Below are 57671 nucleotides of genomic sequence, written 5' to 3' on the forward strand. Positions count from 1 at the left end.
CTAGCCCAATCTCGGTAGAGATGTCCGCCATGCGCCTGTCGCTGTGGACTGGCCTGCTGTCTGCGGTGGTGTATAACCAGAATCGTCAGCAAGGCCGTGTGCGTCTGTTTGAAAGCGGCCTGCGCTTTGTGCCTGATACTGCGGCGAATCTGGGTATCCGTCAGGATGTCATGCTGGCAGGCGTGATTGCTGGGCATACGCATGAAGAACACTGGGATCTGGCAAGAAAGCCGGTGGACTTCTATGATTTGAAAGGGGATCTGGAGTCTGTGCTTGAGCTGACAGGTAGATTATCTGAAATTCAGTTCAAGGCAGAGGCCCATTCGGCCCTTCACCCGGGACAAAGTGCGGCAATTTATTTGCACGGTGAGCGCGTAGGTTTCATCGGTGTAGTTCACCCAGAACTTGAGCGTAAACTGGATCTTAACGGCCGCACGGTAGTGTTTGAACTGGAGTGGAACAAGGTCGCAACCCGCGCCGTGCCTCAAGCGCGTGAAATTTCTCGCTTCCCTGCAAACCGTCGTGATATCGCGGTTGTCGTGGCTGAAAACGTCGCCGCAGAAGATATTTTGGCAGAGTGTAAGAAAGTTGGCGCAAATCAGGTAGTTGGCGTAAACTTGTTTGATGTGTACCGTGGCAAGGGCGTAGCAGAGGGTTACAAGAGCCTGGCTATAAGTCTTGTATTGCAGGATACCGCTCGTACACTGGAAGAAGAGGAGATTGCCGCTACCGTTGCAAGATGCGTAGAGGCTCTAAAACAGCGATTCCAAGCATCCTTGAGGGATTGAACCTATGGCGCTTACTAAAGCTGAAATGTCAGAACACCTGTTTGAAAAGCTCGGGCTTAGCAAACGGGATGCCAAAGATCTGGTAGAACTGTTCTTTGAAGAGGTCCGTCGGGCTTTGGAGAACGGTGAGCAGGTAAAACTGTCAGGATTTGGTAATTTTGATCTGCGTGACAAAAACCAACGTCCAGGACGCAACCCGAAAACCGGTGAGGACATTCCGATTACGGCGCGCCGCGTAGTTACTTTCCGTCCGGGGCAAAAACTAAAAAGCCGAGTGGAAAACGCGAGCCCGAAAGAATAAATTGCGTAACACCCCAAAAAGGCCGCGTTTGCGGCCTTTTTCCTATCTGCTATACCCATGGTTTCGATATAAAACAGTAGGTTATGTTTTGCTGCAGGCCATCGCAGCCAACTGAAAACCATCCGAGAATAGGGTACGTGCGTTCCTTGTCACGCCGATGCACTGGCGTAAATACGGTATTCAGTTTAACCACAATTGGGATGTAGAGGCATTTTCGCCTAAAGACAGCTACGTTATCTTGTCGGCATCAGGAGCAAGTCTACCCGCGCAAGCTGGCCGATGAGCCTTACTAGTCATTGACATAGAAAGATCATCCTTGGTGGCGATTTTGCTGCACGATCCATTAACCAACCAATTGATAATACCAAGTTTTATTCGTTAGCGTTGCTCTTTATTTTTAATCGAAAATTACATAAATAATATATTGCCATGGCTTTATAAGATATTTACCCAAGATTAATTTTCAGACTTCTACACTGATAAGGAAGTGTAAATATAGTGTGATAAATTCAGGTTGATTTAAGTTAATTCTTATGAGTAATGCTAATAAATTACATGTGTTTTATCTGGTTATTTTCTCTGGTGAAAAAAGGCTTCTCATTTTAAAATTACGTAGTTCTTATTTAAGAACAATAAGGCATCAGCTAAAATGATGATATTGAGATTGTTGATAGCTCATATGGAACAGATGCCATTGTATTATAACACCTAAGTTTAATGGACTAAAATTAATGAGAAATGTTAAAGGTATTATATTAAGCGTTTTTGTTTTGTTTTTTACTACCTCTGTAATGGCCGAAGCAGTAAAAGTCGAAAAAGTTGATGTTTTAGATAAAAAAGTCTCACTGAATATGCCGACTACCTTCAGTGAGATGAGCAAAGATGTGATGAAGGTTAAGTATCCTGCCAATAACCGACCGACTCAGGTGTACACCAACGCGGATACTACCGTCAATTTTGCGTTCAACTACACGGCGAATAAAATTGCGGAAAATCAGCTTGATGCTTTCTCTCAACAAATGAAAGCCATGCTGGCTAATTTTTCCCCGAAAATTAGCAAAGTGGATGTTAATGGGCAAAAAGCGGTGATGTTTGACTTTGTTACCCCTGCGGCTGATACCGAAATCCACAATCTTATGCTGGCCATGTCCGTTGATGGGCGTTTGCTGTTAACCACATTTAATACCACTAAAGAGCAAGCTGCACAGTGGTTGGAAGTTGGGCGTGAGTCGCTGCTTTCCGTTAAAGTAAACTAATAATATTGTCTATACCCAAAATAATTCGAGTTGCTTGTAGGCGGCAACAGAGTGACAAATCAGTCAAAGACTGATTTGAACAGCGCTTGCGCTGGCCCGTAGGGTGAGCCTCGAAGAGGCTCATAAGCCCCAGGAGCTTACTCAGGTAAGTGACTGGGGTGAGTGAAGGCAGCCAACACCCAAGCAACTTGAAGTATGAAGGGTATATAACGGTACTCAGTGATAGCGAGCTTAGTACCGTATTTGTTCCCATTGACTAGCGAAATCGGCATCCCTCTGTACACCAATACCATTCCAGCATCGCCCACTCTTCAGCATCATCAATAGCTATTTTTTCCAAGCCTCCCATTTGTTGAATAAATATATAGTGTGATATTGCGACTGGTTTGTTATCTGTTTAATTTTACCTGTGTTGTTAGGATTGCAAGATCGCTACACTACTTTGCTGTACCCAAGTGAGGGCAATAGGATGTTGGAAATAGTAAAACGTACGACAGGTGGGGCGGTTGTGCTGTTGTTGATGCCGCTTGCGGTCTGGCTTTCTGGTTGGCAATGGCAACCTGGTGGTAATAATAACCTGCTGAAAGGATTCTTCTGGGTGACTGAAACCGTCACTGCGCCTTGGGGGATCTTCACGAGTCTACTTTTCTCTGTCTGGTTCTTATGGTGCCTGCGTTTTCGTCTCAAAGCGGCCATCGGTGTGTTTATTCTGTTATTGGCATCAATTGCGATCGGGCAGGGCGTTAAGTCGGTGATTAAAGATCGGGTGCAGGAACCGCGGCCGTTTGTGAAATGGCTGGAGTCAGCGCATCGCATTGATGAAAAGTACTTTTATTCACTGAGCAGGAAAGAGCGCAGTGCGTTGGTGAAAGAACAACTGCAGGATCAGGCACGGGTGCCGAAATGGCTGAGCAAACACTGGCAGTTTGAAACCGGGTTTGCGTTCCCTTCCGGCCATACTGTGTTTGCTGCTACCTGGGCGCTGTTGGCGGCTGGCTTATTGTGGCCGCGTCGCCATTATAAAACCGTGGCGGTGCTGATGGCATGGGCGGTAGGGGTGATGGCGAGCCGGTTGATGCTGGGTATGCACTGGCCTCAGGATCTTGTTATGGCGACCATCATTGCCTGGCTACTGGTGACGCTCGTCTGCTGCCTGGCGCAACGCTGGTTTGGCCCGCTGACTGTTCCACTTCAGGAACAGCAGGAGATCGCTGAACGCGAACAGAAAAATTAGCATTTTGAGAAGTCTTCTCATTCATTCTCCCAGAAGCTCCGTTTCCTGCTGAATATGCCAACAGATATGTGCTTTTATCATGTTGCAGGGTTTCCCTGCCACGATGGGAAATGCTAACTTAGGTGCCAGGGACGCCACTTAATGGCACATACCTTCCATCTTTCAAGTTTTCGCTTGGTGCGACTTGAAATCTCTGGGGTAGAGTTCATCCGATTCACTCGGCATTGTGGGAAAGAATGTGAAATATTTACTGATTTTTTTGTTAATTCTGGTGATTTTTGTAATTTCAGTCACGTTGGGTGCACATAACGATCAGGTAGTGACCTTTAACTATCTCGTTGCTCAAGGTGAATATCGCGTATCGACCTTACTGGCCACCTTGTTCGGCACGGGTTTTGTGCTCGGCTGGATTATCTGCGGGCTGTTTTACCTGCGCACGCGCATCGCTCTGGGCCGTGCAGAACGCAAAATCAAAAGGTTGGAGCTGCAGCTTGAAACGCCTGCCGAGCCGGTGTCTCAGCCTGTTGTCAGCAAGGAATAATCTTTTATGTTAGAGCTGCTGTTTCTGTTGCTGCCTGTAGCTGCCGCGTACGGTTGGTACATGGGGCGCAGAAGTGCTCAGCAGGATAAACAGCAGGATGCTAACCGCCTGTCACGGGAATACGTGGCCGGGGTTAACTTCCTGCTTTCCAACCAGCAGGATAAAGCGGTCGATCTGTTCCTGGATATGTTGAAAGAGGACAGCAACACCGTTGAAGCCCACCTGACGCTGGGGAATCTGTTCCGTTCACGTGGTGAAGTCGATCGCGCTATCCGCATCCATCAGGCGCTGATGGAAAGCGCCTCCCTCACTTTCGAACAGCGTCTTCTGGCGGTGCAACAATTAGGGCGCGACTATATGGCCGCCGGGTTGTATGACCGTGCAGAGGACATGTTCAACCAGTTGGTCAACGAAGACGATTTCCGTATTTTCGCACTGCAGCAATTGTTGGTGATCTACCAGGCAACCAGTGAGTGGCAGAAGGCCATTGATGTGGCAGAAAAGCTGGTCAAGCTGGGCAAAGAAGCACAACGCATTGAGATCGCCCATTTCTATTGCGAACTGGCGCTGCAGGCGATGGGCAGTGACGATCTGGATAAGGCGATGGGGCTACTGAAACGTGCGGCGGCGGCAGACAAACAGTGTGCCCGTGTATCGATCATGGTGGGGCGCATCTTTATGGCGCAAGAGGATTACCCCAAAGCGGTGGACGTCTTGAAGCGCGTGCTGGATCAGGATAAAGAGCTGATCAGCGAAGCGCTGCCGATGCTGCACGAGTGCTACCCGCATTTACCGCAGCAGCAGAATGACTGGGCTGATTTTCTCAAGCGCTGTGTCGCTGAAAACACCGGTGCGGCGGCAGAACTAATGCTGGCGGAGGTCATTGAGCAGCAGGAAGGGCGCGACGTAGTGCAGGTGTATATCAACCGCCAGTTGCAGCGCCATCCCACCATGCGCGTATTTTATCGCTTGATGGATTACCATTTGGCGGATGCTGAAGATGGGCGGGCCAAAGAGAGCCTGCTGCTGTTGCGCGATATGGTGGGGGAGCAGATCCGCACCAAACCGCGTTATCGCTGCCACAAATGCGGTTTTACTGCACATTCCATGTATTGGCACTGCCCTTCATGCCGCGCCTGGTCTTCGGTAAAACCGATCCGTGGGTTGGACGGGCAATAAAAAACGGGACGAACAATCATCCCGTTTTCTTTTCAATTCATCACTTCTTCTTGCTGCTTTTCACGCCGTCCTTCAATAGCTGACGCAGTTTCTTCAGCTCTTTCTGGCTGAGAGGTTGTTCAATTTCCTCTTCAGTGCTTTGGCTATCAATATCGTCATGATGCACTGCCGCATGCTTTTTACTGGCTTTGGCCGGTGGTTGAAAGCTGCTTTCTAGCCGCTTGCAAACTTCTGCACTCAGAGAAAGTTCGTTCTCCAGGGCGCTGGCTTTGATCTTCTCTTTAAGTTCAAGAGGGATTTTTATCGTAAGTGTCGATATCTCGCTCATTTTGCTGCCTTTTATACGGGAAGATTCTTTCAAGCTAAGTCAGCAGCGCGGATGTGTCCAGTCCGTAATGAAAATTTAATTTATTTGTAACATTGAGGGGCTAGCAGAAGGGGGGGAAACAACCAGGGCCCGAGAATTCGAGCCCTGCGATTAATGCTTATTTATAGATAATCGCGGTACCGTGCAGCAGATTATTACCGGTGGCAGCGATGATGCGATAACCACTGGCACCTTGAGCCTCTGCTTGGGCTGCCAGTTTGGCTTCCAGGCTGCTTAGCGTGCTGGCCTGCCCGGCAGAAACCACACCGATTTCCGTCATGCGCAGGGCCTGCTGCTGATCGATTGACTCAGCGGCAAAGGTGGTGAAAGAGGTCAATGCGATGGCGGCTGAAATTGCAAAATATTTGATGTTTTTCATAGGTGACTCCAGTTTATTTTTTTAGACCTGAAAGCGTGTTGCTCTCGATGTATTGAATAATATACCAACCACCGCGCTTTAAAATCTGATAATGCTGAGCTAGTTAATCAAAATATTTGATTAACAATTTACGCATCTTTACGACGATTTACTCACCCTGCGCTAAGGGGAGGAACCTTGGCTGACATAGAATGACCTATCCTGCGGCAACCTTACTGAAGGCAAACGGCGTTGCGGCTGGGATTTCAAATGTCTGGCATGTAGAATGCGGCGGTCAGTTTTGGCCGGTGGGTTAACAATTCATGTCCATTTTACAGAAGGTAGAAGAAATGAAGTCTGAAAATAATATCAATAACAATGACTTAAAATCATCTCCAATTATCGTTGCGCTGGATTATGCCGACAGAAATGCCGCGCTGGCGTTTGCCGATCGCATTGATCCGCAAGATTGCCGGTTAAAAGTGGGCAAAGAAATGTTCACCCTGTTCGGGCCAGAGATTGTGCGCGATCTGCACCAGCGCGGGTTCGACGTTTTCCTCGATTTAAAATTCCACGATATTCCTAACACCACGGCGCATGCGGTGGCTGCGGCGGCAGAGCTTGGCGTGTGGATGGTCAATGTGCATGCCAGCGGTGGCGCACGGATGATGACGGCAGCTAAAGAGGCATTGCAGCCTTATGGCACGGACGCGCCTTTGCTGATTGCGGTTACCGTGCTGACCAGCATGGAGGCCAGCGATCTGCAGGCTATCGGTATTGATATCAGCCCGGCGGAGCAGGCCGAACGTTTAGCGCGTCTGACCCGCGATTGTGGCTTGGATGGCGTAGTCTGTTCCGCGCAGGAAGCACAGCGCCTGAAGGCCGCCTGTGGCAGCCAGTTTCAATTGGTCACGCCGGGGATTCGCCCAGAAGGCAGCGCGGCAGGCGATCAGCGCCGCGTGATGACGCCGCAGCAGGCACAGGCCGTTGGAGTGGATTATATGGTGATCGGCCGCCCGATTACGCAATCGGCGGATCCTGCCGCGACGCTCCGCGCGATCCGTGCATCATTGGTTTAAGGAACAGAATATGAACGATGATAACAGCCGCCTGGTATATTCCACCGACAGCGGGCGTATCAAACAGGAAGAGGTCAAACCACAGCGTGCCAAAGGGGATGGAATTGTGCGTATCCAACGCCAGACCAGCGGGCGCAAAGGCAAAGGCGTCTGTCTGATCAGCGGGATCGACCTGGATGATGCTGCGCTGGACAAACTGGCGGCAGAACTCAAAAAGAAATGTGGCTGCGGCGGCGCGGTGAAAGATGGCGTGATTGAGATCCAGGGGGATAAGCGCGATCTGCTGAAGCAACTGCTGGAAGCCAAAGGCATGAAGGTGAAACTGGCCGGGGGCTAAGCAGAAGACCCTGCCGCAGAAGAGCTTCTGCGGCAGGGTAAAAATAGCGGCTGCCAGAGCACTGGCTCATAGCAGTAACGTGATGAAGATCCGTAACTTATTTGCCTACTTGGCGACCAATCAGCCCCCCGACAGCAGCCCCACCGACGGTACCTAACGCACTGCCATCGGTCAGCACGGCCCCACCGACGGCACCGACACCGGCACCAATTGCCGTATTACGGTCGCGTTTGGACATATCTGCACAGGAACTCAAGGAAATCGCCAGGGTAATTGCCAGAGCGGCTGTGGCAACACGTTGATTAATATTCATAGTAACTTCTCCTTAGCATGGGCTATTCCCAAAAAACCTCGTCTTGCTGATGCACTAGCAAACGCAGGTCGAAAGGGATGACGGAAGTACCTTACTGGCGTAACGCTCTTCTAGTATAAGCATTAATCACCAAATGGGTTTGACTACTTGCGCCCCGATCGTATTGGGATAAAAAGTGGCAATAACCGTAAAAAACCACATAACTTAATGCGATGAACGGTTTTATTGTTGCCAGCGAGTATAAATATCTTATTTGGCCGGGATAGGTAAAGAGTCTTAATTTTGGCGGCGGTATTGGGTAATTATTCTGATTTATCAACCGAGCTGAAAATATTACCGCGTAGCAGCCGTTATTCAGCACATCCTCGCTCATCCAGCAGAACCCTACGTGGTCTTTAGCGATTTATGCCATACCGGCCCGTTGCTTGCCTGCCGACAATAACGGCAAGCCAAGCAACAAGGACAAACCGATGCTTAATGAACTTAAACAACAGGTACTGGAAGCCAATCTGGCGCTGCCACGCCACCATCTGGTGACCTTTACCTGGGGCAACGTCAGTGCGGTAGATCGGCAGCAGGGGCTGATGGTGATCAAACCCTCCGGCGTTGAGTATGACGCCATGACCCGCGACGATATGGTGGTGGTGGAGTTGGAAAGCGGCAAGGTAGTAGAGGGCAACAAGAAACCCTCGTCGGATAGCGATACCCACCGGGTGCTCTATCTGAATTTTGCCGCCGCGGGCGGGATTGTGCATACCCATTCGCGCCATGCCACCATCTGGGCGCAGGCCGGGCTGGATATTCCCGCCTGGGGAACGACACACGCAGATTATTTCTATGGTGACATTCCCTGCACGCGTTTGATGCATGAGGCGGAAATCAATGGCCGCTACGAGTGGGAAACCGGGCGAGTAATCGTTGAGACCTTCGCTGAGCGCGGTTTGGATGCGGCAGCGATTCCGGCGGTATTGGTGCATTCCCACGGCCCATTTGCCTGGGGCAAAGATGCCGACAGCGCGGTGCATAATGCCGTGGTGCTGGAGGAAGTGGCCTACATGGGGATTTTTTCGCGCCAGCTGGCACCGGCCCTGGCCAACATGCAGCAGACGCTGTTGGATAAACACTACCTGCGCAAGCACGGCAAACACGCCTATTACGGCCAGTAGTCTGGGGGCCAGCAGGCCCCGTTTACTCGTTTACCAAATCCAACCGCATACCCTGGCGTTTGAGCGCCTGCTGATAGTCGGGATCCAGGCGCGAATCGGTGATCACCCGGCCAATCTGGCTCATAGGGTCCAGTGGGTTAGGTTGTATCTGGCCGAATTTTGACGAGTCGGTCAGCACAATGTTTTCCACCCCTTTGGCCAGCACGGCATTAACCACGTCGGCGCGCATCATATCGCGGCCGGTAAAGCCGGTTTCGGCGTGGTAGCCATCAACCCCGATAAATGCCTTACTGAAATGCACCTGTTGGATGCACATCCGCGTCAGCGGGCCGACCACGGTTTCGCTTTTTTTCTGATACATCCCCCCTAGCACGATCACCTCGCACTCGGTCTCTTTCAGCAAATGGGAGATGTAATGGCTGACGGTAATCAGCGTGATGCGCTTGCGTTCGGCAAGATAGCGGGCCAGCAGGGCGTTGGTGCTGCCGCTTTCGATAAAGATGGTTTCGCCGTCGTTGACCAGCGAAGCGGCATATTGCGCCAGCTTCTGCTTAAGGCGGAAATTGGACATCATACGGGCATCGACGTCATCACTCTCTAACGCTACCGCTGAGCCATGCACGCGTTTTAGATAGCTGCGCTTTTCCAACAGATTGAGATCTTGGCGGATCGTCACCTCAGAAACGCCAGCGGCGCGCGCCAGTTCATTGACGCTGATGCGCCGCCGATCGTTAACTAACTGCAATATGGTTTGTTGTCTTGAATTCATAGAGGCCTGATGTGCGGCTGCCAAGGGGCAGCCGCCAAGTTCACTGATTAAAGAGTATGTTCGGTGCGCGCGATAATATCATCCTGTGCGTCTGGGGATAATGCGGTAAAGAAGGCAGAATATCCAGCCACCCGCACCACTAAATCACGATATTGGTCAGGATGTTGCTTCGCGGCCAGCAGCGTTTCCCGCGAGACAATATTGTACTGCACGTGCCAACCGTGATAGGTCTCGAAAAAGGTACGCAGCATCAGCATCAGTTTCTCGCGGTCGCGCGGGTTTTCCAGCGTCGACGGATTCAGCTTCTGGTTGAGCAGCACACCGCCAAGAATCGAAGCGGTCGGCAGTTTGGACAGCGAGTTGAACACCGCCGTTGGCCCCAAGTGGTCGGTGCCTGAAGCCGGGCTGGCCCCCTCCGCCAATGGCGTATGAGCTTTACGGCCGTCTGGCGTCGCCATGGTGGCCGCACCAAACGGCACGTTGGCAGAAATGGAGGATGTGCCAGCATAGTAAGTGCCGCCAATCGGGCCACGGCCGAAGCGCGTGTTGTGATACTGCTTCAATTCGTCGATATAGGTCTGATAAGCGCGCACCAGCAACTGGTCAACGTCGTCCACGTCGTTACCGTATTTCGGTGCGACGTTGATCAGCCGTTGGCGTAATTGCTCACCGTCCAACCCGGCGAAGTCGTTGGCCAACGCCTGCGCCAGCTGCTGCTGGCCGATGATCCCTTGCTCGAACACCAGCTTGCGCACTGCCGCCAGGCTGTTGCCGAGGTTGGCAATCCCCACCTGCAAACCGGAAACCCAGTCATATTTCGCGCCGCCTTGCTTGATGCTCTTGCCGCGCTCAATGCAGTCATCCACCAACGCGGAGCAGACGATATCGTGGGCATTCTCTTCCAGTACGGTATCCACCACGCATTCAATCTCGATCGACTTGCGGGTGTAGTAGCGGATTTGCGTATCCCAGGCCTCCAGCACCTGATCAAACTGGCGGAAATTGCCCTGTGAAAGCGCATGTTCCTGTGGCAGGAAGATTTTGCCGGAAGTGGCATCGCGCCCTTGCTCCAACGCCGCCAGCATCACGCGGGCAAAGTTGATAAAGCTCATGCCGGTGCAGCGATAGCCCCACTTACCACCCACGGCGGTTTCGATACAGCCGATAGCGGCGTAATCGTAGGCATCCTGCGGCTCGACCCCCAGTTTGATAAATTCGGGGATAACGATCTCATCGTTGTTGAACGCTGGCATACCAAACCCGCAGCGGATCACCTGCACGCAGGCATCGAGGAAGTCATTGCTGATCCCGGCGTGGTAACGCACGCTGAGGTTGGGCTGGGTGGAGCGCAGGCGGCCGCAGGATTCCAGAATGGTGTAAGACAGCGGATTGACTGCATCTACGGGTTGGCCGTTCACCAGTTTCTGGCCACCGATAGTCACGTTCTGATACAGCGGGCTACCGGCCGAGGCTTTGGAGTGCGAACCGGAACGGATCTTGTTCACTTCCAGCAGCTTCAACCAGCAGCTGTGCAGCATCTCAATGGCTTTTTCGCGCGGCAGGTTTTGCTCCAGCTCGACATCGCGACGATACCAGGGGTAGAGGTACTGATCGAGGCGACCAAAAGAAACCGAGTGGCCGTTGGATTCAATCTGCAGCATCAGTTGAATGAAATAGCACAGTTGCAGCGCCTGCCAGAAGGTCTGCGGTGGCTGGTGGGCGATCAATTCACAGTTGGCGGCCATGGTCAGCAACTCTTCGCGGCGCCAGATACGGTTCTCTTCCTGCGCCATCTCGCGGGCCAACAGGGCGAAGCGCAGAATATGCTCACTTAACGCCGCCAGAGAGATATCGATAGCCTTCAGGAATTGTTCTTTGTGCAGATCGTCCCAGTCGGTCAACTGCAGGCGGCCACGGCGTTCGGCGACCTTGTCGCGCAGGCCGTCCAGGCCTTTCTCCAATAGCAGCGGGAAGTTGACCGCCAAGTGGGCATCGCCAGAAGTCATATTACCTTCTGCTTTGATGATCCCGGTTGCCAGCAGCGCTTTCTGCTCATCGGTAAACATGCCGTAGCAGCGATCCTGCACGGTTTGCCCGCGCCACCATGGGCACAGCTTATGCAGTATCGCTTTGTTCTCTTCACTGACGGAAAAGCCCGCGCCAGGGCGATCGGCTAATTCGTCAATTTCGCTTTCGATCCAACTGACGGTGTATTCCGGGAAGATCGGCGCAGCGCGCAGTTCGCTGGCCTGGTTGCCGATGATCAACTCGTCGTTTTTGATCCAGATAGTGCGGTTTGCCAAGTGGTTAGCCAGCGCCAATGCACGCCGCACCGGCAGCGGTTTATCCTGATGCTGCCGGTAGGTTTCGGTGTAATGCTGTGCGCGCTCGGTGCAGACCGGGGGTTTAACGATATGGATCAGCGCGTTCTTATGCGCCTGGGTGCGTTCGGTCAGGGTGGTCAGATCCAGCGTTGTCATAATGTTATCCTCGTAAAATGGCGGTCAAGCCTTTGGCGCTGGCGTAATCTTCGGCATAGGCCAGCAGTTCAGGGTCGTCCAGTGGGGTACGGGAAGCGTGATAAGGCATACCGAGCAGATGGTATTTATTGATGCCCAGCGTGTGGTACGGTAGAAAATGAATTTCTTTCACGCCAACCTCGTCGGCGGCAAAGTCGGTAATGGCACGGATCGAAGCGCGATCGGCGTTGAACTCGGGGATCAACGGCACCCTTACGGTGATCTCGGTGCCTGCCGCCGCCAAGCGGCGGAAGTTGTCCATCACCCGTTTGGCGGAACCGTCGGTCCATTGTTTGAAGCGCACCTCGTCAACATGCTTGAGGTCGGCCAGCATCAGATCAAGCCAGGGCAGTGACGGCGCAATATATGACCACGGCGTGTGCAGGCAGGATTCTACCGCCGTATGAATACCGGCCTCGCGTCCACGCTTGAGCAGTGCTGCGGCGATCTCCGGTTGCATAAAAGGTTCACCGCCGGAAAGCGTCAGGCCACCGCCGGTGCGCAGATAGAAGGGCTTATCGCGCAGCACTTCGGCCATTACGGCGTCGAGATCTAGCGCATTGCCGCAAATGCTCAGCGCGCCGGTGGGGCAACAACCGTTCAGTGCCTCAAAATCAGCGGCGGTGAGCTGTGTGCGCTGAATCGTCAGCGTTTCTGGCGTGCGCGTAATGGCGTGCGGGCAACGTTCGCTGCACAGGGTACAGCCAGCCAGGCACAGGCGTTCATCGAACAGCAATTCCTGCTGGCGTGAACGGCTTTCCGGGTTCTGGCACCAGCGGCAGCCCAGAGAGCATCCTTTAAGGAACACCACGCTGCGGATGCCTGGGCCATCATGTGTGGAATAGCGCTGCAGATTGAAAAGCATGGGTCACCTGTGACGTTAAAATTCTTCTTACGCAAATTAAATATCTTTCGAATGAAACTTGTATTGATTTTAGTCAAATAAAAAAGGCCTTTTTGCCTTATTATGATGAGAGTCTGAATTTGTTTATAAAATAATCAGGAGACCGATATGGAGCTTTATCTTGATACCGCCGATGTCACTGCCGTGAAACGTCTGGCGCGGGTGCTGCCGCTGCACGGTGTGACCACCAACCCGAGCATTGTGGCCAAAGAGCGGAAACCGATTTGGGAAGTGTTGCCCGCTCTGCGCGATGCGCTCGGCGGTACTGGCAAACTGTTTGCGCAGGTGATGGCCAGCGATGCGGAGCGCATGGTAGCGGAAGCCATGCTGCTGAATCAGCGGGTGCCGGGGCTGGTGGTGAAGATCCCGGTTACGGCAGAAGGTTTAGCGGCGATCAAAAAACTTAAAGCGATGTCGATCCCCACGCTGGGTACGGCGGTTTACGGTGCAGGCCAAGGATTGCTGGGGGCGTTGGCGGGGGCGGAATATGTCGCACCTTACGTTAACCGCCTGGATGCGCAGGGCGGTGATGGCATTGCAATGGTTCATGAACTGCAGCAGTTGCTTAATCTGCATGCTCCTCATGCCAAGGTGCTGGCAGCCAGCTTCAAAACGCCGCGTCAGGCGTTGGAGTGCCTGCTGGCGGGCTGCCAGTCGATCACCCTACCGGTAGACGTGGCCGAACAGTTTATTGGCACCCCGGCTGTACAGGCGGCGGTAGAGAAGTTTGAACAGGACTGGCAGGGCGCGTTTGGCACCACTTTGCTGAGCTGATGGTTGATGGGCGGCACTAAGCCGCCCTTGATTTACTCTTCTAGCGTGTTCAGATACGCCCGGTCTCTTCACGCAGAACGATAGTGCTTTCGCGCACCGTCGGCGTGTTTGAGCTCATCGCACGGCGGATCACAAAGAAAGCAGAGATCAGCATGGTGACCGCAACCAGCATGAAGAAGGCGCACAACGCGGCGTTAATCTGGTTGCTGAACACGATGGTTTCCATGTCTTTCAGCGATTTTGCCGGCGCGATCAGCGTGCCTTGTTCAATCCCGGCAGAGAATTTTTTCGCCTGCGCCAGGAAGCCAATGCTCGGTTTTTCGTGGAAGATCTTCTGCCAGCCGGCGGTCATTGAGGTAATAAACAGCCAGATGGTCGGCAGAATGGTCACCCAGGCGTAACGCTGCTTCTTCATTTTGAACAGCACCACGGTGCCGAGGATCAGCGCCATCGAAGCCAGCATCTGGTTACCGATACCGAACAGCGGCCATAGGGTGTTGATACCGCCCAACGGATCAACCACCCCTTGATAGACGAAGAAACCCCAGCCGGATACCGCGACGGTGGTTCCCGCCAGGTTACCGAACCAGGAGCGGTTGTTAGCCAGGCGTGGAACGGCGATGCCTACCAGATCCTGCACCATAAAGCGGCAGGCGCGGGTACCGGCATCGACGGCGGTCAGAATAAACAACGCCTCAAACAGAATGGCGAAGTGATACCAGAAAGCCATCATGGTGCGGCTGTTGAACACTTCGGTGATGATATGCGCCATGCCAACGGCGAAGGTCGGTGCACCACCAGCCCGCGACAGCACGGAGTTTTCACCCACGTCCTTGGCGATTTGCGTCAGCGCCTCAGGGGTGATCATAAAGCCCCAACCGTTGATCATCTGCGACGCATTTTCCACCGTGGTGCCGATCAGCGCCGCCGGGGAGTTCATGGCAAAGTAAACGCCCGGGTCGATCACCGAGGCACAAATCAGCGCCATGATCGCCACAAAGGATTCCATCAGCATTGCGCCATAGCCGATAAAGCGGATATGGCTTTCACGTTCCACCAGTTTCGGTGTGGTGCCGCTGGAAACCAGGGCGTGGAAGCCGGAAATGGCGCCGCAGGCAATGGTGATAAACAGGAACGGGAACAGTGAGCCGGCAAAGACCGGGCCGCTGCCGTCGATAAAGCGCGACACCGCGGGCATTTTCATTTCTGGCATGGCGAACACGATGCCCACCGCCAACCCGACGATCACACCGATCTTGAGGAAAGTAGACAGATAATCACGCGGTGCCAGCAACAGCCACACTGGCAACACTGAAGCGATAAAGCCATAAATCACCAGCACCCAGGTCAGGGTGGTGCCGTGCAGGGTAAAGAACGGCCCCCAATAAGGATGCTGCGCCACGTTACCGCCATAGATAATGGCCGCCATCATCAGCACAAAGCCGATCAACGACACCTCGGCAATTTTGCCGGGGCGGATAAAACGCATGTAAACACCCATAAACAGCGCGATAGGGATAGTGGCAGCAATGGTGAACAGGCCCCACGGGCTGTCCGCCAGCGCTTTCACTACCACCAGAGCCAGCGCCGACAGGATGATAATCATCACCCCGAGCGCGCCGAGCATGGTGACCACCCCGGCAAAGGCCCCCAGTTCCTGTTTGGCCATTTCGCCGAGCGAGCGCCCATCGCGGCGGGTGGAGATAAACAGGATCAGGAAATCCTGCACCGCACCGGCCATCATCACGCCGACCAGGATCCAGATGGTGCCCGGCAGAAAGCCCATCTGCGCCGCCAGGATCGGCCCAACCAGCGGGCCGGCACCGGCAATGGCAGCAAAGTGGTGGCCGAACAGCACCCACTTGTTGGTGGGGACATAGTCCAGGCCATCGTTATGACGTTCCGCCGGAGTCAGCCGACGATCGTCCAGTTCAAAGACGTTTTTGGCAATAAACAGGCTGTAGAAGCGATAAGCAATGCTGTAACAGGCAACGGCGGCGATCACCAGCCAGACAGCGTTGACGTGCTCCCCACGGCTGAGTGCCAGCATGGCAAAAGCGAAGGCGCCAAGTAACGCCACCGCAAGCCAGATAATGCCGGACTTGACGTTTTTCATGTTCCACAACTCCTTGTTGTGTAGAAGTAGACAAAAGTAATGTTTCGTAAGTAAAAGTGAGTGGCAGGTTAAAAATAGGGATTTTAAGCGTGAAGAGAAGTCGGTCAGATGAAAACTGTGAACTCAGCGGGCGTTTATTGAAAAAACAAGGTGATGTGACAGGGGAAGTGGCGAGCGTGATAGCATAAAAAAGGGCGATACCGCGGTATCGCCCTGAGGTTTTGTGGTTCAGTTATGCAACGGGTTTGGCAATCACGCTGCGGGTTTCCATGCGTACTTCGGCGATGTTGACCTGCAGGGTATCGCTCTGGCGATAAACCATTTCGCCTTTCACCTGCACCATGCCGGTTTCCTGGCTGCATACCAGTTCATCACGCACTGCATGAATGAACGGTGCTGGAATAAAGGCGACCGCGCCGTTCTCCAACAGGCGCACGCGCAGGCCGCCGCGCGTCACGTCGATGATCTCTGCCGTGAAGCGTTCATCGCTGCCCGCTTTGTCTTTCAGGAAACGCGCATACAGCCAGTCGCCAACGTCGCGTTCGGCCATGCGGTTCAGACGGCGGCGTTCAGCTAACTGTGTGGTCACTTCATCTGACGGTTTGCTGGCCGCTTGCTCGCTGATAATGGCTTTCAGCAGGCGATGGTTGACCATGTCACCGTATTTGCGGATTGGCGACGTCCAGGTGGCATAGGCTTCCAGCCCCAGGCCAAAGTGCGGGCCAGGAGCGGTGCTGATCTCTGCAAACGTCTGGAAACGGCGAATGCGGCTATCAAGGAACTGCGTCGGCTGTGCATCAAGATGCCGGCGCAGTTCGCAGAACCCGTCCAGCGTCAGCAGTTTGGCCGCTTCGGCTTCTACCGCGTTGGTCTGCAGCACGTTAACCGCCTGTTCAACCAGTGCCGGATCAAAACCGTTATGAACGTTGTAGATGCCAAAGCCGAGGCGATCGCGCAGCACCAGGGCGGCACAGACGTTGGCGGCAATCATGCACTCTTCAACGATACGGTTGGCCGTGCGGCGCTGTTCGGTGACGATGTCCAGCACGTCACCTTTTTCACCGAGCACAAAACGATAGTCTGGGCGATCTTTAAACACCAGTGCGTGCTGGTGGCGCCAGGTACTACGGGCATCGCACACCTTTTTGAGCAAGGTGATCTGCTGTGCGATCACCTCGTTTGGCGGTTGCCAACCGGTAATGCCGTCCAGCCAGTCCGAGACTTCGTCATAAACCAGTTTGGCTTTGGATTCGATCTCCGCGGCGAAGAAGCGAATATCGTTCCCTAATGCGCCATCTGCGGCGATCGTCACACGGCAAGCCAACACCGGTCGGCGCTCGTTGGGGCGCAGCGAACACAGGTTGTCGGACAGATCGCGCGGCAACATCGGAATATTGAAGCCGGGCAGGTAGTTGGTGAACGCACGTTTGCGGGCGATATCATCCAGGTTGCTGCCTTGCTCGACGTAAGCGGTAGGATCGGCAATGGCGATGGTCAACTGCAGCGTGCCGTCGCCGTTATCCTGCACGTACAGCGCATCGTCCATATCTTCGGTGCTGGCGCTGTCGATAGTGACAAAATCCAGCGCGGTGAGATCTTCACGCGGCAGGGCGGTATCCGCTTCGCTGATGGCGACCATCTCTGGCGCTTCTCTCTCCAGATTATGGCGCGCCAGCGTTACCCACCAAGGGGCGAAATGGTCTTCGCCGTCGGTGATGAACTGCGTCAGGTCGGCATAAAAGCCGCGATCGCCTTTCAGCGGATGGCGGCGCATTTCTGCTACTGCCCAGTCGCCGGGCTGGAAGTCACGGGTCACTTCACGCACTGGACGGCACTGAATCGCGTCTTTCAGCAAGGGATGATCGGGCACGATGGACAGGCGATCGTCTTTTTTCTGCACACGGCCGACAAAACGCGACAGGAACGGCTCAACCAGGGTTTCTGGCTCGGCGATCTCGCGATCTTTTTCGGTGTGCAGCGTGGCGACGATACGATCCCCATGCATGACTTTTTTCATGTACGGCGGTGGAATAAAGTAACTTTTCTGACCGTCGACTTCTAAAAAGCCAAAACCTTTCTCAGTCCCTTTTACTACGCCTTCAACACGCGGGGTTTGAGAGTGAAGTTGCTGTTTAAGCTGCGCCAGCAGCGGGTTATCTTGAAACATATCGTCCAGTGAATGGGTTGTGAGTGGCAAGATTTGCGGCAGACAGTTTTACGCGAATCACCTGCTGTGGGCAAGCCTAACGTCACGATTTCACTGTGTTGATGTGTGTTGAACGGCCCGATGGGCTAAGAACAAACCATGGCGATTCCAGCCATGGTTTGCCATCAGAGCTAGACGATACGCAAGGCGGGGGCGCTGGCACAGCGGCGGATCGTCACCGGGATGGATTTGGAGGTGGGCGTACCGGTGCCATCACCAAAACTGGTTAGAGGCACTAATGGATTGGTCTCGGGATAGTAGGCGGCCAGGTTGCCGCGCGGTATCGCGTAGCTGACCAGCTTGAAGCCGCTGACTTTGCGCACCACGCCGTCATGCCATAGGGTTTCAATGTCCACCAATTCACCTTCCTGCAGACCAAGATCAGCCAAATCTTGCGGATGGATAAACAGTACTTCCCGCTGGCCATAGACCCCCCGATAGCGGTCATCCAGCCCATAAATGGTGGTGTTGTACTGATCGTGCGAACGTAGGGTCTGCAGCGTAAAGGGAGCTTGCTCTGCCCCCGGATGGGCACGCAGCGTTTCTGGCAGCGCTGCGGCGCTGAACTGTGCCTTGCCGCTTGGCGTCGCGAAACGCAGTTCCGCGGCGGCATTGCCCAGATAAAAACCGCCGGGTTGTTCGCAGCGTTGGTTGAAGTTGTCAAAGCCGGGCAGGGTGGCCTGAATATGATCGCGGATCAGCGAATAGTCATCGGCCAGCGCTAGCCAGTCCAGCGTTTCGCTACCCAGCACCGCATCGGCAATGCCACAGACAATGGCGGTTTCCGAACGTTGATTTTCGGACAGCGGCCTGCCGATGCCTTCTGAGGCATGCACCATGCTGAAAGAGTCTTCTACCGTGATGAACTGCGGCCCGCTGGCCTGCAGATCCAACTCGGTGCGCCCCAGCGTAGGCAAAATCAACGCCTCTTTCCCGGTGATCAGGTGGCTGCGGTTCAGCTTGGTGCTGATGTGCACCGTCAGTTCGCAGTTGCGCAGGGCCTGTGCGGTGCGCTCAGTATCCGGTGCCGCTGCCGCCAGGTTACCGCCGAGAGCCAACAGCACTTTAACCTCACCGCGTAGCATGGCTTCGATCGCTTCCACCGTGTTATGCCCAGCCTCACGACGCGGCGTGAAACCGAAATGTTGTTCCAGGCTATCGAGCAGCGCTTTGGGTGCTTTCTCATCAATACCCATGGTGCGATTGCCTTGCACATTGCTGTGGCCGCGCACCGGGCACAATCCTGCCCCCGGTTTACCCAACTGGCCAAACAGCAGTTGCAGATTGGTGATTTCACGCACCGTCGCTACCGAATGTTTATGTTGGGTGATCCCCATCGCCCAGGTGCAGATCACGCGTTCGGCGCTCTGATAGATTGCCGCTGCCTGGCGTAGCTGGCTTTCGCTCAGGCCTGATTGCTGCGTAATGTGCGACCAAGCGCTGGCATCCACCTGTACCAGATATTCTTCAACGCCGATGCAGTGCTGCTCAATAAACACCCGGTCGAACAGCCCGGCTTGCCCCTCCGCCAGCCGCTGGCGATGGGTTTCCAGCAGCGCTTTCACGATGCCGCGTACGGCAGCCAGATCGCCACCGAGATTGGGCTGGAAGTAGGCCGAACTGATGGGGGAGGATGTTGGCGTCAGCATCTGCAGTGGGTTCTGCGGATCGGCAAAACGCTCCAGCCCGCGCTCGCGCAGCGTGTTAAAGCTGACGATGCGTGCGCCACGTTTAGCCGCCTGTTTCAGGCTGTGCAACATGCGCGGGTGGTTGGTGCCCGGATTCTGGCCAAACACAAAAATAGCATCGGCCAGCTCAAAATCCTCCATGCGGACGGTGCCTTTACCCACGCCGATGCTTTGCTTAAGGCCAACGCCGCTGGCTTCGTGGCACATATTCGAGCAATCGGGGAAATTGCTGGTGCCCAGCATGCGGCCAAACAGCTGGTAAAGGTAAGAGGCTTCGTTGCTGGCACGGCCCGAGGTGTAAAGCTCGATCTGGCTAGGGTTGTCCATTTGCCGGATGTGCTGGGCAATCAGCGTAAAAGCCGCTGGCCAGCTGATAGGCTGATAGCGATCGCTGGCTGCGTCATAACGCATTGGGTGGGTAAGACGCCCCTGATATTCCAGAAAATAGTCGCTTTGCTGCAGCAGCGTGCTGACACTGTGGGCGGCGAAAAAGGCCGGTTCAACCGCGCTGCGCGTGGCCTCCCAACTGACGGCTTTGGCTCCGTTTTCGCAGAAACTGAAGGTGCTGTGGTTATCATCGCCCCAGGCACAGCCAGGGCAGTCGAAACCGCGCGCTTTATTAACGCGCAGCAGGTTGCGCAGGTTTTTCAGCGGTTGTTTGCTGTCGAACACATAGCGGGTGGTGGCTTCTAACGAGCCCCAGCCACCCGCCGCGCCGCGATAAGGCTTGATTGACGGTTTGAATTTCATTTTTTTCTTCGCAGGTGAATATTGTTGCTAGTAGGTAAGCGTTTTTTTAAGCATTTTGAGTATTTATGTCACAAGCTTAGAGTCGTGCAGGCGGGGCGTCTAATCGAATGGAGCAATGATGGCATAGAGGGTATTTATCGCCAGAGTGATATACTCGGCAAAAAACTTATCTTCCAGGCTAAGACATGGATATTAAGCAGCTGATTTACCTGTGTAATCTTGAGCGTGAGCGCCATTTCGGCCGCGCGGCAGAGGCCAGCTTCGTCAGCCAGCCAACCCTATCCATGCGGCTGAAAAACCTGGAAAAAGAGCTGGGCGTGGCGCTGATCAATCGGGGTAACAATTTCGAAGGGTTTACCGCTGAGGGTGAGCGGGTGCTGGTGTGGGCGCGGGAAATTGTCTCGGTTTATCAGGGGCTGAAGCTGGAGGTGGAGTCGCTCAAGCATGGCTTGAACGGCACACTACGCCTGGGAACCGTGCCACAGTGCAGCATTTCGCTGGCGCAATTGCTAAAGGCGGTCAGTGAGCGTTATCCGCAACTGGATTATCGGGTGGCAGTGATGAGTGCCGATCAGTTGCTGGAAGCGCTCACCGCCCACACGGTGGACATTGGTATCGGCTTTTTTGAACGGCCCACCCTCAAAGAACTGCATTTTCAATCACAACCGCTTGCTGACGGCGGGGTAGAACTGGTGTTTCACCCACAGCATTTCCCCGCGCTGGCAGGGGTGACTCCACTGACGCTAGAGGCGGTGGCCGCCTTACCGCTGTGCCTGGCTGAGCCGACGCGTTATTTCCGCCGTTATCTTGATCAACACTTCCGCGACGCCGGTCTAACGCTGCATGCGCGCTTGGAAAGTACGTCGATCTTCCAACTGTTACAGGGGATTTTTGTCGGGTTGGGCTGTGGGCTATTCCCCAGCGGCAGCCTGTTGCCAGAGATGATGCCACAGCTGCAACGGCGGGCGATTGCTATTGCACCGATGGCGCGCCATGCCGCGCTGGTGATTGCCGAACCGGGCCGCGCGACCCCGCTGGCACAGCATTTCTTTGATGCAGCGCAGGAGTGGTTAGTGCAATAGGTTTTGGGTGACAATGTCACTTTTAATCTGTACGGGAAAACGTAGAGGGCAGATGAAACAGGGCCGAAGTAATTCGGCCCTGTTTCATTGGCTGGCGCGTTATTTCAGCTCTAATTCGTTCATCGCAGCAATGCTGAAACCGCCGTCAACGTGGACGATCTCACCGGAAATACCGGCCGCCAGGTTGGAGCACAGGAAGGCGGCGGTGTTCCCCACGTCCTCGGTGGTGACGGTACGGCGAATCGGCGTTACGGCCTCGCAATGGGCCAGCATCTTGCGGAAATCTTTGATGCCAGATGCTGCCAGCGTGCGGATCGGCCCGGCGGAGATGCCGTTAACGCGCACCCCTTCAGGCCCCATGGCGTTGGCCATATAGCGCACGTTGGCCTCCAACGAGGCTTTTGCCAGGCCCATCACGTTGTAGTTGGGAATCGCGCGCTCTGCCCCGAGGTAAGACAACGTCAGCAATGCCGAACCGGCGTTGAGCATAGGACGGCACGCCTTGGCCATGGCGACAAAGCTGTAGGAACTGATGTCATGCGCGATGGCAAAGCCTTCACGCGTCACGGCGTTGACGTAATCGCCATCCAATTGATCCGCCGGGGCGTAACCGATCGAGTGGACGAAACCATCAAACGTGGGCCAGTGTTGCCCCAATTGGGCAAACATGGCGCTGATGCTTGCATCCTGCGCCACGTCGCATTCCAGAACGAGGTTGGACCCCAATGCCGCCGCGAATTCCGCTACGCGCGGTTGGAGTTTGTCATTCTGGTAGGTGAAAGCCAGTGCGGCACCTTCACGATGCATGGCCTGCGCGATACCAAAAGCGATGGAAAGTTTGCTGGCAACGCCAGTGATCAGAAGGCGTTTGCCGGTTAAAAAACCCATATAACGTTATCCTTTAGGTTTAGCTCGGAATTAGAACTTGCCGCCATCACGCCGCCAGGCATCGGCAGTCAGTGCTTCACCAAAATGGCTGGCGATCAGGCGTTTGGTGAGCTCATGCAACGGGGCTGCCAGCACCTCGGCCGTGCTGCCACGCTCAACGATTTCACCCTCATGCATCACCATCACTTGATCGCTGATATGCTTCATCATGCCCAGATGTTGGGTGACATAAATATATGATATTCCATGCTTTTCCTGCAGCTCGAGCATCAGATTAATGATTTGTGAACGCATCGACATATCCAGCGATGCCAGCGCTTCATCGGCGATAATCACCTGGGGTTGCAGGATCAGTGCGCGCGCCAGGGCAACACGCTGCTTCTGGCCCGAAGCGAGCATGTGCGGATAATAATAGGCGTGGTCCGGTAGCATGCCCACCTGGCGTAAAGTCTGGTTGATACGCGCTTCGCGCTCTGCGGCCTCCAGGTCGGTATTCAGCCGCAACGGCGCATCCAGCAACTGGCCGATGCGCTGACGTGGATTGAGCGAGGTGCTGGGATCTTGGAAAATCATGCGAATGCGCTGGCTACGGTAGCGATAATCGCCATACTCCAGCGGATGGTCATCAATCAACACTTCGCCGGAAGAGGGCTCGATCATGCCGGAAAGCATTTTCGCCAGGGTGGATTTACCGGAGCCGTTTTCGCCGATGATCGCCAGCGTCTGGCGTTCACGCAGGGTAAAGCTGACGGATTTTACTGCCTCCACATTCTGGCGGCGGAACAGCCCGGTGCGATAGCGGTATGTTTTCGCCAGATTGCGCACTTCCAACAGCGTTTCCATGTTATTGCTCCTCCATGTTCAGCGGGAAGTGGCAGGCAAACAGACGGGTTTTCACCGCGCGCAGGCGCGGGGTTTCAATGCAGGTCTTCTGCGCGTAGGGGCAGCGTGGCCCCAAACGACAGCCGATCGGCAGGTGCTCCAAGGATGGGATCGCCCCCGGCAGCGTGTTCAGGCGGCTTTTATGCGGCAACGAACGGCCAAAATCCGGCATGGAGCGGATCAGCGCCTGGGTGTAAGGGTGGTGTGGGGCGGCGAGTAGCTCCTCGCACTGGGCGCTTTCCACCGTTTGCCCGCAGTACAGCACGTTTATCCGATCTGCCCATTTGCTCATCATCTGCAAATCGTGGCTGATCAGCAGGATAGTGGTGTTGTTGTTCTGATTGAGGCGCGCCAGCAGGCGGAAAATCTGCGCCTGGGTGGTGGGTTCCATGGCGTTGGTAGGTTCATCGGCGATCAGCAGCCGTGGCTGGTTGGCCAGCGCAATGGCGATCATCACTTTCTGGCATTCCCCCTCGGTTAATTCGTAGGGGTAACTGCCCATGATGTCGTCGTGATCCTTAATGCCGACGCGGTGCAGCAGTTCGATGGCGCGGCGTTTGCGCCAGTTGAACCTTTGCCACCAGCGGCCTTTGTAGGTCCAGCCGGGAATTGTCTGTACCAACTGGCGGCCAATGCTTTCGGACGGATCCAGACAGGACTGGGGTTCCTGAAAGATCATCGAAACGTTATGCCCCACTAGCTTCCGCCGTTCGCGCGGCGTCAGTTGCAGCAGATCGATGTCGTCGAAGCGGAAACGATCGGCCGTAACGCGCCAGTTGTCTTTGGTGACGCCGCAAATCGCTTTGGCGATCAGGCTTTTCCCCGATCCGGACTCGCCCACCAGGCCGCGTACTTCGCCTTCGGTCAGCGTCATGCTGACGCGATCGACCGCCTTGACCGGGCCTTCGGCGGTCATAAATTCAATCGTCAGATTGCGGATATCGAGTAACGGCATTATTCCACTCCCGCATTAATCGCGCGGCGCATGCCATCGCCCAACAGGTTAACCAACAGCACGCTGACCAGAATGGCACCACCGGGTAGCATCACCGCCCAGGGCGCGACATACACCAGTTCCAGCGAATCACCGAGCATCGCTCCCCATTCAGGGGAAGGAAGCTGGGCACCAAGATCGAGAAAACCCAGCGCGGCGATATCAAGAATCGCCATCGACAGTGCGCGGGTAAACTCGGTCACCAGCACCGCCGCAATGTTCGGCACTACCGCATACCACAGGATCTGTGGCGTTGAGGCACCGTCTAAGCGGGCAGCAACCACATACTCTTTTTCCAGTTCGTCATGCACGGCGCTGTAGATGGTGCGTACCATGCGCGGCAGCAGTGCCAGCCACACGGCCAGCATGGCGTGTTCCAGCTTCGGCCCAAGAAAGGCCACCACGATGATCGCCAGCAGCAGCGAAGGAATGGAAAGCAGGGTGTCGAGCACATGGTTCAGCACTGCCGAGATCAGGCCGCGGGTCACCCCGGCAAATACCCCGAGGATCACGCCAAAAAAGGCGGCGGCAATGGTGACGATCAGCGCAGAACCGAAGGTGGCGGCGGTGCCGGTCAACAGGCGGCTCAGAATATCGCGCCCCAGATCGTCTGTGCCGAGGAAGAACGACACGTTGCCGTAGCGTGACCAGGACGGCGGCAACAGCTGATAACCGAGGAACTGCTGATCCAACGCGTAAGGGGCCAGCAGGCTACCGAAGAGGGAAAGCAACAGCAGGGCAATCACGCCGTAAAAACCAATCATCGCCAGCGTGTCACCGTAAAAAATCCGCCAGGTGTAACGCAGCGGGCTTGGCATTTTCTTTTCGCCGTAGACGTTATCGAAGGGCATACCATTCCTTATGCTTCAGTGGGTTGGTGGCAGCACCCAGAATATCGGCCAGTACGTTGACGGTAATCACCAGCGAACTGACGACCATTACGCCAGCGGAGATCGCGGCATAATCCTGCTGACGGATGGCATTGATCAGCCAGCGGCCGAGCCCTGGCCAACTGAACACCACTTCAGTGATCATCGCCAGCGTGAGCATGGTGGAAAACTGCAAGCCGAGTTTGGGAATGATCGGCGGTAACGCATTGTGCAGGACGTGGCGGCGGATAATGGTAAAGCGCGACAGACCACGGGTGGCGGCGGCCTTGATGTAGTTCTGGCCGAGCACATCGTCGGTGCTGATACGCATCAGACGGATCACCTCGGTGAGCGGCGCTATGGCCACAACGATAATTGGCAACACCATATGGCGCAGCGCGCTGGCGATCATCTCGTTGCGGTAGGGCGAATCTGAGAGCCAGGCGTCAATCAGCGCAAAACCGGTCACCGGTTTAACCTGATACAGCAGATCGAAACGGCCTGAAACCGGCAGCCAGCCGAGGTGCAAGGAGAAGAACAGCATCAGCAGCAGGGCTAACCAGAATACCGGTATGGAAAACCCCAGCAGGGCAAAGGTGCTGATGGCAGTGTCCTGCCATTTGCCGCGCAGCACGCCGGCAATAATGCCCAGCGGAATGCCGAGGCACAGCGCCAGTACGAACGCCAGAATGCACAGCTCCATGGTGGCCGGGAACACTTCGCGCAACTGTTCACCAATTGCCTGGCCGTTGATGCTGGAAACGCCAAAATCCCCTTGTATCAGGCTGACGAAATAGAACTGATAGGCGTCCAGCAGGGCGGCGCCATTGAGCGGAGCACGCGGGGTGAAATAGCTCAGGCTGAAGCTGACCAGCGTCAGAAAGAACAGCGTAATCAGTAGCAGCAGAATACGGCGTAAGGTAAAGATAATCACTTTTTCACCTCCTCCGCGGGTTCGCGATACACGCCGGCAAAGGATGCGTTACCGAACGGGCTCAACACCAATCCTTTGATGTCATAACGGTAGGCTTGCAGGCGCAGGGAAGAGGCCAGAGGCAACACCGGCAACTGCTGTTCCAGGATTTTCTGCGCCTGTTGATATTTTTCGATACGCTGCGACAACTGCTGTGACAACAGCGCATCCTGCAGCACTTCATCAAAGCTGGGATCACACCAGTGAGCATAGTTGGTTTGCGAACGGATTGCCGCGCAGCTCAGCAGCGGACGGAAGAAACTGTCCGGGTCGTTGCTGTCGGTGGCCCAGCCGCTGAGAGTGAGATCGTGATTCATTTCCATCAGGCGGGCTTCCTGGAAGCGGCCCTCCACCGGCACGATGGTGACGTTGATGCCGATCTGGGCTAAGTCTGCCTGGATCAGTTCGGCAGTTTTCAGCGGGCTTGGGTTGTAGGATTGCGAGGCGGTAGGCACCCACAGTTTCAGATCCAGCGGGCCAACCCCGGCTTCGCGCAGCAGCTCTCGGGCTTTGGCCGGATCGTATGCCGTGACGTGTGCCTCACTGTCATACGCCCAAGAGGCGCGCGGCAGCAGCGAGGCGGCGGTTTCCGCCGTACCGTAATAGATCGACTGCATCAGGCGCTGGTTATTGATCGCCAGCGCAATGGCCTGGCGTACTTTCAGATTATCCAGCGGCGGTTTGCGGGTGTTGAACGCCAGATAGGCGATGTTCATGCCGGGCCGCAGCGTGAGGCGCAGGCGGGGATCGTCACGCAGAATCGAAAGCTGGCTGGCGGCCGGGTAAGCCAGCACATCGCATTCCCCGGTCAGCAGCTTCGACAGCCTGCCGGTGCCCCCGGCACCCAGATCGATCACCACCTGTGGCATCCGAGGTTTGCCCTTCCAGTAAACGTCATTGCGCGCCAGCCGAATATATTGCCCAGAGCGGTATTCGTTCAGCATGAATGGACCGGTCCCTACCGGTTCACGGTCGATCAATTCCTGTGTGCCTGCCAGCGTCAGGTTGGCGGCATATTCTGCCGACAATATTGGTGCATAGTGGGTGGCCAGGTGCCAGAGGAAAGAGGCGTCCGGCGTTTGTAGGCGGATCTCGACGGTATAGTTGTCCAGCTTCTTCACCCGCTGGACGGAGTCGGCAAACTGCAAACTGTCGAAATAGGGGTATTCACCACCATTCACAGAGTGGAACGGATGTTTTTGGTTGAACACCCGCTCAAAACTGAATACCACATCATCGGCATTCATTTTACGCGTGGGTTGGAACCAGGCGGTGGTCTGGAAAGGGACGTCACGGCGCAGATGAAAGCGATAGGTCGCCCCGTTATCCAGCACTTCCCAACTTTGCGCCAGTTGCGGGATCAGCCGATAGGTGTAAGGGTCAACATCCAGCAGGCGATCGTATAACTGGGCAGCCAGCGTATCGACCGTCAGGCCACTGCTGGCCATCTGTGGGTTGAAGGTGTTCAGGATGCCGCTGACACAATAAACAAAACCGCTCTGGCGGATATCCGCTGGCGGTGGCACCGTGCTCGGCACGGGGGGCGTTGAGGCCAGCACTGAGGTTGCCAGGCTGCTCAACGACATTATCCAAAGAGGTAAAGCACGCATAGACGCTTCATGGGTTAATGAGCAATAGCGTTAGTGTATCGCACTCTGGCAATCTACCCAATTTCTTGAGTAAAACGGCTGAATTTTCTGCTGCTTGGCTGTGCTTGCGGCAATTGTCTGGCGATAAAATCATAAAACCGATGAAAATGTCAGGTTATAACGCAATAAATCCCGCTCAGCGATGCTGGCAGGCACGGGCCTGCCAGTGAAGGTTACCTCGGATGAATCAGGGGTGATCGCTGTCGAGCTTACCAGAGCCAGCCTGGCTGGTGACGATCCCTTTCACGTCGTTAACGTTGTTCACATGCAACCGCAGGGCTGGTATCCAACCGACACTGTTTGCGAGCTGATCCGCTGCCGACGCTGAAGCATTATAAACAGCCAGCAGATCGACCGGGCTGCCGTTAACCAGGTTGTCTTTAGTAAAGATATACTGGCCGCCATAGCGTTTGATCACTTTGCTTGCTGCAATGCCGCTAGCCAATTCGATCACGTTCTTTTCCGCATAGATGGCAGATTCAACCCCGACACCCCACATGCTGGTAAAGTCCGCCGCTGCCAGGATCTGGCTATAGTTGTTGTAAACATCAACCTGACCGAAACGCACGCGTGGAGCTCGCTGGCCAGGATTCACCCAGTGGTTGTGGTGCATGGTGACCTTGAGCTTGTTGCGATCCACCAGACGTGAGTCTGAAGAGCCTATCAGGTTAACTTTGTCGTGATCGCCAAAGATACTGAAGGAGGCGGTGACGTAGTTACTGCTGTGGGTGATATCCAACAGGCCATCATGCACCTGGAAAGTACGGCCATACACTTTTGGCAGTGATTGGCGCGGATGATCGCCATCGTCCAGCGTGACATGATCTACCCAGGCATGTTCTACCGTCATCAGCGAAATATTGTCATACAGACTGTTCCAGTTACCCGCGCTGCCGTCGGTAGGATCCCACTCAGGGAAACAGTCATAGGCATCGGAAATGTGCAGGTTGCGGATAATCACGTTGCTGACTTCTTTCACCAGCAGGTGCGCCCCGATGATATGGGCATCTTTCCCCACCCCGATCAACGTGACGTTAGAGCCGAAACGTTGCTGTATCTGCTTGGTCTGCAGTTTGGTTGCTGCCACCCGCGCCTCCTCTAATGGCCCTTCTGGGGTCACCATGCCCCAGGCGCCCGCGGGATCAAAATGCTCGATAAAATCTTCCATGCTGAAGGTTTGTGCGCTGCCGGGTACTTGCACCTGCTCGGCAATATCGTCGCAGGTCAGCAAGCCACCGCCTTCCGCTCTCTCCATCGCATTGATCTTGCCTTTGACATAGATAATGCGTGGTGTGGTCTGGTTTTGTGCACTGGTGCCGCCGAGTGCAGCACGCAACTCCTGCCAAGTGTTGACCACATAGATGTGGCTGTCGCTAGCTGCACTGCCGCCAGTGACGCCAGGGCCATAAGATCCCCAGCCATCACCTGTTGCCAGCACCTCGCGTCCCAGGTCTGCTGCAGTGGCGAGCGTAGAACAGGCCAAGCCGCTGGCGAGTATCAGTTTCAACGCGGTGGAAAGGGTTGCACGTCGCAATGTAACGGATTGATGCATAGTAACTCCTGCCATAATAATTTTGCATGAATATTCAACGTGTTGCATGCCCGAACTCTGTGAAATGCTTTCACGACCCCATTTCAGGCCAGCGAGTGTTGATTTGGTGCACCGCCTGATTGGGCGGTGCATACTCCTTTGCTATGGTTTTTCCTCGCACCGCTAGAGTGGTTTTAACGGTGACCAATAAAATATAGAACATCATTTCATTAATTTAGAAATTAAGTTCTGATTATTTTTTTGGGTTATGTTTGAAAGGCCCTGCAGTAGGGGAGAGAGCGGAGTGACAGGGAGTGAAAAAGGGGAAGTAGCGAGCGTTACCGCTCGCTGAATGCAAAAAATTATTCGCTCTCCGGCCCAGCGTTTTGCAGCAAAGCGTGTTTTTTCAGCATGCCACGCAACTGATGGTAGGTCAGCCCCAACAGCTCCGCCGCTTTACGCTGGTTAAAACGGCCTTGCTGCAGCGCCAGTTCCAGCAGCTCTTTTTCCTGCTGATGCTGCCAGGCTTTCACATCCAGCGGTAAGGCGGGCAGGCCGCTGGCCTGTGGTGGCGCAATGGCTGCCGGCACGGTGCGTTGAGCAAAGGGGTTAATGATGATCTCATCCAGTTCACTGCTGCTTGAACCGTGGCGATAGACCGAACGTTCCACTACGTTCTTCAGTTCACGCACGTTACCCGGCCAGTGGTAGCCGAGCAGGGTGGCCTGCGCATGCTGGCTGAAGCCGGGGAACAGCGGCAAGGACAGTTCGCGGCACATCTGGATGGCGAAGTGCTCGGCCAGCAGCATGATGTCCTGCTGGCGTTGGCGCAGCGGTGGCAACTGCACCACGTCGAAAGCCAGGCGATCCAGCAGATCGGCACGGAACTTACCGGCGGCGGCAAGCGCGGGCAGATCGTCGTTGGTGGCGCATACCAGCCGCACATCCACCCGCAGCGGCTGGCTGCCGCCGACGCGCTCCAGATGGCCATATTCAATCACCCGCAGCAGTTTTTCCTGCACCAGCATTGGCGCGGTAGCCAGTTCATCCAGGAATAAGGTGCCGCCGTCGGCGCGTTCAAAGCGGCCGAGATGGCGCTTCTGCGCCCCGGTGAACGCCCCTGCCTCGTGGCCAAACAGCTCAGAATCCAGCAGATTCTCGTTCAGCGCCGCGCAGTTGAGCGAAATAAACGGCCCCTGCCAGCGGTTGGAGAGATAGTGCAAGCGGTGGGCGATCAGCTCTTTACCGGTGCCGCGCTCGCCGATCACCAGCACGGGTTTGTTGAGTTTCGCCAGTTGCGAAACTTGCTCCAACACTTCCACAAAGGCGTTTGCTTCGCCCAGCAGGTTTTCTAACGGCTCGCTCATGATGAAATTCGCCAATGTTTGGTGAAAATACTCACTCTACAGCAAGTGCGAAGAGAGTCAAAAATAAATATTCCTTTATTTTCAACATAATAAAAATTGGCACGGGTTTTGATAAGGTATTGATACCAACAGTATGATTCAACGCGGCGCCTCAGACGCCGACCTATGACCAAGAGGAAGTGAATTATGGGTATTTTTTCTCGTTTTGCCGACATCGTGAATGCCAATATCAACACTCTGCTGGATAAGGCGGAAGACCCGCAGAAACTGGTGCGTTTGATGATCCAGGAGATGGAAGATACGCTGGTTGAAGTGCGTTCCACCTCAGCGCGGGCGCTGGCGGAGAAAAAGCAGTTGCTGCGCCGTATTGAACAGGGGGAACATCAGCTCAATGACTGGCAGGACAAAGCCGAACTGGCGCTGCGTAAAGATAAAGAAGATCTGGCGCGCGCTGCGCTGATCGAAAAACAGAAGGTGGCCGATCTGATCGCCACGCTGAGCCATGAAGCCGCAACGGTGGAAGAAACGCTGGCACGCATGAAAAGCGAAATCGGCGAGTTGGAAAACAAACTGACCGAAACACGGGCGCGCCAGCAGGCGTTAACCCTGCGCCATCAGGCGGCTTCATCTTCACGCGATGTGCGCCGCAAGCTGGACAGCGGTAAACTGGATGAAGCCATGGCGCGTTTTGAGCAGTTCGAACGCCGGATTGACCATATGGAAGCCGAAGCGGAAAGCGTCAGCATCGGCAAAAAGAAAAGCCTGGAGCAGGAATTTGCCGAATTGAAGGCGGATGATGCCATCAGTGAGCAACTGGCGGCCCTGAAGGCCAAAATGAATCGCTCAGAGTAATGTTTCAGCGGCCACCGACCCGTGGCCGCCTACCAAAACCAATAAGAAGGAATTGAAATGAGTGCTCTATTACTTGCCATCCCGTTGACAATTTTTGTGTTGTTTGTCGCACCGATTTGGCTATGGCTGCATTACAGCAACCGGCAACAGAGCGGCATTCAACTGAGCCATCAGGAGATGCAACGGTTGGCACAGCTGGCGGAAGATGCCAAGCGCATGCGTGAACGCATTCAGGCGCTGGAAGAAATTCTTGATGCAGAACACCCGAATTGGAGACAGTCTTAATGGCGAACACGCTGGGCAGTAAAAAGCTTTATCGCGTACCTGAAGAAGGTATGCTGAAGGGCGTATGTGCTGGTTTGGCCCACTATTTTGACGTGCCGGTGCGGTTAATTCGGGTGATGGTGGTGTTGTCGATGTTTTTCGGGCTGTTTTTCTTCACTATCATTGCCTACATCGCGCTGACCTTTATGCTGGACGAGGCGCCCGCCAGCCGTTATGAAAACGAACACCCGCAGACCCCGCGCCAGTTGCTTGATCAACTGGAGTATGAACTGGGCAGCGGCGAGCAGCAGTTACGCCAGGTCGAACGTTATGTGACGTCTGATACCTTTGGTGTGCAGAGCCGCTTTCGCAAGCTGTAACCTGTCAGGTGGGGCATTTGCCAAGGAGAACAATGAAACGACTACAAAATGAGTTAACTTCGCTGGTCAACCGCGGCATGGATCGCCACTTGCGGTTGGCGGTGACCGGCCTGAGCCGTAGCGGCAAGACGGCGTTTATCACCGCTTTCGTTAATCAGTTGCTTCATGTTCACAGCGGCGCACGTATGCCGCTGTTTTCGCCGGTGCGGGAAGAGCGCCTGCTGGGGGTGAAACGTATTCCGCAGCGCGATCTCGGCATCCCGCGTTTTACCTATGACGAAGGGCTGGCGCAGCTTTATGGCAGCCCGCCGAGCTGGCCGACGCCAACGCGCGGCGTCAGCGAGATCCGTCTGGCGCTGCGTTATCGCTCCAATGACTCGCTGCTGCGCCATTTCAAAGAAACCTCCACGCTGTACCTGGAGATTGTTGACTACCCAGGCGAATGGCTGCTCGATCTGCCGATGCTGGACCAGGATTATCTGGCCTGGTCGCGCCAAATGGGCGGGCTATTGCAGGGGCAGCGCGCCGAATGGGCCAAGCCTTGGCTGGCGCTGTGCAACGAGCTCGATCCGCTGGCCGTGGCCGATGAGAACAAGCTGGCTGCGATTGCGCAAGCCTATACCGATTATCTGCTGCGCTGCAAAGCAGAAGGGCTGCACTTTATTCAACCGGGGCGCTTTGTTCTGCCGGGCGAGATGGCCGGTGCGCCAGCCTTGCAGTTTTTCCCGTGGCCGAACGTTGATGCCGCAGGGGAATCACGGCTGGCGCAGGCGGATAAGCGCAGCAACTTCGCGATGCTGCGCGCGCGCTTTAACTATTATTGCCAGTCGATCGTCAAAAATTTCTACAAAGAGCATTTTGTTCGTTTCGATCGCCAGATTGTGCTGGTGGATTGCCTACAGCCGCTCAACAGCGGGCCGCAGGCATTCAACGACATGCGGCTGGCGCTGACGCAGCTGATGCAGAGCTTCCATTACGGTAAACGTACGCTGTTCCGTCGCTTATTCTCGCCCACCATCGACAAGCTGATGTTTGCCGCCACCAAAGCAGACCATATCACCGCCGATCAGCACGCTAACCTGGTTTCGCTGTTGCAGCAACTGGTGCAGGAAGCCTGGCAGAACGCGGCCTTTGAAGGGATCAGCATGGACTGCGTCGGGCTGGCGTCGGTGCAGGCCACCGAAAGCGGTATTGTGGATCACCATGGGCAGCGGATCCCGGCGTTGAAGGGCCATCGCCTGAATGATGATACGCCGCTGACGGTTTTCCCGGGCGAAGTCCCGGCCCGTTTACCGGGCCCGGCGTTCTGGCAGCAGCAAGGGTTCCATTTTGACGAATTCCGCCCACGGGTGATGAGCGTCGACAGCCCGTTACCGCACATCCGTCTGGATGCGGTGATGGAGTTTTTATTGGGAGATAAATTGCGATGAGCGAGCCGTTAAAACCGCGTATCGACTTTGCCGAGCCGTTACAGGCACCGCAGGAGCCAGTATTGCGCGCCGGAGTGGCGTTTGATGAGCTGCAGGCCGAAAAATTTTATCCTGCGGCCCCGGAATGGGAACAGGAAGAGGAAGAAGGGCGCGCCGAAGGGATCATCAATGCGGCATTGAAACCCAAGCTCAGCCTGTGGCGCAAAATGGTCAACGCTGGGTTAGTGCTGTTTGGCGTCAGCGTAGTGGCGCAGGGCATTCAGTGGCTGCACACCTCCTGGCTGCAACAGGATTGGATCGCCCTCGGCGGCGGCGTGGCCGGTGGTTTGATCGTGTTCGCGGGCATTGGCTCAGTGGTGGGGGAATGGCGGCGGCTGTATCGCCTGCGCCAGCGCGCGGAAGAGCGTGATGAAGCGCGAGAACTGTTGCACAGCCATGGTTTAGGCAAAGGGCGTGAGTTCTGTGAAAAGCTGGCGCGGCAGGCCGGTTTGGATCAGGGGCACCCTGCGTTGCAACGCTGGCAGGCTTCGCTGCATGAGACGCAAAACGACCGTGAGGTGGTGGCACTGTATGCCAAACTGGTGCAACCGGTGCTGGATAACCAGGCGCGGCGTGAGATCAGCCGTTCTGCCGCGGAATCGGCGCTGATGATCGCCGTCAGCCCGCTGGCCTTGGTGGATATGGCATTTATCGCCTGGCGTAATATCCGTCTGATCAACCGCATTGCGGCACTGTATGGCATTGAACTGGGCTATTTCAGCCGCATTCGCCTGTTCCGGCTGGTGCTGTTGAATATTGCCTTTGCGGGAGCTTCGGAACTGGTACGGGAAGTGGGGATGGACTGGATGTCGCAGGATATTGCGGCGCGGCTGTCTGCCCGTGCGGCTCAGGGGATCGGTGCTGGGCTGTTGACCGCCCGCCTGGGGATTAAAGCGATGGAGTTGTGCCGTCCTTTGCCTTGGCTGGAAGATGATAAACCGAAACTGGGGGATTTTCGCGGCCAGTTAATCGCGCAGTTGAAAGACACGATGAAGAAGAGTGAAAACAAGGCCAAATAACCTCGCAGGCTGCGCCCGGTGGTGCAGCCTGGCAATGACTTATCGATAGCGTGAATTTGTAACCCTTGATTGACGAAAGACGATCTTCCTGTAACTGCATTATATTTCGCTAAAAAATCACTCGCAGTTATGATAACTCTCTGACAATAAGCTAAAATCACGCCGATGGTGTTATTGGGTTGCGTTTAAAATCATCAGTGACAGTGATAAATCAGAGATCTGTCAACTTTTACTGACAGATTGCTTCTTCCGTTCGGGGTGAGAGGGTATCATCATCGCCAGTCATCCCCGCACTTGCAGAGATAAGGCCAATACTGATGCGTTTGGAAGTATTTTGCGAAGACCGTCTCGGTCTCACTCGAGAATTACTCGATCTCCTAGTGTTGCGCAGCATCGATTTGCGCGGCATCGAAATTGATCCTATCGGCCGTATTTACCTGAATTTTTCCCAGTTGGATTTTGATACCTTTCGCGCCTTGATGGCGGAGATCCGCCGTATTAGCGGCGTTACCGACGTGCGTACCGTCAGTTTTATGCCTTCGGAGCGCGAGCATCGGGCTTTGCGTGCGCTGCTGGCGTCGATGCCGGAGCCGGTGTTCTCCATCGATATGAAAGGCAAAGTGGAACTGGCCAACCCTGCTGCGCAGGCGCTGTTCAACCTTAATGAAGACAAGATCCGCAACCAGACGGTGGCGCAGCTTATCGGTGGCTATAACTTTGGCCGCTGGCTGGAAAGCGAGAATACGGCACCACACTCCGAACGGGTGGTGATCCGCAGCCAAGACTTCCTGATGGATATCACGCCGATCTATCTTGAGGATGAGAATCAGCAAAACTCTACGGTCGGCGCGGTGGTGATGCTTAAATCGACGGCGCGTATGGGCCGCCAACTGCAAGATCTGTCGGTGAATGATGATACCGAATTTGATCATATCGTGGCCGTCAGCCCGAAAATGCGCCATGTGCTGGAGCAGGCGCGCAAGCTGGCGATGCTGGACGCGCCGTTGCTGATTGTCGGCGATACCGGCACTGGTAAAGATATTCTGGCCCGTGCTTGCCACCTGCGCAGCCCGCGAGGCAAACAGCCGTTCCTGGCGCTTAACTGTGCGGCCTTGCCGGATGACGTAGTGGAAAGTGAACTGTTCGGCCATGCGCCGGGCGCTTACCCGAACGCGCTGGAAGGTAAAAAAGGCTTCTTCGAGCAGGCCAACGGCGGTTCGGTATTACTGGATGAGATCGGCGAGATGTCGCCACGCATGCAAACCAAGCTGCTGCGCTTCCTTAATGACGGCACTTTCCGCCGCGTTGGGGAAGAGCATGAGGTGCATGTGGATGTGCGGGTGATTTGTGCCACGCAGAAAAACCTGACTGAGCTGGTTCAGCGCGGTGAATTCCGTGAGGATCTATATTATCGCCTCAACGTACTGACCATCACTATTCCACCGCTGCGTGAACGAGCACAGGATATTATGCCGCTGACCGAACTGTTTGTGGCGCGCTTTGCCGACGAACAGGGCGTGGCGCGGCCAAAGCTGGCCAGCGATCTCAACAGTTTCCTCAGTAAATACGGCTGGCCGGGCAACGTGCGCCAGTTGAAAAATGCCATCTACCGCGCGTTAACCCAGACCGATGGTTACGAGTTACGTCCGCAGGACATTATTCTGCCGGAGTTTGAGGCGGAAATATCGCTGGGGGATGAAGTGCTGGATGGCTCGCTGGATGATATCAGCAAGCGCTTTGAACGTTCGGTGCTGACCCGTCTTTACCGCACTTATCCCAGCACGCGCAAGCTGGCCAAGCGTTTGGGCGTTTCCCATACTGCGATCGCCAACAAACTGCGCGAATATGGCCTCAGCAGCCGCAAGGCTGTGGATGAGAGCGAGGAGTAGCTTTTTAGTTCATAAAAAAGCCCGGTTCACACACCTAATGCTTGTCAGTTAAGGCTAACCAGTTCCCTCTCCCTCGGGGAGAGGGTTAGGGTGAGGGGAAGATCACTGAACTAAATCCCCTCACCCCGGCCCTCTCCCACAAGGAGAGGGAGGCCACACCTTTAGCACCTGCTGCATAATTATGCAGCTTTGCGCTTAACTGATCAGCATTAGGTTCACATACCGGGCTTTTGCACATCAGCAGGCTGATTACAGCGCAGCGAGCGCGGCATCGTAGTTGGGTTCAGTGGTGATCTCATTCACCAGTTCGCTGTACAGCACTTTGTCTTGACCATCCAGCACCACCACGGCACGGGCAGTCAGGCCAGACAGTGGGCCTTCGGCGATTTCCACACCATAGGCGGATTTAAACTCGCCGCCACGCAGGGTGGATAACGTCACCACATTATTCAGCCCTTCAGCGCCGCAGAAACGGGATTGGGCGAACGGCAGATCGGCGGAAATGCACAGCACCACGGTGTTATCCAGGCTGCTGGCCAGTTGGTTGAATTTGCGTACTGAGGTAGCGCAGACGCCGGTATCAATACTTGGGAAAATGTTCAGAACTTTGCGTTTACCCGCGAAGCTGCTCAGCGCGACGTCTGACAGGTCTTTGGCAACCAGAGTGAAACCTTTGGCCTGTTCGCCCTGCTGTGGCAATTTGCCGGCTACAGTGACAGGATTGCCTTGAAAATGTACGGTCTGAGTCATTGCTTGGTTCCTTTCAACGAAGTTTATACAAAGATTTAAACCTAATTAACATTAGGTTCACACCCTGGCATCAGTGTAAGTCAACAGGGGCGACTTAGATATAAAAAATTTGCTAAATAGTTGTATATATTAGAATACCCTTGCACAGTGAATTGACTTTATGCGCTTTTTTGTTCAGGAGCGGTGATGAGAAGCATGCGTTTTTACCCAGAAGCCTGGCCGCTGCATACGGCGTTTGTTATCGCCCGTGGCAGCCGCACAGAAGCCAAAGTGGTGGTGGTTGAAATTGAACAGCAGGGGATGCGTGGTGTGGGGGAATGCACGCCTTATCCCCGTTACGGCGAGAGTGAAAACTCGGTTATGGCGCAGTTGGCCAGCGTAACGGCGGCGATAGCGCAAGGGGCTACGCGGCAAGATGTACAACGGTTGTTGCCCGCCGGCGCGGCGCGTAATGCCGTCGATTCGGCGCTTTGGGCTTTGGAATGCCAAATAAAGGGGCAGGACCTGTGGCAACGCTGCGGTATTGCACCACCCCCACGCATTACGATGGCCCAAACCGTCAGCATCGGCACACCGGAAGCGATGGCGTTTGCTGCCAAGGAGTTGGTACAGCAAGGGGCTACGTTGCTGAAAATCAAACTCGACGATCGGCTGATCGGTGAAAGGCTGGTGGCAATCCGCGCCGCAGTGCCGGAAATAACGCTGATCGTCGATGCTAATGAGTCATGGCAGGCGCAGGGGCTGGCTGCACGCTGCCAATTACTGGCCGATTTGCGGGTGGCGATGCTGGAACAACCGTTACCCGCGGATAACGATAGCGCCTTGGCAAACTTCATCCACCCGTTGCCGATTTGCGCGGATGAAAGTTGCCACACCAGCGCCGATCTGGCGCAGTTGGCCGGGCGTTATCAAATGGTCAACATCAAGCTGGATAAAACCGGTGGCCTGACTGAAGCGCTGATGTTGGCCGCACAGGCTCGTGCGCAAGGCTTCGACATCATGCTCGGCTGCATGCTGTGTACTTCAAGAGCGATCGCCGCCGCGTTACCTTTGGTACCCGGCGCGCGCTTTGTCGATCTCGATGGCCCTACCTGGCTGGCGCAGGATGTGGAGCCTGGCTTGGCCTTCGAGTGCGGAGCAATCAAACTTTAACTGCGCCGCAGATCGCTTTACTTCTGATAGGTCAGCAGTTCTATCATTGCTTCCAGATAGGTTTCGCTCGCGGCATCAGCAGAAATCGCTGGCAGCTCGGCGGTGATGCAGGGCAAGGATAAATCTGCACACCAACTGCCGAACGAGCCGGGCGTTTCGTAACCCACGCTGGTTACCAGCGGCAGAATAAACTGGTGCGCCAACCAAACGCCCAGTTTGGTACTTTCCGGATCTTCGATACAGGCTAGTGGTTCATGGAATGACACTACCCACCGTGGCTTCAGGCGGTGGATAAGGCGGCACAGCGCCTGGGTTTCCGGCTCTGACCCTGGCCTGCCGCCGGTGGAAAGCAGCACGTCCCGTGCCTGAGTGGCGCTGTTCCAGCGGTAAACCGTATCGCCAGAGCGCCAGTTGGCCGCCGGGAAATTGCGATTGAGATCGACACCGTTGGCATTGGAGCGTAACCCGAGTTGGCAACCATCCGGGTTGACTGCCAGTATCACATGATGGCGCAGCTGAGAGGGGCTGATGCTGCGTAATGCACAGGACAGCGTTACGATTGTCGCCGTTTCATCACCGTGCGTACCGGCAATCACCAACCCGGTATCCGGGCCACTGTGTGCCGCTGGGAAGTAGAGCAATGGGGCACCTAACAACGATTTACCGTAACTTTCACCCGCAATGGCCAGTTGACCACGCTCGCTGCGCGGTTTGTGTTGGATCATGGTTTAGTCCCTTCATACCAAGCTATCTCCGCATACCTGATACGACATGCAACGCCAAGTCTGCCAGAGATAAGACGTGATTGTTAATTTATTCAGTGTATTACGTTTTAAGTCATCTTTCCCAGTGTCTATGCGAATAAAACCTCGGCTGTTGTTATACTATCGGCAGAAGTTAATCATAAAGGGGATTTAACATGCCAGTTGCCAGAATAGTTGCTTGCTATAGCGAAAATGCGAAGGATACCATCACGTTATTATGCGGCGTGGATGCAGAAAACCAGATCCGTCAAGGGGAGTGGTTTGGCGTGGTAAAAAATGACGACGGGCGTGGGGATGAGTCTAACTATCCTTTTACCCTGCACGTTGATCATCAGAAAGGTGAGTTCTTCCTCGATTATGGTTATGACGATATCAACTCGCGCCAGCTACAGAAAACCGATATTCAGCTCAAGCCGCTGGTAGAAAAGGGCTATTTCACCATTTTTGATGAAGAAGAGGGCGAAGAGTTCAGCTACCAGATTGTCAGCATTCATCTCTACGATTAATTTTCTCTTATGGAAAACGCCCGTATCACGCCAGCCGTAATACGGGCGTTTTTTATCGCTTGGCGCTCAGTTTTTACAATCTTGCCGGCATCAAACTATGGGTAAGGCGTATCTTGTGCTATATGATAAAAAATTCAGATGGTTAACTGGGACAGTTCAAGATGGCGATAAGCAAAATTCAGCAGAGTTTTCAGTTGGCGCTTTGCGCTACGACGATTGGCGCAGGGATCAGCGGGGCGCTAGCGGCTCAGGTTCCCCCAGGCACCGATCTGGCGAAACAGCAGGAGATTGTGCGCCATATCAAAGATGAACCGGCTTCTCTGGATCCGATTAAAGCGGTGGGGTTGCCAGAGGCTCAGGTGGCGCGCGATCTGTTCGAAGGGCTGGTGAATCAGGATGCTCGTGGTCAGGTGATCCCCGGTGTTGCCAGCCGCTGGCAGACCAGCGATAACCAGATTTATCTCTTTACGCTGCGCAAAGATGCGCGCTGGTCTAATGGTGACCCTGTCACGGCTAAAGACTTTGTTTATAGCTGGCAGCGGTTAGTGGATCCGAAAAACCTGTCGCCATTTGCCTGGTTTGCCCAGTTAGCCGGTATCCAAAATGCGGACGAGATCATCGCGGGGAAATTGCCGGTCGATAAGCTGGGGGTGACAGCGGTGGATGACCACACGCTGAAGGTTCAACTGAATAAACCGGTACCGTATTTTGTCAGCCTGACCGCTAACTTCAGCTTATTCCCTGTACCGCAGGCGACCGTTGAGAAGTTTGGCAACGATTGGACCAAGGTGGGTAATTTGGTGGGTAACGGTGCCTTTAAGCTGCAAGATCGGGTGGTGAATGAAAAGCTGGTGCTGGTTCCGAATGAGCACTATTGGGATCATGCCCATACCGTGCTGACTAAAGTCACCTTTGTACCGATCAATCAGGAATCTAACGCCACTAAGCGTTATCTGGCGGGTGATATTGATATCACCGAATCTTTCCCGAAGAACATGTATCAGAAGTTGCTGAAGGATATCCCGGGCCAAGTGTATACCCCGGATCAGCTTGGCACTTATTATTACGCGTTCAACACGCAACGTGCGCCAACCAATGACGTGCGGGTGCGCAAGGCGCTGTCCTATGCCATCGATCGCAAGATCATTGCTGAGAAAGTGTTAGGTACTGGCGAAAAGCCTGCTTATCACTTCACCCCGGACGTTACCGCAGGCTTCAAGCCAGAAACCAGCCTGTTACAGCAACAGTCGCAGGAAGAGTTGGATGCGCAAGCCAAAGCGTTGATGCAGGCCGCAGGCTATGGCCCGAACAAGCCACTAAAGTTGACGCTGTTGTATAACACTTCAGAAAGCCATCAGAAGATCGCCATTGCCGTGGCATCGATGTGGAAGAAAAAGCTGGGGGTGGATGTCAAACTGCAAAATCAGGAGTGGAAAACCTATATTGATAGCCGTAATATCGGTAATTTCGACGTAGTGCGCGCTTCCTGGGTTGGGGATTACAACGAAGCCTCTACCTTCCTTTCGCTGCTGACGTCCACACACAGTGGCAATATCGCCAAATTCAAAAGCCCGGAATACGATCAGCTGTTGCTCGAAGCCAGCCGTGAGACAAACCCAGCCGCGCTGACCAACGATTATAATAAGGCCGAACAGATAATTGCTGCGCAGGCACCGATCGCACCGATTTATCAGTACACCAATGGCCGCCTGATCAAGCCTTGGGTGAAAGGTTACCCGATCACTAACCCGGAAGACGTGGCGTATAGTCATGAAATGTACATCCTGAAGCACTGACATCCAGAAAACTGGCGTATGCAATGCCCTGCTAATGCAGGGCTTTTTTTGTCTAAGCATTAAGATACTTGTTAAAGTTGAACGCTGAGGAAGTCGCGATCTAAAGTCAGGTCGCTATACGACTCTTGTTTAACAGCAAAACAGAGAGGGTACTATGAATGTCATTGAGGGGCGCGATCTTCAGGTGCCCGACGCGGTGTATGCGTATCAACTCGACGGCAAAGGCGGAACGACGCCGATTGACTATGAAAATAAAGTCACCCGTGATGAACCTTGCTGGCTGCATCTCGATTATGCCCATGCGGCAAGTGCTGAATGGCTGGCGACGACGCCGCTGTTGCCCGATGCGGTAAGGGAAGCGCTTTCTGGCGAAAGTACGCGCCCGCGGGTTAATCGCTTGGGTGAAGGGACCCTTATCACGCTGCGCGGCATCAACTTCAATGCGGACTCAAGGCCCGATCAGTTGGTTACGTTCCGTGTGTATATGACCGATAAACTGATTATTTCTACCCGACACCGTAAGGTGTACTCCATCGATGCCGTGGTCAACGAATTGCAGAACGGCTCAGGGCCGACCAACAGTGGCGATTGGCTGGTAGATATTGCTGATGCATTGACCGATCACGCCAGCGAGTTCATTGAGGATCTGCACGATAAGATTATCGATCTGGAAGATGCGCTGCTGGAACAACAGATCCCGGAACGCGGGCAGTTGGCGTTAATGCGCAAGCAATTGATCGTGCTGCGCCGCTATATGGCACCACAGCGCGATGTGTTCTCGCGTTTGGCCAGCGAACGCCTGCCGTGGATGAGTGACGACGATCGTCGCCGTATGCAGGATATCGCCGACCGGCTGGGGCGCGGGTTGGACGATCTGGATGGCAGCATTGCCCGCACGGCGATACTGTCTGATGAGATCACTACCGTGATGGCGGATGCCATGAACCGCCGCACTTACACGATGTCGCTGATGGCGATGGTGTTCTTGCCAACGACCTTTCTGACCGGATTGTTTGGTGTCAACTTAGGGGGGATCCCCGGCAGTGGCAGCCCGCTGGCCTTTGCCGCTTTCTGCTCCATGCTGTTGGCTCTGGTCGCCGGTGTTGCCTGGTGGCTGAAGCGCAGCCGGTGGTTATAATGGCAATTTCAACCAGCAGAGAGCAATACCCCTCAGCATGAGAAGAGAGGGGGATAAAACGCCATTAAAGTTGAGCGATATCAATATTTGCCCGCGCAAACTACGGCATGATCTCTCTCGCAGGTGAATGCAACGTCAAGCGATGGGCGTTGCGCTCCATAATTGTCTTACTTTTTATTTTAGAATTACTGCATAGCACATTTAATTCATACGATGCCGGTTTAATCACCGGCATTTTTTTGCATTTTTTCTGCCTGACACCGCATTATTATCAAGCCAAGAAATATTAATAGTTCTTATACACAGGCCCTGTGTTATTGCAGCTGATGCGACAACCCAAAATACTGACTTGCTAAGCTGCGCTTTCATCCCAGAAGCTGGCTTCGATCTTGTGCCCGTCCAGATCGCGCACAAAGCAGCCATAATAGGCAGCACCATAGTGTGGCCGCGAACCTGGGGCACCTTCTTCTTTGGCGCCTGCCGCCACAGCCTGCTGATAGAACTCATCGACCTGTTTTTTGCTGGTGGCAAAAAAACCAATATGCACACCGTTGGCGGTTCCGGCCGGTTTGCCGTCTATCGGTATTTGTAGCCAGAATTCGGGATAGTCACGGCCATAGCCGATAGCACCAGGGTGCTCCATGACGCGGCGGCAGCCTAAAGCAGCAAGAACCCGATCGTAAAATCGTGCGGCAGCATCAAAATTGTTGGTGCCCAATGAGACGTGGGACAGACAAGGGGTGATATTCATCGGTAATCTCCATTTAACTGTATAAATAAACAGTAATGGATAAAGCCGTTGCTGTCAGGCTCTTTGTGCATAAATTGTGAGCAGGATCGAAAACTGCAAGGGGAAAGAAAGCCCGCCTGCGGTTTGCAGGCGGAAAGCGCGTTTATTTAATTTCCAGCACGTTCAGGCGCTCAAACACCGACGTGTTCTGCTCATCTGCCTCTTCGGGCTGCCAACCCACAGGCTGCAATGGAATATCTTCGCGGTCAAATGCCAGATCGCCACCGTCTACCACTTCGCTGCCGTGATGAATGGCTTTAAAATCAAATAGATTGGTATCACACAGGTGAGAAGGCACCACGTTCTGCATCGCGCTGAACATGGTTTCGATCCGGCCTGGATAACGTTTATCCCAGTCACGCAGCATGTCGCCAATTACCTGGCGTTGCAGGTTCGGTTGTGAACCACACAGGTTGCACGGGATGATCGGGAAAGCTTTAGCGACAGCAAAACGTTCAATGTCTTTCTCACGGCAATAGGCCAGCGGGCGGATCACGACATGCTTGCCATCGTCACTCATCAGCTTGGGTGGCATGCCTTTCAGTTTGCCGCCGTAGAACATATTAAGGAACAGCGTCTGCAGAATATCGTCCCGGTGGTGGCCGAGAGCGATCTTGGTGGCGCCCAGCTCAGTCGCGGTGCGGTAGAGAATGCCACGACGCAGGCGTGAACACAGGGAACAGGTGGTTTTACCTTCCGGGATCTTTTCCTTGACGATGCCGTAGGTATCCTCTTCGACGATCTTGTACTCTACCCCCAGGTTTTCCAGATATTCAGGCAGAATATGTTCTGGGAAGCCAGGCTGTTTCTGATCGAGATTCACGGCAATCAGCGAGAAATTCACCGGCGCGCTCTGCTGCAGATTACGCAGGATCTCCAGCATGGTGTAGCTGTCTTTACCGCCAGACAGGCACACCATAATGCGGTCACCTTCTTCAATCATGTTGAAGTCCGCGATTGCCTCACCCACGTTACGGCGCAGGCGCTTTTGCAATTTGTTGAGGTTGTACTGCTCTTTAGGTTTAATTGACTGATTTTCTTGCATTTTATTTTCCGTAGAACATCAAAAGGGGCAAATTGAGGCAAAATATATTAAATAGCCAACCTATCATTTAGCATGTTCACCTGCTCCCCATTCATCTCTTCGATCCACTTTCCGTATATCTCGCAGACCATTTGCGCGTTTTCATGCCCCATCTGCTCAATAATAAAAGATGGGTTAGCACTGGCCGTTAATAACCAGCACGTGAAAGTATGCCGCGTATGGTACGGATTACGCCGCCGAATACCAGCGAGTTTTACAGCGGGCACCGAACGATGACGGCGATTTGCTGACTTTTGATGTTCAAAAATCAATTCTCAGAACGGTAAACTTCACCACAGAACAGCACGGCTTTAGGGCGGCGAAGTTGTATTGCTTTCAGAACCTGCTCACACTCTGCTTCGGTTGCATATATGTGCTCGGAAACAGGCAGTGCATCGCAGTAGTCATGGCCGCAGGCACTGACAAGTAAAATGAAACCGATCAGCATATTGACTCCTTAAACTCAGCGCGCATATCGTCAGGATTCAAGCCTCACTCAGAATGGTGAGCTAACGCTTCGATGGCTGCAACACTTTCCACTGTCCTGCTGTTTACCCAATTACTGCTTTCATCATATAGCGTAGAGCATTGGCGCGTGGTCATAAGCAATCTGAACGCCATTGTTAACGCAAAGACTCAATGAGACATGCCCGCGTTTTTATGCGTGCCGTTCTTCAACATGATCTGTCTCAGCGACTGCCACAAACGTTCTTTATCGCTGTCTTTTAAGTTGACTTGTTCCACCGTTTTCATAAAGGCGGCGTGATCGGTGAATTGTCTATCCTGGGTTAAGGTTTGGTTGATCCCGGTCAGAATTGCGGTGCTCAAAGCGCCGATCTTCACTCTTACCTGCTCCAGCGGGGCGGGTTGCCAGGCTGTTTCAGGTGAGGAAAGCCAGTCGGCTCGGTAGCGATATTGAATCGCCTTGGCGGCATCCATTTGCGCCTGTATGAATGGCTTCACTGATTCGCCATCTAACCCCAGCTTTTCAGCCTCGGCGGCTGAGTTTGCCAGCACTTTGGCTTCCTGCGGCAAATCCTCAATCGCAAGGTGATGTTGCGCTTTGTATCCTGCAACATCTTTCATATGAGATAAACGTTGGTTAATCAGTGAAGCGACATCGGCGCTTTGCGTTGGCGTCGCTAGCGTGGTGGCAGAAAAAAATAATCCAGTCCAAAGCAGCAGTAGTTTTACAGAGGTTTTTCTATCCATTTAATTTCACCTTTTTTATTGATGCCAATAACCCGGAATGGCAAACCCAATTGCGATGAGGGCGCGAACAAGTCGCGCCCTGAGAGGATTACTCTGCCGCTGACTTCTCGGCTTTACCCGCCAGCAGGCTGAGGAAATCGTACTTTTCCTTCAGCTCTTTTTCCGCGGCTTGATACAGCGCTGCGGCCACGTCGGGCTGCTGTGTATTAAGGCGACGGAAACGCTGCTCCTTGTTTAAGGTCGCGGCCAGATCGCTGTTAGGTGGGCGCGAGTCCAACACCAACGGCAGCTTGCCTTCAGCGGCCCGGCGCGGATCGAAGCGGTATAACGGCCAGAAGCCCGTGGCGGTTAACTGCTTCATCTGTTCATGGCTGAGCGCCAGATCGTAGCCATGCTCTTCGCACGGGCTGTAAGCGATAATCAACGACGGGCCGGGGTAGGCTTCCGCTTCCTGAATCGCCTTCACCGTCTGATTTAGCTGTGCGCCCAGTGAGATCTGTGCCACATACACATGGCCATACATCATCATACTGACGCCGAGATCCTTGCGTGCCTTGCGTTTACCGTGTTCACCGAACTTGGTCACCGCCCCCAGAGGGGTGGCTTTGGATTGCTGCCCACCGGTATTGGAATAGCATTGCGTATCCAGCACCAGCACGTTGACGTTTTCCGTCAGGCTCAGCACGTGATCCAGGCCGCCAAAGCCGATATCGTAAGCCCAGCCATCGCCGCCAATCAGCCAGATGGATTTATCCACCAGGTAATCAGCATCGGTGGCTAACTGCTTGGCTTCGTCGCCAGCCATATTGGCTAACAGGTGGCGCAATTCGGCAATCTGCTGGCGGCGCGCTTCTGGCGCGATGTCTGCGGCCTGCAAGGCGTTCACCAATGGGGCGGGCAATTGCGGTGCCAGGGTCTCCAGCAAACGCAGCACGCGGCTGCGATGCTGATCCACCGTTAAGCGGAAACCTAAACCAAACTCGGCATTGTCTTCAAACAGCGAGTTAGCCCAGGCCGGGCCGCGCCCTGCGGCATTGGTGGTATAAGGCGTGGTCGGCAGGTTGCCACCATAGATGGAAGAACAACCGGTGGCGTTGGCGATCAGCAGGCGATCGCCGTAAAGCTGCGTCAGCAATTTGATATACGGCGTTTCGCCACAGCCGGAACAGGCACCGGAGTATTCGAACAGCGGCGAGATCAGCTGCGACGTGCGGATATCGATACGTTCCATCTGGGCGGGATCGATTTCCGGCAGTTGCAGGAAGAAGTCGTAATGGGCTTTTTCTTCCGCCAGATGTTCCAGGCGCGAAGCCATGTTGATCGCTTTGATTTCAGGGTTCTGGCGATCTTTCGCCGGGCAGACCTCCACGCACAGGTTGCAGCCGGTGCAATCCTCCGGAGCGACCTGCAGCACATATTTTTGGCCACGCATATCGCGCGCTTTTACATCCAAGGAGTGCAGCGAAGCAGGGTCATGCTCCATCGCCTGCGGCTGAACCACTTTGGCGCGAATGGCGGAATGCGGGCAGGCGGCAACGCAGTGGTTGCACTGGGTACATAAGTCCGGCTGCCAGATCGGGATCTCTTCGGCAATATTGCGTTTTTCCCATTGGGTGGTGCCCACGGGCCAGGTGCCGTCCGGCGGGAAGGCTGACACCGGCAAGGCATCGCCAAGCCCGGCCAACATGGCGGCGGTAACGGTTTTGACAAAGTCTGGCGCCGTATCGGCAACCACCGGTGGGCGCAGCGGGCTGCTGCTACTGATAGGGTGCAGCGGGATCGCCGTCAACGCATGCAAAGTCGCACCCAACGCCTGCCAGTTACGTTGAACAATCTCCTGGCCTTTATTGCTGTAGCTGCGGGCAATGGCATCCTGTAACTGTTGCAGCGCCACGTCACCGGGCAAGATTTGCGTCAGGTGGAAAAACGCCATCTGCATCACGGTGTTGATGCGGGCACCCAACTGGCATTCGCGCGCCAGTTTGGCGGCGTTGATAATGTAGAACTTTGCCTGGCGCTGGTGCAGCAGTGCCTGCACTTCCTGCGGCAGGCGTGCCCAAACCTCTTCGGCGCTATACGGCGTGTTCAGCAGGAAAGTGCCGCCCGGTTTCAGGCGTTCTACCATTTGGTATTTGTCGATAAATTGCCACTGGTGGCAACCGACAAAATCGGCCTGAGTGATCAGATAGGCTGAATTGATCGGTTTTTCACTGACCCGCAGGTGCGAAACGGTTAACCCACCGGCCTTTTTCGAGTCGTAGACAAAATAGCCCTGTGCGTACAGCGGGGTACTGTTGCCGATGATTTTGATGTTGTTTTTGGTGGCGGACACCGAACCGTCGCTGCCCAGGCCATAGAACAAGGCTTCCAGCGAGGCGCGTGTGGGAAGAACTTCGCTACTCAGTGGCAGGGAAAGGCCGGTCACATCGTCGAAAATCCCCACGGTAAAGCGCGGGCGGGGCCGATCCTGCATCAACTCATCGAATATCGCCATTACGCAGTCCGGGGCGAATTCTTTGGAAGACAGCCCATAACGCCCGCCAATCACCCGCGGCAGCGTGGCGCGCTCCCCACGGCTGAAGGCTTCCGCCAGCGCGGTCATCACGTCCAGATACAGCGGTTCTGCCAGCGCGCCGGGTTCCTTGGTGCGATCGAGCACGGCAATTTTTTGCACGCTTTCCGGCAACATGGCGAGCAGATGCTGGGCAGAGAACGGCCGGAACAGGCGCACTTTTAGCACGCCAACTTTTTCGCCACGCGTCAGCAGCGTGTCGATTACCTCTTCGCAGGTGCCGATGGCCGATCCCATCAGGATCACCACGCGTTCGGCCTGCGGATGACCGTAATACTCAAACGGCTGATAGCGGCGGCCGGTCAGTTGGGCAAATGCCTCCATCGCTGCGCTGACGTGGTGGTAAGTTTGGTCGTACCACGGGTTGGTGGCCTCGCGCGCTTGGAAATAGGTATCCGGGTTGGCAGAGGTGCCGCGCACCACCGGGTGATCCGGCGACAGCGCGCGGCTACGGTGCGCATCAATCGCTGCCTGCGGCAGCATTTGCAGCAGCGTTTCATCGCTCAACGGCACGATCTTGTTGATTTCGTGGGAAGTGCGGAAGCCATCAAAGAAATGGATGAACGGGATACGGCTCTTCAGCGTGGCCGTTTGGGCGATCAGAGCAAAGTCCTGCGCTTCCTGAACGTTGCTGGCGCACAGCATGGCGCAGCCGGTTTGGCGCACTGCCATCACGTCGGAATGATCGCCGAAGATCGAAAGCGCATGGGTGGCGACGGTGCGTGCCGCCACGTGCAGGACAAAGGGCGTTAATTCCCCGGCCAACTTGTACAGGGAAGGGATCATCAGCAGCAATCCCTGAGAGGAGGTGAACGAGGTCGACAGCGCTCCGGTCTGCAGCGCCCCGTGAACGGTGGCGATGGCTCCGCCCTCAGACTGCATTTCCACGACGCGCGGCACATCACCCCAGATATTTTTTCTGCCATCGCCAGCCCAGGAATCCGCCTGCTCTGCCATGGTTGAACTGGGGGTAATGGGATAAATGGCAATCACTTCATTGGTGCGATAGGCCACGGAGGCGACAGCGTTATTACCATCGGTAGTTATCATTTCTGGTACCTTTCTGTGCTCACAACGCTGCAAAAGCGATCTTTTGCAGTAATGTTTAAAGTCTAACAGAGGGATATCGGCACGCTTTATCGCGTTTGTGTGGCTCGGAGGACGTTGATGTAACGCGATATTTCTCCTGCTTACGCCGTAGCTACGATATAGTTACTGCGGTTTAACCGTAATTTAATCGCTGCGTTTCATACTGGCTAATCGCGACCTGAACAGAAGAAAAAACGAATGACTGGATTGATGTATTTGACCATGGCAATTATCGCTGAAGTTATTGCCATAACGATGTTGAAAGCCTCTGAAGGCTTTACCCGCCTGTGGCCTTCGGTAGTGGTGATTGTGGGCTATGCCATTGCATTCTGGGGGCTGTCAATGGTGGTGAAAACCATGCCGTTGGGGATTGTCTATGCCATTTGGTCGGGAATGGGCATTGTGTTGGTTTCGGTGGCGGCGGTATTTATTTACCAACAGAAATTAGATTTGCCTGCCGTGCTTGGCATGGGGTTAATTATTGCCGGGGTACTGGTGATTAATTTGTTTTCAAAATCCTCGGTGCACTGATTATTAGCGCAGGTGCTGGCCTGATGGTCTCTCAGGTCAAAAAAAAGCCAAATAAACGCGCGGCGATATTTTCATTATTTAATTATCAGGCTAGATTAAATAGGCTTGCATAAAAGATAGGCTTTTTTATAGCAATGGCAATTTTATACCCAAAATAATTCGAGTTGCAGGAAGGCGGCGACGCATTGACAAATCGGTCTTTTACCGATTTGAACAGCGCTTGCGCTGGCCCGCAGGGTGAGCCTCTTTGAGGCTCATAATCCCCAGGAACTTACTCAAGTCAGTGACTGGGGTGAGTGACAAATCTGCGCAAGCAGATTTGAACGCTGCTTGCAGCGGCCCCGAAGGGGCGAGGCCCATGGATGGGCCGAGTAACAAAGCCAACGCACATGCAATTTGAAGTATGAAGGGTATACACAGCAAAGTCGTAGCGGGTTCAGAGGTAAGAATAATGACTACAGCGAAATGGCTGTTTGCCAGCCTGGTACTGGTTTTGGCTGCTTGCAGCAGTAACAACGAAGAACCACCACAGAAAGGTACCAGCGCCAATATTGGCACGATACCCACCAGCGCTAACTGCGCCAGCGTCGGTGGTGTAACCACCATTGCGCATAACCTGAACGGTGATACGTTGAGGATGTGCCAGATGCCAAACGGCAAGCAGTGCGAAGAGTCTGCGTTGGGGTTTGGAGCCTGTGCGGGCTGATGAGTGAGTTGCCGGGCCACGGAGTGGCCCGGCCTAATGATTAAAGTTGATTCGGGCAACTTTCGCCGTTTGCAAGCTGTTCAATATTTCTCAGCGTGGTTTCCGAAATGCTGGTCAGCGCCTCTTCGGTGAGGAAGGCCTGGTGACCGGTGAACAGCACGTTATGGCAGGCAGACAGGCGGCGGAAAACGTCATCCTGGATCACGTCGTTAGATTTGTCTTCAAAGAACAGATCGCGTTCATTCTCATACACGTCCATGCCCAGCGCACCGATTTTCTGCTGTTTCAGCGCGTCAATGGCCGCTGATGAGTCAATCAACCCGCCGCGGCTGGTGTTAATCACCATCACCCCGTCTTTCATTGAGGCGAAAGCATCGGCATTCAACAGGTGATGGTTTTCTGGCGTAAGTGGGCAGTGCAGGGTGATCACGTCAGATTGGCCATACAGCGTTTTCAGATCCACATACTCCGCTCCCAGCTCCAGCGCCTGCTCGCTGGGGTAAGGATCGTAGGCCAACAATTTCATACCGAAGCCTTTCAGAATGCGCATGGTCGCGACGCCGATCTTGCCGGTACCGATCACGCCTGCCGTGCGGTTATGCATATTGAAGCCGATCAGCCCTTCCAATGAAAAATTGGCGTCGCGGGTGCGCTGGTAGGCTCGGTGAATACGGCGGTTGAGGCACATCATCATCCCTACCGCATGTTCTGCAACCGCTTCCGGCGAATAGGCTGGAACGCGCACCACTTTGATCCCCAGCTCTTTGGCCGCCTCCAGATCAACGTTATTGAACCCGGCACAGCGCAGAGCGAGGATCTCTACGCCTATCGCCGCCAGTTCTTCCAACACGTCGCGGCAACCATCGTCATTCACAAAAATACACACGGCCTTGCAACCGTGAGCGGTTTTGGCGGTTTTCTTGCTGAGAAGAAAATCAAAAAACTCCAGCTCATAACCAAACTGCTGATTTACCAGCTCAAGGTACTTGCGGTCATACTGTTTGGTACTGTAAATCGCCATTTTCATCGTGGTTTCTCCCGCGTAATCATCTGTTCAATTTAGCTTATTTTGCTAAATTTGACAATGAGTTAGCTTATTTTTACCTGCGGACCGAACCCGATTTTACTGCTTTAAATCAGGGCATTAGTGGTTTTTACAACGCCGAGAGAATATGGCCGGAACAACCCACTCACTACATTAACAATGGGAATGTATCACTTTCACCTGTCAGGGGATTCATGCCATCATTACCGGTGATTTGATGGTAATGACCTTGTTTCATCAGTGTTTATCAGGAATAACATCGGCGCGTAATGACAAAGAGATTAAAAATATCCATTGGGATAGTGGCGGGCATCACCCTCCTGTTAATCACGTTGTGGCAAACGTTGCCACGCTGGTTGCCACGCGCCATCGCACCTTGGTTGCCGCCGGGGAGCCAACTGATATTACAGGGGCCGCTGCGCTGGCAGCAGGGGGCTTTGCACATTGACGGCGTGCGCTTTAATGCGCAGGGGTGTGCCGTCGCTGACGCTGGCACGCTGAGCCTGGCTTATCAGCATGGCCGTTGGTTGCTGAATGGCGACCACCTGACGGTGGATACCGCCTGCTTGCCTAAACTGCCTGCCAGTGATACCAGCCAACCCCCTTTGACTCTGGATCGGCTGCAAAGCCGGCTCCCGGCATTTGAGCTGAATATCGGCCTTTTCACGATTGCGCCGTGGCAATTTTATGCCGGTAAGCTGCAATTGTTGTCTGCTGCCAATGATCTGCATCTGCATTATCAGGGGCTGAACCTAAGCGCCGAAGCCGTGTTCGACGAACGCCAGCAATTGGCGCTCAATCGCTTAAGCATCACGCCGCCTAATGGTGCTCCGCCGCTCCAACTGAGCGGAAAAGTGCTGGTGCCGCTGGATTTCAGCAGCCTGCCAGCCCAGGGGGCGCTGCAGGGGGAAATGCAAACCGCCTATCTGGCAAAACCTTTGCTATTGGACTTGCGCTGGCAACAGCAGCAAGGGGTGCTGACCTTAACGGAAAAGGGCGATGCCCAGCCTTTGGCGACGTTGCCGTGGGAGGTGACACCGCAGCAGATCCGCATTGATCAAGGTGAATGGCGCTGGCCTTACATTGAGCAACCGCTGAGCGGCGGTTTGAGCATGGCGCTGCATGACTGGAGTAAAGGGCTGGATGAAACCCAAATCAGTGCACGCTTGAACGTGATCACTGCCGGGCACAATGGCAAGGGTAACGCCGTGCTGACGCTGGGGCCAGGCAAGGTTGGGCTGACTAACAGCGATCTTGGTTTTCAACTGACCGGTCAGGCCAATCTGGCCGATTTTTCGTTCACTGCCTCCATTCCTGGCGTGATCAGCGGCACTATTCTTAACCCCACATTGGCACTGCAGCCCGGTTCGCTGCTGCGCGCCTGGGGGCAGGCAACGCCCGAGATGAGGCTGGAGGAGGCGCGCCTACCGCTGGCCGGGGTGAAAGTCACCGCTGCAGGCATCACCGGGCGCTTACAGGCGATCGTGAACGCCAGCGATCGCTACTGGGGGCGATTCAGATTACACCTGGATGGCCAGGCGCAGACATTCTGGCCGGATAATGGCCGCTGGCAGTGGCGCTACTGGGGAAACGGTAAGCTGCCTCCGCTACAGGCGGTGTGGGACGTGGCGGGCAGCGGCAATTGGCAGGATACTGCCATTACGCTCAACCAGCTGTCGACCGGGTTCAATCAGCTTAAATACGGCATGGTGACCGTGATGGCCCCACGGTTAACACTCAGCCAACCGGTGGTGTGGCAGCGTAGTGCCAGTTCGCCGCGCTTTGGCGGCAATCTGCAATTGGTGGCCGAGCGGGTCAACTTCAGCAATGGTGCGCATCTGCCGCCTTCGGTGCTGGATTTGCAACTCGCCGGCAAGGAACCTGATGATTTCCAATGGCAAGGTAAGCTACAGGCGCAGCAGATCGGGCCGATTGCGCTGCGTGGCCGTTGGGACGGCGAGCGCTTGCGCGGTGAAGGCTGGTGGCCGAAACAGTCGCTGACGGTATTCCAGCCGCTGATTTCACCCGATCTCAATTTCAAACTGCGCGATGGGCAATTTTATGCACAATCGGCGTTTTCCGCCGCACGCAAGCAGGGCTTTGAGGCCGGTGGTCACTGGGTGGTGAGAAACGGTGGCATGTGGCTGAACGACGGTGAAATGAGCGGGCTGGATTTTGTCTTGCCCTATCGGCTGCAGAACCACCATTGGCAGCTTGGAGCCACACGGCCGGTGATGTTGCGTATCAAGTTGCTCAGTAATCTGTTTGAAATGCAGAATATTACCGCCGATTTGCAAGGCACTTATCCGTACAGCGAAGCACGGCCGCTGACGTTGAGCAACGTTGGCGTGGATCTCCTCGATGGGCATATCAGCCTGTCGGCCTTGCGGCTGCCCCAGCATGATGCGGCGGTATTAAAGCTGGATAAGATCGATCTTAGCGCCTTGTTCACCGCCCTGAATCCGAAGCAGTTCGCCATGTCCGGGCGGGTGAACGGTGAATTACCGCTGTATCTCAATCATCCTAAATGGCTGGTGCGCGACGGCTGGATCGCTAACGATGGCCTGCTGACGCTGCGGCTGGACAAAGACATGGCCGATGCGCTGGGCAGTAATAACCTGGCAGCCGGTGTTGCCATTGATTGGCTGCGTTATATTGAAATCAGCCGCTCCAAGGCGCGGGTCGATCTCGACAACTTGGGGGAACTGACGCTGAAGGCGCAAATTAATGGCGTCAATCCGCAGAAAAATGCCAAACGTGGGATTATCCTTAACTATAGCCATCAGGAAAACGTGTTTCATCTGTGGCGCAGCTTGCGTTTCGGCGACAATTTACAGGAGTGGCTGGAGCAGGCCCTCTCACAACCTGGGGAACAACCATGAATAACACGACCGGGGCGTTGTTGGTAGCCGTGCTGGGCGTTTGCTTACTGAGCGGTTGTGTGCCGCGCATTGAAGTGGCAACGCCAAAAGATCCGATCACCATCAATATGAACGTCAAGATTGAACACGAGATCCGTATCAAAGTGGATAAGGACGTTGAAAGTCTGCTGAAAAACCAGAGTGGTTTATTCTAGGAGCCAAGATGAAAAAACGTTATCTGTGGTTGATCGGCGCTGGCTGGCTGTTCAGTGGAATGGTTCAGGCGCTGACGCTGGATGAGGCCAAGCAGCAGGGGCGGGTGGGGGAAACCCTGAGTGGATATATCGCCCCCGTCAAACGGGATGCCGAAACTCAGGCTCTGGTGCAGCGCATTAATGCCGGGCGGACCGAAAAATACCAGGAAGTGGCGGACAGCAACCACATTGCGATCGACGAAGTAGCGCGTCTGGCGGGGCAGAAACTGGTCGCCCGTGCGTCAGCCGGTGAATATGTGCGCGGCATCAACGGCCAGTGGCTGAAGAAATAAAAAAGCGCGCCGAAAGGCGTAATGCCGATCAGTAAGGCTAACCAGTTCCCTCTCCCACAGGGAGAGGGGGCTATACCTTTAGCATCCGCTGCATAATTATGCGTTTTTTTGCTTAACTGACCTGCATTACGCCGAAAGGCGCGCAACTATGCAGTAATTTTATTATTGTGGGTTATACGAGATTTGCAGGGCTTGTGTAACGCGATTACGCTGCGATCACGTCTGCCAGTGCCGCTTTGGCATCTGCCTGTGCCTTGCTCGCCACATCTGGACCATAAGCAATACCTTCCGCAAACACGAACTCGACGTTGGTAATGCCGATAAAGCCCAGGAACAGGCGCAGATAAGGTTCAACCAGATCGGTTGCGGTGCCTTTATGGATGCCGCCGCGGCTGGTCAGGATGATGGCGCGTTTACCTTTTACCAGGCCTTCTGGGCCGCTTTCGGTATAGCGGAAGGTCACACCGGCACGGGCGATCAGGTCAAAATAGTTCTTCAACTGGGTTGGAATGTTGAAGTTGTACATTGGTGCGGCGATTACGATGGTGTCATTGGCCTGCAGTTCGGCAATCAGCTCATCAGACAGGGCCAGCGCTTCTTTCTGACGCGGCGTCAGTGGGGCATCTGAAGGACGCAGTGCCCCCACCAGTTCACCATCCAGCACCGGGATTGGTTGTGCGGCCAGATCGCGCACGGTGATGGTGTCGTTGCTGTGAGCCGCAGCCCACTGTTCAACAAAGAAATCGGCCAATTGGTTGGACTGGGAGTAGCTTGCCAGAATGCTTGATTTAAGAACCAATACTTTGCTCATCGGTAGTTCCTTGGTTATGACAGTGACATCAGGACGCGTTGTCCTTTGCATGGAGTACACTCTATGCATCTTCATTCAACAGTGATAGTGGAATATTTCGAGATCTTTGTTCGATTTTATTGAACGACGCAAACCTGGCTAAGCGGATGGATTACTGAGAAAAACTCCGGTGTGATATCCTATACCCTTCGTCTTTCGCGTTGCAGCGTTGTTGGCTTCGTTCCCTCGCCCCAGTCACTGACTTGAGTAAGCCCAGGGGACTCACTAACTTGCCGCCTAGCTGCAACGTGAAATCCATTGGGTATATGCGAATAATAATTCACCCTATTTAAAATCGTTGCTATACCGTGATGACGCAGCGAAGAAACAAGGAATACTGAACGTGAAATCTCCGCTCGCGGCTCTTTCAGCCCCATTGGCTGACTTGATGCTCCGTGATCAACAGCGCCTGCAACGCCGGTTGCAGGGCGCACGAAAGGTCAAAAACCCAGAGGCTCAACAGGCGGTGGCTGATGAAATAGCCAGTGATATCGCTCAGGCGTTGCAGAAAGTGCAGTCGCGCGCCGCGTCCTGCCCGAAAATCACTTACCCGGAAAGCCTGCCGGTCAGCCAGAAGAAACAGGACATCCTTAACGCCATTCGCGATCATCAGGTGGTGATCGTGGCCGGTGAAACCGGTTCGGGTAAAACCACCCAGTTGCCAAAAATCTGCCTGGAGCTTGGGCGCGGGGTGAAAGGGCTGATCGGCCACACCCAGCCGCGCCGCTTGGCGGCACGAACCGTTGCCAACCGCATTGCCGACGAGCTGGAAACCCCGTTGGGTGGCAGCGTGGGCTATAAGGTGCGCTTTAACGATCAGGTCGGTGAAAACACCCTGGTCAAGCTGATGACCGATGGCATCCTGCTGGCCGAGATCCAGCAGGATCGGCTCTTGATGCAGTACGACACCCTGATCATCGATGAAGCGCACGAGCGCAGCCTGAACATCGACTTCATTCTGGGCTATCTGCGCGAACTGTTGCCTAAGCGCCCGGATCTGAAGGTGATCATCACCTCGGCCACCATCGATCCGCAGCGTTTTTCGCGCCATTTCAATCATGCGCCGATTATTGAAGTTTCAGGCCGCACCTACCCGGTAGAGGTGCGTTACCGGCCGGTGGTGGATGACGCCGACGACACCGAACGCGATCAGCTGCAGGCAATTTTTGATGCGGTTGATGAACTGGGCCGCGAAGGGCCGGGCGATATTCTGATCTTTATGAGCGGCGAGCGCGAAATCCGCGATACCGCCGATGCCTTGAACAAGCTGAACCTGCCGCACACCGAAGTGCTGCCGCTGTATGCACGCCTGTCGAACAGCGAACAGAACCGGGTATTCCAGTCTCACCATGGTCGCCGCATTGTGCTGGCCACCAACGTGGCGGAAACCTCGCTGACCGTGCCGGGCATCAAATATGTGATCGATCCGGGAACCGCGCGTATCAGCCGCTACAGCTTCCGCACCAAAGTGCAGCGCCTGCCGATCGAACCGGTTTCACAGGCTTCGGCCAACCAGCGTAAAGGC

Annotated in this window: 54 protein-coding genes (2 of these 54 only partly in view); 27 read left to right on the forward strand and 27 right to left on the reverse strand. The window is 54.6% G+C overall.

All coding sequences use genetic code 11. The annotated features are described in order from the left end of the window. From pheT to lapB, 6 genes are all read left to right on the forward strand, one after another. Positions 1–788 carry the 3' end of a phenylalanine--tRNA ligase subunit beta gene (gene pheT / locus WG891_RS06065; RefSeq protein ID WP_337261912.1) on the forward strand. 1600 nt of this gene lie to the left of the window's left edge, so 788 of the gene's 2388 nt are visible here — the last part of the coding sequence; the start codon falls outside the window, past its left edge; its stop codon occupies positions 786–788. 4 nt (positions 789–792) lie between these two features. After that, positions 793–1089 (forward strand): integration host factor subunit alpha, encoded by a 297-nt coding sequence (gene ihfA, locus WG891_RS06070; RefSeq protein ID WP_004943604.1) that lies wholly within the window; start codon positions 793–795, stop codon positions 1087–1089. A gap of 731 nt (positions 1090–1820) precedes the next feature. Beyond that, entirely contained in the window at positions 1821–2345 is a 525-nt protein-coding gene (locus WG891_RS06075) for a hypothetical protein (RefSeq protein WP_337261913.1), read from the forward strand. A 469-nt stretch (positions 2346–2814) separates the two neighbouring features. Beyond that, a complete protein-coding gene (gene pgpB, locus WG891_RS06080) occupies positions 2815–3579 on the forward strand; it encodes a phosphatidylglycerophosphatase B (protein ID WP_337261914.1) in 765 nt (254 codons plus the stop codon). A gap of 238 nt (positions 3580–3817) precedes the next feature. Beyond that, positions 3818–4120: a LapA family protein gene (locus tag WG891_RS06085; protein WP_076939977.1), complete on the forward strand. Its 303-nt coding sequence runs from the start codon at positions 3818–3820 to the stop codon at positions 4118–4120. A 6-nt stretch (positions 4121–4126) separates the two neighbouring features. Further along, a complete protein-coding gene (gene lapB / locus WG891_RS06090; protein ID WP_076939978.1) occupies positions 4127–5299 on the forward strand; it encodes a lipopolysaccharide assembly protein LapB in 1173 nt (390 codons plus the stop codon). Between the two features lie 40 nt (positions 5300–5339). Here lapB and WG891_RS06095 read toward each other — a convergent pair whose 3' ends face one another. Beyond that, positions 5340–5627 (reverse strand): hypothetical protein, encoded by a 288-nt coding sequence (locus WG891_RS06095; RefSeq protein ID WP_337261999.1) that lies wholly within the window; start codon positions 5625–5627, stop codon positions 5340–5342. A gap of 157 nt (positions 5628–5784) precedes the next feature. Next, positions 5785–6045, reverse strand: coding sequence for a multiple stress resistance protein BhsA (gene bhsA, locus WG891_RS06100; RefSeq protein WP_076939980.1), 261 nt, complete (start codon positions 6043–6045; stop codon positions 5785–5787). 329 nt (positions 6046–6374) lie between these two features. On the opposite strand from bhsA, the gene pyrF reads away from it, so the two are divergent. Next, a complete protein-coding gene (gene pyrF / locus WG891_RS06105; protein WP_337261915.1) occupies positions 6375–7103 on the forward strand; it encodes an orotidine-5'-phosphate decarboxylase in 729 nt (242 codons plus the stop codon). Between the two features lie 10 nt (positions 7104–7113). Beyond that, on the forward strand, positions 7114–7440 hold the full coding sequence (yciH, locus tag WG891_RS06110; protein WP_337261916.1) for a stress response translation initiation inhibitor YciH: 327 nt from the start codon (positions 7114–7116) through the stop codon (positions 7438–7440). A 97-nt stretch (positions 7441–7537) separates the two neighbouring features. On the opposite strand, the gene osmB is transcribed toward yciH, so the two are convergent. Beyond that, a complete protein-coding gene (gene osmB, locus WG891_RS06115) occupies positions 7538–7753 on the reverse strand; it encodes an osmotically-inducible lipoprotein OsmB (RefSeq protein WP_337261917.1) in 216 nt (71 codons plus the stop codon). 470 nt (positions 7754–8223) lie between these two features. Between osmB and araD the strand changes: the two genes are divergently transcribed. Further along, positions 8224–8919 carry an L-ribulose-5-phosphate 4-epimerase gene (araD, locus tag WG891_RS06120; protein WP_076939984.1) on the forward strand — a complete coding sequence of 232 codons (696 nt, stop codon included), beginning with the start codon at positions 8224–8226 and terminating at the stop codon, positions 8917–8919. Positions 8920–8941: 22 nt separating this feature from the next. Here the strand turns inward: araD and WG891_RS06125 are convergent, their stop codons facing one another. From WG891_RS06125 to WG891_RS06135, 3 genes are read right to left on the reverse strand one after another with little or no spacing between them, the layout of a single operon-like run. After that, positions 8942–9688, reverse strand: coding sequence for a DeoR/GlpR family DNA-binding transcription regulator (locus tag WG891_RS06125; RefSeq protein WP_076939985.1), 747 nt, complete (start codon positions 9686–9688; stop codon positions 8942–8944). 47 nt (positions 9689–9735) lie between these two features. Beyond that, on the reverse strand, positions 9736–12168 hold the full coding sequence (locus WG891_RS06130) for a formate C-acetyltransferase/glycerol dehydratase family glycyl radical enzyme (protein ID WP_337261918.1): 2433 nt from the start codon (positions 12166–12168) through the stop codon (positions 9736–9738). A gap of 4 nt (positions 12169–12172) precedes the next feature. After that, positions 12173–13072 (reverse strand): glycyl-radical enzyme activating protein, encoded by a 900-nt coding sequence (locus WG891_RS06135; protein WP_337261919.1) that lies wholly within the window; start codon positions 13070–13072, stop codon positions 12173–12175. A gap of 147 nt (positions 13073–13219) precedes the next feature. On the opposite strand from WG891_RS06135, the gene fsa reads away from it, so the two are divergent. Next, positions 13220–13885: a fructose-6-phosphate aldolase gene (fsa, locus tag WG891_RS06140; RefSeq protein ID WP_337261920.1), complete on the forward strand. Its 666-nt coding sequence runs from the start codon at positions 13220–13222 to the stop codon at positions 13883–13885. A 49-nt stretch (positions 13886–13934) separates the two neighbouring features. Here the strand turns inward: fsa and WG891_RS06145 are convergent, their stop codons facing one another. The 3 genes from WG891_RS06145 to WG891_RS06155 all read right to left on the reverse strand — a co-directional run bounded on the left by WG891_RS06145 (position 13935) and on the right by WG891_RS06155 (position 20645). Further along, a complete protein-coding gene (locus WG891_RS06145) occupies positions 13935–16001 on the reverse strand; it encodes a carbon starvation CstA family protein (RefSeq protein WP_337261921.1) in 2067 nt (688 codons plus the stop codon). Between the two features lie 232 nt (positions 16002–16233). Then, on the reverse strand, positions 16234–18168 hold the full coding sequence (locus tag WG891_RS06150) for an exoribonuclease II (protein WP_337261922.1): 1935 nt from the start codon (positions 18166–18168) through the stop codon (positions 16234–16236). Positions 18169–18338: 170 nt separating this feature from the next. Then, the gene (locus tag WG891_RS06155; protein WP_337261923.1) at positions 18339–20645 is read right to left on the reverse strand and encodes an FdhF/YdeP family oxidoreductase; all 2307 of its coding nucleotides are present in this window, start codon (positions 20643–20645) and stop codon (positions 18339–18341) included. A gap of 185 nt (positions 20646–20830) precedes the next feature. Between WG891_RS06155 and WG891_RS06160 the strand changes: the two genes are divergently transcribed. Next, positions 20831–21727, forward strand: coding sequence for a LysR family transcriptional regulator (locus WG891_RS06160; RefSeq protein ID WP_337261924.1), 897 nt, complete (start codon positions 20831–20833; stop codon positions 21725–21727). A gap of 99 nt (positions 21728–21826) precedes the next feature. Here the strand turns inward: WG891_RS06160 and fabI are convergent, their stop codons facing one another. The 8 genes from fabI to pspF all read right to left on the reverse strand — a co-directional run bounded on the left by fabI (position 21827) and on the right by pspF (position 30880). Then, positions 21827–22615: an enoyl-ACP reductase FabI gene (fabI, locus tag WG891_RS06165; protein WP_337261925.1), complete on the reverse strand. Its 789-nt coding sequence runs from the start codon at positions 22613–22615 to the stop codon at positions 21827–21829. 30 nt (positions 22616–22645) lie between these two features. After that, on the reverse strand, positions 22646–23458 hold the full coding sequence (gene sapF / locus WG891_RS06170; RefSeq protein WP_076939995.1) for a putrescine export ABC transporter ATP-binding protein SapF: 813 nt from the start codon (positions 23456–23458) through the stop codon (positions 22646–22648). A gap of 1 nt (position 23459) precedes the next feature. After that, positions 23460–24452, reverse strand: coding sequence for a putrescine export ABC transporter ATP-binding protein SapD (gene sapD, locus WG891_RS06175; RefSeq protein ID WP_337261926.1), 993 nt, complete (start codon positions 24450–24452; stop codon positions 23460–23462). After that, positions 24452–25342: a putrescine export ABC transporter permease SapC gene (gene sapC / locus WG891_RS06180; protein WP_076939997.1), complete on the reverse strand. Its 891-nt coding sequence runs from the start codon at positions 25340–25342 to the stop codon at positions 24452–24454. The genes sapD and sapC overlap by 1 nt, the downstream gene beginning before the upstream one ends. Continuing rightward, complete coding sequence (sapB, locus tag WG891_RS06185; RefSeq protein WP_337261927.1) at positions 25329–26294, reverse strand: putrescine export ABC transporter permease SapB; 966 nt, start codon at positions 26292–26294, stop codon at positions 25329–25331. The genes sapC and sapB overlap by 14 nt, the downstream gene beginning before the upstream one ends. Further along, positions 26291–27943: an ABC transporter substrate-binding protein SapA gene (sapA, locus tag WG891_RS06190; RefSeq protein ID WP_337261928.1), complete on the reverse strand. Its 1653-nt coding sequence runs from the start codon at positions 27941–27943 to the stop codon at positions 26291–26293. Before sapA ends, sapB begins: the two co-directional genes overlap by 4 nt. A gap of 226 nt (positions 27944–28169) precedes the next feature. Continuing rightward, entirely contained in the window at positions 28170–29534 is a 1365-nt protein-coding gene (locus tag WG891_RS06195) for a pectate lyase family protein (protein ID WP_337261929.1), read from the reverse strand. 341 nt (positions 29535–29875) lie between these two features. Next, positions 29876–30880: a phage shock protein operon transcriptional activator gene (gene pspF / locus WG891_RS06200; protein WP_076940001.1), complete on the reverse strand. Its 1005-nt coding sequence runs from the start codon at positions 30878–30880 to the stop codon at positions 29876–29878. A gap of 186 nt (positions 30881–31066) precedes the next feature. Here pspF and pspA point away from each other — a divergent pair, with 186 nt between their 5' ends. From pspA to tyrR, 6 genes are all read left to right on the forward strand, one after another. Beyond that, positions 31067–31732: a phage shock protein PspA gene (pspA, locus tag WG891_RS06205; protein ID WP_337261930.1), complete on the forward strand. Its 666-nt coding sequence runs from the start codon at positions 31067–31069 to the stop codon at positions 31730–31732. Between the two features lie 57 nt (positions 31733–31789). After that, positions 31790–32017: an envelope stress response membrane protein PspB gene (gene pspB / locus WG891_RS06210; RefSeq protein WP_044551554.1), complete on the forward strand. Its 228-nt coding sequence runs from the start codon at positions 31790–31792 to the stop codon at positions 32015–32017. Next, entirely contained in the window at positions 32017–32376 is a 360-nt protein-coding gene (pspC, locus tag WG891_RS06215; RefSeq protein ID WP_076940003.1) for an envelope stress response membrane protein PspC, read from the forward strand. The genes pspB and pspC overlap by 1 nt, the downstream gene beginning before the upstream one ends. A 32-nt stretch (positions 32377–32408) precedes the next feature. Then, positions 32409–33806, forward strand: a complete 1398-nt coding sequence (locus tag WG891_RS06220; protein WP_337261931.1) for a YcjX family protein — start codon at positions 32409–32411, stop codon at positions 33804–33806. After that, positions 33803–34864, forward strand: coding sequence for a YcjF family protein (locus WG891_RS06225; protein ID WP_337261932.1), 1062 nt, complete (start codon positions 33803–33805; stop codon positions 34862–34864). The genes WG891_RS06220 and WG891_RS06225 overlap by 4 nt, the downstream gene beginning before the upstream one ends. Positions 34865–35181: 317 nt before the next feature. Beyond that, complete coding sequence (gene tyrR / locus WG891_RS06230; RefSeq protein WP_337261933.1) at positions 35182–36753, forward strand: transcriptional regulator TyrR; 1572 nt, start codon at positions 35182–35184, stop codon at positions 36751–36753. 249 nt (positions 36754–37002) lie between these two features. On the opposite strand, the gene tpx is transcribed toward tyrR, so the two are convergent. After that, positions 37003–37503 carry a thiol peroxidase gene (tpx, locus tag WG891_RS06235; protein ID WP_337261934.1) on the reverse strand — a complete coding sequence of 167 codons (501 nt, stop codon included), beginning with the start codon at positions 37501–37503 and terminating at the stop codon, positions 37003–37005. 186 nt (positions 37504–37689) lie between these two features. On the opposite strand from tpx, the gene ycjG reads away from it, so the two are divergent. Next, a complete protein-coding gene (gene ycjG / locus WG891_RS06240; protein ID WP_337261935.1) occupies positions 37690–38655 on the forward strand; it encodes an L-Ala-D/L-Glu epimerase in 966 nt (321 codons plus the stop codon). A gap of 17 nt (positions 38656–38672) precedes the next feature. On the opposite strand, the gene mpaA is transcribed toward ycjG, so the two are convergent. Next, positions 38673–39380 (reverse strand): murein tripeptide amidase MpaA, encoded by a 708-nt coding sequence (gene mpaA / locus WG891_RS06245; protein ID WP_337261936.1) that lies wholly within the window; start codon positions 39378–39380, stop codon positions 38673–38675. A 194-nt stretch (positions 39381–39574) separates the two neighbouring features. Between mpaA and WG891_RS06250 the strand changes: the two genes are divergently transcribed. From WG891_RS06250 to zntB, 3 genes are all read left to right on the forward strand, one after another. Then, complete coding sequence (locus WG891_RS06250; RefSeq protein ID WP_337261937.1) at positions 39575–39925, forward strand: hypothetical protein; 351 nt, start codon at positions 39575–39577, stop codon at positions 39923–39925. 161 nt (positions 39926–40086) lie between these two features. Continuing rightward, positions 40087–41721, forward strand: a complete 1635-nt coding sequence (locus WG891_RS06255; RefSeq protein ID WP_337261938.1) for a peptide ABC transporter substrate-binding protein — start codon at positions 40087–40089, stop codon at positions 41719–41721. A gap of 154 nt (positions 41722–41875) precedes the next feature. Further along, a complete protein-coding gene (zntB, locus tag WG891_RS06260) occupies positions 41876–42859 on the forward strand; it encodes a zinc transporter ZntB (protein WP_337261939.1) in 984 nt (327 codons plus the stop codon). 352 nt (positions 42860–43211) lie between these two features. On the opposite strand, the gene WG891_RS06265 is transcribed toward zntB, so the two are convergent. From WG891_RS06265 to nifJ, 6 genes are all read right to left on the reverse strand, one after another. After that, positions 43212–43610: a VOC family protein gene (locus tag WG891_RS06265; protein ID WP_337261940.1), complete on the reverse strand. Its 399-nt coding sequence runs from the start codon at positions 43608–43610 to the stop codon at positions 43212–43214. Between the two features lie 142 nt (positions 43611–43752). Beyond that, on the reverse strand, positions 43753–44694 hold the full coding sequence (gene ttcA, locus WG891_RS06270; protein WP_337261941.1) for a tRNA 2-thiocytidine(32) synthetase TtcA: 942 nt from the start codon (positions 44692–44694) through the stop codon (positions 43753–43755). A 47-nt stretch (positions 44695–44741) separates the two neighbouring features. Next, on the reverse strand, positions 44742–45005 hold the full coding sequence (locus WG891_RS06275; RefSeq protein ID WP_422066419.1) for a tyrosine-type recombinase/integrase: 264 nt from the start codon (positions 45003–45005) through the stop codon (positions 44742–44744). After that, on the reverse strand, positions 45002–45181 hold the full coding sequence (locus WG891_RS06280; RefSeq protein ID WP_337261942.1) for a hypothetical protein: 180 nt from the start codon (positions 45179–45181) through the stop codon (positions 45002–45004). Before WG891_RS06280 ends, WG891_RS06275 begins: the two co-directional genes overlap by 4 nt. A 188-nt stretch (positions 45182–45369) precedes the next feature. Then, entirely contained in the window at positions 45370–45945 is a 576-nt protein-coding gene (locus WG891_RS06285) for a chorismate mutase (RefSeq protein WP_337261943.1), read from the reverse strand. Positions 45946–46033: 88 nt separating this feature from the next. Continuing rightward, positions 46034–49567 carry a pyruvate:ferredoxin (flavodoxin) oxidoreductase gene (nifJ, locus tag WG891_RS06290; RefSeq protein WP_337261944.1) on the reverse strand — a complete coding sequence of 1178 codons (3534 nt, stop codon included), beginning with the start codon at positions 49565–49567 and terminating at the stop codon, positions 46034–46036. Between the two features lie 237 nt (positions 49568–49804). Here nifJ and WG891_RS06295 point away from each other — a divergent pair, with 237 nt between their 5' ends. Together WG891_RS06295 and WG891_RS06300 are read left to right on the forward strand one after the other, a co-directional pair. Further along, complete coding sequence (locus WG891_RS06295) at positions 49805–50137, forward strand: SMR family transporter (RefSeq protein ID WP_337261945.1); 333 nt, start codon at positions 49805–49807, stop codon at positions 50135–50137. A 451-nt stretch (positions 50138–50588) separates the two neighbouring features. Continuing rightward, positions 50589–50843 carry a putative hemolysin gene (locus WG891_RS06300; RefSeq protein ID WP_337261946.1) on the forward strand — a complete coding sequence of 85 codons (255 nt, stop codon included), beginning with the start codon at positions 50589–50591 and terminating at the stop codon, positions 50841–50843. 40 nt (positions 50844–50883) lie between these two features. Here the strand turns inward: WG891_RS06300 and WG891_RS06305 are convergent, their stop codons facing one another. Continuing rightward, on the reverse strand, positions 50884–51870 hold the full coding sequence (locus WG891_RS06305) for a 2-hydroxyacid dehydrogenase (RefSeq protein ID WP_156292327.1): 987 nt from the start codon (positions 51868–51870) through the stop codon (positions 50884–50886). Between the two features lie 287 nt (positions 51871–52157). Here WG891_RS06305 and WG891_RS06310 point away from each other — a divergent pair, with 287 nt between their 5' ends. Genes WG891_RS06310 through WG891_RS06320 form a run of 3 tightly spaced genes read left to right on the forward strand, consistent with a single transcriptional unit; the run spans position 52158 to position 55296 of the window. After that, positions 52158–54770 (forward strand): YdbH family protein, encoded by a 2613-nt coding sequence (locus WG891_RS06310; protein WP_337261947.1) that lies wholly within the window; start codon positions 52158–52160, stop codon positions 54768–54770. Next, on the forward strand, positions 54767–54964 hold the full coding sequence (locus WG891_RS06315) for a YnbE family lipoprotein (protein WP_337261948.1): 198 nt from the start codon (positions 54767–54769) through the stop codon (positions 54962–54964). Before WG891_RS06310 ends, WG891_RS06315 begins: the two co-directional genes overlap by 4 nt. Before the next feature lie 8 nt (positions 54965–54972). Then, positions 54973–55296 (forward strand): YdbL family protein, encoded by a 324-nt coding sequence (locus WG891_RS06320; RefSeq protein ID WP_337261949.1) that lies wholly within the window; start codon positions 54973–54975, stop codon positions 55294–55296. Positions 55297–55501: 205 nt separating this feature from the next. Here WG891_RS06320 and azoR read toward each other — a convergent pair whose 3' ends face one another. Next, positions 55502–56107 (reverse strand): FMN-dependent NADH-azoreductase, encoded by a 606-nt coding sequence (gene azoR / locus WG891_RS06325; protein ID WP_337261950.1) that lies wholly within the window; start codon positions 56105–56107, stop codon positions 55502–55504. 382 nt (positions 56108–56489) lie between these two features. On the opposite strand from azoR, the gene hrpA reads away from it, so the two are divergent. Beyond that, on the forward strand, positions 56490–57671 hold the 5' end (the start) of the coding sequence (hrpA, locus tag WG891_RS06330; protein ID WP_337261951.1) for an ATP-dependent RNA helicase HrpA. 2706 nt of this gene lie beyond the right edge of the window; only the first 1182 of its 3888 coding nucleotides appear in the window; its start codon is at positions 56490–56492; the stop codon falls past the right edge of the window.

Source organism: Serratia sp. MMO-28, assembly GCF_037199905.1.
GTDB lineage: Bacteria > Pseudomonadota > Gammaproteobacteria > Enterobacterales > Enterobacteriaceae > Chania > Chania oryzae.

What these genes read in the sequence shown, in the direction of transcription:
- WG891_RS06145 (WP_337261921.1), bottom strand. Translation starts at nt 16,001, where the DNA reads ATGAAAAACGTCAAGTCCGGCATTATCTGGCTTGCGGTGGCGTTACTT.
- WG891_RS06255 (WP_337261938.1), top strand. Translation starts at nt 40,087, where the DNA reads ATGGCGATAAGCAAAATTCAGCAGAGTTTTCAGTTGGCGCTTTGCGCT.
- yciH (WP_337261916.1), top strand. Translation starts at nt 7,114, where the DNA reads ATGAACGATGATAACAGCCGCCTGGTATATTCCACCGACAGCGGGCGT.
- WG891_RS06280 (WP_337261942.1), bottom strand. Translation starts at nt 45,181, where the DNA reads ATGCTGATCGGTTTCATTTTACTTGTCAGTGCCTGCGGCCATGACTAC.
- WG891_RS06265 (WP_337261940.1), bottom strand. Translation starts at nt 43,610, where the DNA reads ATGAATATCACCCCTTGTCTGTCCCACGTCTCATTGGGCACCAACAAT.
- WG891_RS06300 (WP_337261946.1), top strand. Translation starts at nt 50,589, where the DNA reads ATGACTACAGCGAAATGGCTGTTTGCCAGCCTGGTACTGGTTTTGGCT.
- WG891_RS06220 (WP_337261931.1), top strand. Translation starts at nt 32,409, where the DNA reads ATGAAACGACTACAAAATGAGTTAACTTCGCTGGTCAACCGCGGCATG.
- WG891_RS06075 (WP_337261913.1), top strand. Translation starts at nt 1,821, where the DNA reads ATGAGAAATGTTAAAGGTATTATATTAAGCGTTTTTGTTTTGTTTTTT.
- WG891_RS06135 (WP_337261919.1), bottom strand. Translation starts at nt 13,072, where the DNA reads ATGCTTTTCAATCTGCAGCGCTATTCCACACATGATGGCCCAGGCATC.
- sapC (WP_076939997.1), bottom strand. Translation starts at nt 25,342, where the DNA reads ATGCCCTTCGATAACGTCTACGGCGAAAAGAAAATGCCAAGCCCGCTG.
- WG891_RS06095 (WP_337261999.1), bottom strand. Translation starts at nt 5,627, where the DNA reads ATGAGCGAGATATCGACACTTACGATAAAAATCCCTCTTGAACTTAAA.
- pspB (WP_044551554.1), top strand. Translation starts at nt 31,790, where the DNA reads ATGAGTGCTCTATTACTTGCCATCCCGTTGACAATTTTTGTGTTGTTT.
- bhsA (WP_076939980.1), bottom strand. Translation starts at nt 6,045, where the DNA reads ATGAAAAACATCAAATATTTTGCAATTTCAGCCGCCATCGCATTGACC.
- pspC (WP_076940003.1), top strand. Translation starts at nt 32,017, where the DNA reads ATGGCGAACACGCTGGGCAGTAAAAAGCTTTATCGCGTACCTGAAGAA.
- ihfA (WP_004943604.1), top strand. Translation starts at nt 793, where the DNA reads ATGGCGCTTACTAAAGCTGAAATGTCAGAACACCTGTTTGAAAAGCTC.
- WG891_RS06295 (WP_337261945.1), top strand. Translation starts at nt 49,805, where the DNA reads ATGACTGGATTGATGTATTTGACCATGGCAATTATCGCTGAAGTTATT.
- WG891_RS06320 (WP_337261949.1), top strand. Translation starts at nt 54,973, where the DNA reads ATGAAAAAACGTTATCTGTGGTTGATCGGCGCTGGCTGGCTGTTCAGT.
- sapF (WP_076939995.1), bottom strand. Translation starts at nt 23,458, where the DNA reads ATGGAAACGCTGTTGGAAGTGCGCAATCTGGCGAAAACATACCGCTAT.
- nifJ (WP_337261944.1), bottom strand. Translation starts at nt 49,567, where the DNA reads ATGATAACTACCGATGGTAATAACGCTGTCGCCTCCGTGGCCTATCGC.
- WG891_RS06310 (WP_337261947.1), top strand. Translation starts at nt 52,158, where the DNA reads ATGACAAAGAGATTAAAAATATCCATTGGGATAGTGGCGGGCATCACC.
- osmB (WP_337261917.1), bottom strand. Translation starts at nt 7,753, where the DNA reads ATGAATATTAATCAACGTGTTGCCACAGCCGCTCTGGCAATTACCCTG.
- WG891_RS06160 (WP_337261924.1), top strand. Translation starts at nt 20,831, where the DNA reads ATGGATATTAAGCAGCTGATTTACCTGTGTAATCTTGAGCGTGAGCGC.
- WG891_RS06285 (WP_337261943.1), bottom strand. Translation starts at nt 45,945, where the DNA reads ATGGATAGAAAAACCTCTGTAAAACTACTGCTGCTTTGGACTGGATTA.
- sapA (WP_337261928.1), bottom strand. Translation starts at nt 27,943, where the DNA reads ATGCGTGCTTTACCTCTTTGGATAATGTCGTTGAGCAGCCTGGCAACC.
- WG891_RS06315 (WP_337261948.1), top strand. Translation starts at nt 54,767, where the DNA reads ATGAATAACACGACCGGGGCGTTGTTGGTAGCCGTGCTGGGCGTTTGC.
- ycjG (WP_337261935.1), top strand. Translation starts at nt 37,690, where the DNA reads ATGAGAAGCATGCGTTTTTACCCAGAAGCCTGGCCGCTGCATACGGCG.
- WG891_RS06305 (WP_156292327.1), bottom strand. Translation starts at nt 51,870, where the DNA reads ATGAAAATGGCGATTTACAGTACCAAACAGTATGACCGCAAGTACCTT.
- WG891_RS06125 (WP_076939985.1), bottom strand. Translation starts at nt 9,688, where the DNA reads ATGAATTCAAGACAACAAACCATATTGCAGTTAGTTAACGATCGGCGG.
- azoR (WP_337261950.1), bottom strand. Translation starts at nt 56,107, where the DNA reads ATGAGCAAAGTATTGGTTCTTAAATCAAGCATTCTGGCAAGCTACTCC.
- pspA (WP_337261930.1), top strand. Translation starts at nt 31,067, where the DNA reads ATGGGTATTTTTTCTCGTTTTGCCGACATCGTGAATGCCAATATCAAC.
- lapB (WP_076939978.1), top strand. Translation starts at nt 4,127, where the DNA reads ATGTTAGAGCTGCTGTTTCTGTTGCTGCCTGTAGCTGCCGCGTACGGT.
- sapD (WP_337261926.1), bottom strand. Translation starts at nt 24,452, where the DNA reads ATGCCGTTACTCGATATCCGCAATCTGACGATTGAATTTATGACCGCC.
- zntB (WP_337261939.1), top strand. Translation starts at nt 41,876, where the DNA reads ATGAATGTCATTGAGGGGCGCGATCTTCAGGTGCCCGACGCGGTGTAT.
- pgpB (WP_337261914.1), top strand. Translation starts at nt 2,815, where the DNA reads ATGTTGGAAATAGTAAAACGTACGACAGGTGGGGCGGTTGTGCTGTTG.
- tpx (WP_337261934.1), bottom strand. Translation starts at nt 37,503, where the DNA reads ATGACTCAGACCGTACATTTTCAAGGCAATCCTGTCACTGTAGCCGGC.
- tyrR (WP_337261933.1), top strand. Translation starts at nt 35,182, where the DNA reads ATGCGTTTGGAAGTATTTTGCGAAGACCGTCTCGGTCTCACTCGAGAA.
- mpaA (WP_337261936.1), bottom strand. Translation starts at nt 39,380, where the DNA reads ATGATCCAACACAAACCGCGCAGCGAGCGTGGTCAACTGGCCATTGCG.
- pyrF (WP_337261915.1), top strand. Translation starts at nt 6,375, where the DNA reads ATGAAGTCTGAAAATAATATCAATAACAATGACTTAAAATCATCTCCA.
- WG891_RS06130 (WP_337261918.1), bottom strand. Translation starts at nt 12,168, where the DNA reads ATGACAACGCTGGATCTGACCACCCTGACCGAACGCACCCAGGCGCAT.
- fsa (WP_337261920.1), top strand. Translation starts at nt 13,220, where the DNA reads ATGGAGCTTTATCTTGATACCGCCGATGTCACTGCCGTGAAACGTCTG.
- WG891_RS06250 (WP_337261937.1), top strand. Translation starts at nt 39,575, where the DNA reads ATGCCAGTTGCCAGAATAGTTGCTTGCTATAGCGAAAATGCGAAGGAT.
- WG891_RS06150 (WP_337261922.1), bottom strand. Translation starts at nt 18,168, where the DNA reads ATGTTTCAAGATAACCCGCTGCTGGCGCAGCTTAAACAGCAACTTCAC.
- ttcA (WP_337261941.1), bottom strand. Translation starts at nt 44,694, where the DNA reads ATGCAAGAAAATCAGTCAATTAAACCTAAAGAGCAGTACAACCTCAAC.
- WG891_RS06155 (WP_337261923.1), bottom strand. Translation starts at nt 20,645, where the DNA reads ATGAAATTCAAACCGTCAATCAAGCCTTATCGCGGCGCGGCGGGTGGC.
- pspF (WP_076940001.1), bottom strand. Translation starts at nt 30,880, where the DNA reads ATGAGCGAGCCGTTAGAAAACCTGCTGGGCGAAGCAAACGCCTTTGTG.
- araD (WP_076939984.1), top strand. Translation starts at nt 8,224, where the DNA reads ATGCTTAATGAACTTAAACAACAGGTACTGGAAGCCAATCTGGCGCTG.
- WG891_RS06195 (WP_337261929.1), bottom strand. Translation starts at nt 29,534, where the DNA reads ATGCATCAATCCGTTACATTGCGACGTGCAACCCTTTCCACCGCGTTG.
- WG891_RS06225 (WP_337261932.1), top strand. Translation starts at nt 33,803, where the DNA reads ATGAGCGAGCCGTTAAAACCGCGTATCGACTTTGCCGAGCCGTTACAG.
- fabI (WP_337261925.1), bottom strand. Translation starts at nt 22,615, where the DNA reads ATGGGTTTTTTAACCGGCAAACGCCTTCTGATCACTGGCGTTGCCAGC.